Origin of the sequence: Actinomadura mexicana (assembly GCF_900188105.1) — a bacterium.
GTDB lineage: Bacteria > Actinomycetota > Actinomycetes > Streptosporangiales > Streptosporangiaceae > Spirillospora > Spirillospora mexicana.
Genome location: NZ_FZNP01000004.1, coordinates 458,558 through 515,052 on the forward strand (window position 1 = coordinate 458,558; position 56,495 = coordinate 515,052).

Annotated in this window: 49 protein-coding genes and 3 tRNA genes (2 of these 52 running past the window's edge); 27 read left to right on the forward strand and 25 right to left on the reverse strand. The window is 71.8% G+C overall.

Annotated elements, in window-relative coordinates; genetic code table 11:
• The 5 genes in view from CHC11_RS13390 to CHC11_RS13410 are tightly spaced (at most 45 nt apart) and all read right to left on the reverse strand, a layout consistent with a single transcriptional unit that may run on beyond the window.
• Nucleotides 1-77: the 5' portion of an ABC transporter permease gene (locus CHC11_RS13390; protein WP_089312013.1), read on the reverse strand. 778 nt of this gene lie to the left of the window's left edge; 77 of the gene's 855 nt are visible here — the first part of the coding sequence; it begins with the start codon at nucleotides 75-77; its stop codon lies beyond the left edge, outside the window.
• A complete protein-coding gene (locus tag CHC11_RS13395) occupies nucleotides 74-964 on the reverse strand; it encodes an ABC transporter permease (RefSeq protein ID WP_089312014.1) in 891 nt (296 codons plus the stop codon). The genes CHC11_RS13390 and CHC11_RS13395 overlap by 4 nt, the downstream gene beginning before the upstream one ends.
• Nucleotides 965-989: 25 nt before the next feature.
• Nucleotides 990-2,171, reverse strand: a complete 1,182-nt coding sequence (locus tag CHC11_RS13400; protein WP_089312015.1) for an ABC transporter ATP-binding protein — start codon at nucleotides 2,169-2,171, stop codon at nucleotides 990-992.
• Complete coding sequence (locus CHC11_RS13405; RefSeq protein WP_218826069.1) at nucleotides 2,168-3,385, reverse strand: extracellular solute-binding protein; 1,218 nt, start codon at nucleotides 3,383-3,385, stop codon at nucleotides 2,168-2,170. The genes CHC11_RS13400 and CHC11_RS13405 overlap by 4 nt, the downstream gene beginning before the upstream one ends.
• Nucleotides 3,386-3,430: 45 nt before the next feature.
• Nucleotides 3,431-4,474: a LacI family DNA-binding transcriptional regulator gene (locus tag CHC11_RS13410; protein ID WP_089312016.1), complete on the reverse strand. Its 1,044-nt coding sequence runs from the start codon at nucleotides 4,472-4,474 to the stop codon at nucleotides 3,431-3,433.
• Nucleotides 4,475-4,888: 414 nt separating this feature from the next.
• Between CHC11_RS13410 and CHC11_RS13415 the strand changes: the two genes are divergently transcribed.
• Nucleotides 4,889-6,139 (forward strand): MFS transporter, encoded by a 1,251-nt coding sequence (locus CHC11_RS13415; protein WP_089312017.1) that lies wholly within the window; start codon nucleotides 4,889-4,891, stop codon nucleotides 6,137-6,139.
• The gene (locus CHC11_RS13420; RefSeq protein ID WP_089312018.1) at nucleotides 6,136-6,978 is read left to right on the forward strand and encodes a methyltransferase domain-containing protein; all 843 of its coding nucleotides are present in this window, start codon (nucleotides 6,136-6,138) and stop codon (nucleotides 6,976-6,978) included. The genes CHC11_RS13415 and CHC11_RS13420 overlap by 4 nt, the downstream gene beginning before the upstream one ends.
• A 14-nt stretch (nucleotides 6,979-6,992) precedes the next feature.
• Here CHC11_RS13420 and CHC11_RS13425 read toward each other — a convergent pair whose 3' ends face one another.
• Nucleotides 6,993-8,705 (reverse strand): MFS transporter, encoded by a 1,713-nt coding sequence (locus CHC11_RS13425; RefSeq protein WP_089312019.1) that lies wholly within the window; start codon nucleotides 8,703-8,705, stop codon nucleotides 6,993-6,995.
• Between the two features lie 86 nt (nucleotides 8,706-8,791).
• Between CHC11_RS13425 and CHC11_RS13430 the strand changes: the two genes are divergently transcribed.
• Nucleotides 8,792-9,193 (forward strand): PPOX class F420-dependent oxidoreductase, encoded by a 402-nt coding sequence (locus CHC11_RS13430; RefSeq protein ID WP_089312020.1) that lies wholly within the window; start codon nucleotides 8,792-8,794, stop codon nucleotides 9,191-9,193.
• Between the two features lie 36 nt (nucleotides 9,194-9,229).
• Here the strand turns inward: CHC11_RS13430 and CHC11_RS13435 are convergent, their stop codons facing one another.
• From CHC11_RS13435 to CHC11_RS13465, 7 genes are all read right to left on the reverse strand, one after another.
• On the reverse strand, nucleotides 9,230-10,327 hold the full coding sequence (locus CHC11_RS13435) for a WD40 repeat domain-containing protein (RefSeq protein WP_089312021.1): 1,098 nt from the start codon (nucleotides 10,325-10,327) through the stop codon (nucleotides 9,230-9,232).
• Between the two features lie 191 nt (nucleotides 10,328-10,518).
• Nucleotides 10,519-12,717, reverse strand: a complete 2,199-nt coding sequence (gene hypF / locus CHC11_RS13440; RefSeq protein ID WP_089312022.1) for a carbamoyltransferase HypF — start codon at nucleotides 12,715-12,717, stop codon at nucleotides 10,519-10,521.
• A 114-nt stretch (nucleotides 12,718-12,831) separates the two neighbouring features.
• Nucleotides 12,832-13,461, reverse strand: a complete 630-nt coding sequence (locus CHC11_RS13445) for an SRPBCC family protein (protein WP_089312023.1) — start codon at nucleotides 13,459-13,461, stop codon at nucleotides 12,832-12,834.
• Entirely contained in the window at nucleotides 13,458-13,814 is a 357-nt protein-coding gene (locus CHC11_RS13450) for an ArsR/SmtB family transcription factor (protein WP_089312143.1), read from the reverse strand. The genes CHC11_RS13445 and CHC11_RS13450 overlap by 4 nt, the downstream gene beginning before the upstream one ends.
• A gap of 45 nt (nucleotides 13,815-13,859) precedes the next feature.
• Complete coding sequence (locus CHC11_RS13455; protein WP_089312024.1) at nucleotides 13,860-14,453, reverse strand: FMN reductase; 594 nt, start codon at nucleotides 14,451-14,453, stop codon at nucleotides 13,860-13,862.
• Nucleotides 14,450-15,529 carry an LLM class flavin-dependent oxidoreductase gene (locus tag CHC11_RS13460; RefSeq protein WP_089312025.1) on the reverse strand — a complete coding sequence of 360 codons (1,080 nt, stop codon included), beginning with the start codon at nucleotides 15,527-15,529 and terminating at the stop codon, nucleotides 14,450-14,452. Before CHC11_RS13460 ends, CHC11_RS13455 begins: the two co-directional genes overlap by 4 nt.
• 132 nt (nucleotides 15,530-15,661) lie before the next feature.
• A complete protein-coding gene (locus CHC11_RS13465; RefSeq protein ID WP_089312026.1) occupies nucleotides 15,662-16,807 on the reverse strand; it encodes a TDT family transporter in 1,146 nt (381 codons plus the stop codon).
• Between the two features lie 93 nt (nucleotides 16,808-16,900).
• Here CHC11_RS13465 and CHC11_RS13470 point away from each other — a divergent pair, with 93 nt between their 5' ends.
• Nucleotides 16,901-17,815: a LysR family transcriptional regulator gene (locus CHC11_RS13470; protein ID WP_089312027.1), complete on the forward strand. Its 915-nt coding sequence runs from the start codon at nucleotides 16,901-16,903 to the stop codon at nucleotides 17,813-17,815.
• 14 nt (nucleotides 17,816-17,829) lie between these two features.
• On the opposite strand, the gene CHC11_RS13475 is transcribed toward CHC11_RS13470, so the two are convergent.
• Complete coding sequence (locus CHC11_RS13475; protein ID WP_089312028.1) at nucleotides 17,830-18,441, reverse strand: YceI family protein; 612 nt, start codon at nucleotides 18,439-18,441, stop codon at nucleotides 17,830-17,832.
• An 87-nt stretch (nucleotides 18,442-18,528) separates the two neighbouring features.
• On the opposite strand from CHC11_RS13475, the gene CHC11_RS13480 reads away from it, so the two are divergent.
• The 5 genes from CHC11_RS13480 to CHC11_RS13500 all read left to right on the forward strand — a co-directional run bounded on the left by CHC11_RS13480 (nucleotide 18,529) and on the right by CHC11_RS13500 (nucleotide 20,758).
• On the forward strand, nucleotides 18,529-19,332 hold the full coding sequence (locus CHC11_RS13480; protein WP_089312029.1) for a universal stress protein: 804 nt from the start codon (nucleotides 18,529-18,531) through the stop codon (nucleotides 19,330-19,332).
• A 157-nt stretch (nucleotides 19,333-19,489) separates the two neighbouring features.
• Nucleotides 19,490-20,458, forward strand: a complete 969-nt coding sequence (locus tag CHC11_RS13485; RefSeq protein ID WP_089312030.1) for a CHAP domain-containing protein — start codon at nucleotides 19,490-19,492, stop codon at nucleotides 20,456-20,458.
• A 42-nt stretch (nucleotides 20,459-20,500) separates the two neighbouring features.
• A tRNA-Gly gene (locus CHC11_RS13490) sits at nucleotides 20,501-20,573 on the forward strand.
• A 28-nt stretch (nucleotides 20,574-20,601) separates the two neighbouring features.
• A tRNA-Cys gene (locus CHC11_RS13495) sits at nucleotides 20,602-20,672 on the forward strand.
• Nucleotides 20,673-20,686: 14 nt separating this feature from the next.
• A tRNA-Val gene (locus tag CHC11_RS13500) sits at nucleotides 20,687-20,758 on the forward strand.
• Nucleotides 20,759-21,312: 554 nt separating this feature from the next.
• Here the strand turns inward: CHC11_RS13500 and CHC11_RS13510 are convergent.
• From CHC11_RS13510 to CHC11_RS13535, 5 genes are all read right to left on the reverse strand, one after another.
• The gene (locus tag CHC11_RS13510) at nucleotides 21,313-21,723 is read right to left on the reverse strand and encodes a RidA family protein (RefSeq protein WP_089312031.1); all 411 of its coding nucleotides are present in this window, start codon (nucleotides 21,721-21,723) and stop codon (nucleotides 21,313-21,315) included.
• 86 nt (nucleotides 21,724-21,809) lie between these two features.
• Nucleotides 21,810-23,111: a cation:proton antiporter domain-containing protein gene (locus tag CHC11_RS13515; RefSeq protein WP_089312032.1), complete on the reverse strand. Its 1,302-nt coding sequence runs from the start codon at nucleotides 23,109-23,111 to the stop codon at nucleotides 21,810-21,812.
• A gap of 76 nt (nucleotides 23,112-23,187) precedes the next feature.
• Entirely contained in the window at nucleotides 23,188-25,995 is a 2,808-nt protein-coding gene (locus tag CHC11_RS13520) for an ATP-binding protein (RefSeq protein WP_089312033.1), read from the reverse strand.
• A gap of 60 nt (nucleotides 25,996-26,055) precedes the next feature.
• Nucleotides 26,056-26,661 carry a response regulator transcription factor gene (locus CHC11_RS13525; protein ID WP_089312034.1) on the reverse strand — a complete coding sequence of 202 codons (606 nt, stop codon included), beginning with the start codon at nucleotides 26,659-26,661 and terminating at the stop codon, nucleotides 26,056-26,058.
• Nucleotides 26,662-27,449: 788 nt separating this feature from the next.
• Nucleotides 27,450-27,914 (reverse strand): hypothetical protein, encoded by a 465-nt coding sequence (locus CHC11_RS13535; protein ID WP_089312036.1) that lies wholly within the window; start codon nucleotides 27,912-27,914, stop codon nucleotides 27,450-27,452.
• A 1,245-nt stretch (nucleotides 27,915-29,159) separates the two neighbouring features.
• Between CHC11_RS13535 and CHC11_RS13540 the strand changes: the two genes are divergently transcribed.
• From CHC11_RS13540 to CHC11_RS13600, 13 genes are all read left to right on the forward strand, one after another.
• A complete protein-coding gene (locus CHC11_RS13540; protein WP_143227061.1) occupies nucleotides 29,160-30,032 on the forward strand; it encodes a hypothetical protein in 873 nt (290 codons plus the stop codon).
• Between the two features lie 36 nt (nucleotides 30,033-30,068).
• The gene (locus CHC11_RS13545) at nucleotides 30,069-30,947 is read left to right on the forward strand and encodes a diiron oxygenase (RefSeq protein ID WP_089312038.1); all 879 of its coding nucleotides are present in this window, start codon (nucleotides 30,069-30,071) and stop codon (nucleotides 30,945-30,947) included.
• The gene (locus CHC11_RS13550; RefSeq protein WP_089312039.1) at nucleotides 30,947-31,192 is read left to right on the forward strand and encodes an acetyl xylan esterase; all 246 of its coding nucleotides are present in this window, start codon (nucleotides 30,947-30,949) and stop codon (nucleotides 31,190-31,192) included. Before CHC11_RS13545 ends, CHC11_RS13550 begins: the two co-directional genes overlap by 1 nt.
• Nucleotides 31,189-32,016 (forward strand): class-II aminoacyl-tRNA synthetase family protein, encoded by an 828-nt coding sequence (locus tag CHC11_RS13555; RefSeq protein ID WP_089312040.1) that lies wholly within the window; start codon nucleotides 31,189-31,191, stop codon nucleotides 32,014-32,016. Before CHC11_RS13550 ends, CHC11_RS13555 begins: the two co-directional genes overlap by 4 nt.
• On the forward strand, nucleotides 32,016-32,999 hold the full coding sequence (locus CHC11_RS13560; protein WP_179278837.1) for an NAD(P)H-dependent flavin oxidoreductase: 984 nt from the start codon (nucleotides 32,016-32,018) through the stop codon (nucleotides 32,997-32,999). Before CHC11_RS13555 ends, CHC11_RS13560 begins: the two co-directional genes overlap by 1 nt.
• Before the next feature lie 5 nt (nucleotides 33,000-33,004).
• Nucleotides 33,005-33,871: an alpha/beta fold hydrolase gene (locus CHC11_RS13565; RefSeq protein WP_089312042.1), complete on the forward strand. Its 867-nt coding sequence runs from the start codon at nucleotides 33,005-33,007 to the stop codon at nucleotides 33,869-33,871.
• Nucleotides 33,864-34,118: a phosphopantetheine-binding protein gene (locus CHC11_RS13570; protein WP_089312043.1), complete on the forward strand. Its 255-nt coding sequence runs from the start codon at nucleotides 33,864-33,866 to the stop codon at nucleotides 34,116-34,118. Before CHC11_RS13565 ends, CHC11_RS13570 begins: the two co-directional genes overlap by 8 nt.
• A complete protein-coding gene (locus tag CHC11_RS13575; RefSeq protein ID WP_089312044.1) occupies nucleotides 34,096-34,698 on the forward strand; it encodes a 4'-phosphopantetheinyl transferase family protein in 603 nt (200 codons plus the stop codon). The genes CHC11_RS13570 and CHC11_RS13575 overlap by 23 nt, the downstream gene beginning before the upstream one ends.
• Nucleotides 34,699-34,916: 218 nt before the next feature.
• A complete protein-coding gene (locus tag CHC11_RS13580) occupies nucleotides 34,917-36,377 on the forward strand; it encodes an NsdA family TPR-like regulatory protein (protein ID WP_089312045.1) in 1,461 nt (486 codons plus the stop codon).
• Nucleotides 36,378-36,453: 76 nt separating this feature from the next.
• A complete protein-coding gene (locus CHC11_RS13585; RefSeq protein ID WP_089312046.1) occupies nucleotides 36,454-37,806 on the forward strand; it encodes a hypothetical protein in 1,353 nt (450 codons plus the stop codon).
• 232 nt (nucleotides 37,807-38,038) lie between these two features.
• Complete coding sequence (locus CHC11_RS13590; RefSeq protein ID WP_089312047.1) at nucleotides 38,039-40,594, forward strand: class I SAM-dependent methyltransferase; 2,556 nt, start codon at nucleotides 38,039-38,041, stop codon at nucleotides 40,592-40,594.
• An 86-nt stretch (nucleotides 40,595-40,680) separates the two neighbouring features.
• On the forward strand, nucleotides 40,681-42,048 hold the full coding sequence (locus CHC11_RS13595) for a phenylacetate--CoA ligase family protein (protein ID WP_089312048.1): 1,368 nt from the start codon (nucleotides 40,681-40,683) through the stop codon (nucleotides 42,046-42,048).
• Between the two features lie 275 nt (nucleotides 42,049-42,323).
• The gene (locus CHC11_RS13600) at nucleotides 42,324-42,926 is read left to right on the forward strand and encodes a GNAT family N-acetyltransferase (protein WP_089312049.1); all 603 of its coding nucleotides are present in this window, start codon (nucleotides 42,324-42,326) and stop codon (nucleotides 42,924-42,926) included.
• A gap of 146 nt (nucleotides 42,927-43,072) precedes the next feature.
• On the opposite strand, the gene CHC11_RS13605 is transcribed toward CHC11_RS13600, so the two are convergent.
• Nucleotides 43,073-44,560, reverse strand: coding sequence for a DHA2 family efflux MFS transporter permease subunit (locus CHC11_RS13605; RefSeq protein WP_089312050.1), 1,488 nt, complete (start codon nucleotides 44,558-44,560; stop codon nucleotides 43,073-43,075).
• A gap of 98 nt (nucleotides 44,561-44,658) precedes the next feature.
• Here CHC11_RS13605 and CHC11_RS13610 point away from each other — a divergent pair, with 98 nt between their 5' ends.
• Complete coding sequence (locus tag CHC11_RS13610) at nucleotides 44,659-45,300, forward strand: TetR/AcrR family transcriptional regulator (protein WP_089312051.1); 642 nt, start codon at nucleotides 44,659-44,661, stop codon at nucleotides 45,298-45,300.
• 33 nt (nucleotides 45,301-45,333) lie between these two features.
• On the opposite strand, the gene CHC11_RS13615 is transcribed toward CHC11_RS13610, so the two are convergent.
• The 3 genes from CHC11_RS13615 to CHC11_RS13625 are packed head-to-tail and all read right to left on the reverse strand — an operon-like array spanning nucleotide 45,334 to nucleotide 49,231.
• Nucleotides 45,334-46,287 (reverse strand): terpene synthase family protein, encoded by a 954-nt coding sequence (locus tag CHC11_RS13615; protein ID WP_089312052.1) that lies wholly within the window; start codon nucleotides 46,285-46,287, stop codon nucleotides 45,334-45,336.
• A complete protein-coding gene (locus CHC11_RS13620; RefSeq protein WP_218826070.1) occupies nucleotides 46,284-47,834 on the reverse strand; it encodes an ent-copalyl diphosphate synthase in 1,551 nt (516 codons plus the stop codon). Before CHC11_RS13620 ends, CHC11_RS13615 begins: the two co-directional genes overlap by 4 nt.
• Nucleotides 47,831-49,231, reverse strand: coding sequence for a cytochrome P450 (locus CHC11_RS13625; protein ID WP_089312053.1), 1,401 nt, complete (start codon nucleotides 49,229-49,231; stop codon nucleotides 47,831-47,833). Before CHC11_RS13625 ends, CHC11_RS13620 begins: the two co-directional genes overlap by 4 nt.
• A 404-nt stretch (nucleotides 49,232-49,635) precedes the next feature.
• Between CHC11_RS13625 and CHC11_RS13630 the strand changes: the two genes are divergently transcribed.
• Genes CHC11_RS13630 through CHC11_RS13645 form a run of 4 tightly spaced genes read left to right on the forward strand, consistent with a single transcriptional unit; the run spans nucleotide 49,636 to nucleotide 54,651 of the window.
• Nucleotides 49,636-51,408: a 1-deoxy-D-xylulose-5-phosphate synthase gene (locus CHC11_RS13630; protein ID WP_425427311.1), complete on the forward strand. Its 1,773-nt coding sequence runs from the start codon at nucleotides 49,636-49,638 to the stop codon at nucleotides 51,406-51,408.
• Nucleotides 51,405-52,550 (forward strand): flavodoxin-dependent (E)-4-hydroxy-3-methylbut-2-enyl-diphosphate synthase, encoded by a 1,146-nt coding sequence (ispG, locus tag CHC11_RS13635; protein WP_089312055.1) that lies wholly within the window; start codon nucleotides 51,405-51,407, stop codon nucleotides 52,548-52,550. Before CHC11_RS13630 ends, ispG begins: the two co-directional genes overlap by 4 nt.
• Entirely contained in the window at nucleotides 52,547-53,632 is a 1,086-nt protein-coding gene (locus CHC11_RS13640) for a polyprenyl synthetase family protein (protein ID WP_089312056.1), read from the forward strand. The genes ispG and CHC11_RS13640 overlap by 4 nt, the downstream gene beginning before the upstream one ends.
• Entirely contained in the window at nucleotides 53,629-54,651 is a 1,023-nt protein-coding gene (locus tag CHC11_RS13645) for a 4-hydroxy-3-methylbut-2-enyl diphosphate reductase (RefSeq protein WP_281258312.1), read from the forward strand. Before CHC11_RS13640 ends, CHC11_RS13645 begins: the two co-directional genes overlap by 4 nt.
• On the opposite strand, the gene CHC11_RS13650 is transcribed toward CHC11_RS13645, so the two are convergent.
• Nucleotides 54,648-55,604, reverse strand: coding sequence for an alpha/beta hydrolase (locus tag CHC11_RS13650; protein WP_089312057.1), 957 nt, complete (start codon nucleotides 55,602-55,604; stop codon nucleotides 54,648-54,650). The two genes, CHC11_RS13645 and CHC11_RS13650, sit on opposite strands and share 4 nt — an antisense overlap.
• A 193-nt stretch (nucleotides 55,605-55,797) precedes the next feature.
• Nucleotides 55,798-56,495, reverse strand: partial view of an ABC transporter permease gene (locus tag CHC11_RS13655; protein WP_089312058.1) — the 3' portion only. Its footprint extends 151 nt past the window's final position; the window shows 698 of its 849 coding nt (coding positions 152-849); the start codon falls outside the window, past its right edge — the gene reads right to left on this strand; it ends in the stop codon at nucleotides 55,798-55,800.

The following is a 56,495-nucleotide window of genomic DNA, read 5'->3' on the forward strand; positions in this document are numbered from 1 at the left end:
AAGGCGACGAACAGCCAGACGGCCCACCCGCTCGGCCTGCTCGTCGGCAGCCCGCGCGGGCGCCAGACGGCGGTCATGATCCTTTACCTCCCGACGCGGGCCCGGTGTAGAGGCGGCCGCGCAGCAGCAGCGTGACCGCGATGACGAGCAGCTCGAACACGCCCATCAGCACGGCGATGGCGGAGGCCATCGAGTAGTCGTACTTCTCGAACGCCGCCTGGTAGGCCGCGATCGCCATCACCCGCGTCTCCCCGGCCGGCTCGCCGACGAGGTTCGCGGACGGGAACACCGAGAACGCCAGCACGAACGCGAGCACGAACGTCGTCGCGAGCCCCGGCGCGAGCAGCGGCAGCACGATCCGCCGCATCCGCTGCCAGGGCCCGGCGCCGAGTGTGGCCGCGGCCCGCTCCAGCGTCGGGTCGATGCCCGACATGTAGGCCAGCACCAGCAGGAACGCGAACGGGAACCCGGTGATGAGCAGCGAGAACAGCACACCCCAGTAGTTGTAGACGAGCCGGACGGGCTCGTCCACGACGCCGAGGTCGAGCAGCACCCGGTTGAACCAGCCCTTGGGGCCGAGGTAGCGCAGCAGGCCGTCGGCGACCAGGACCGTGCCGAGCGTTACCGGCAGGACGAGCAGCGCCGTCAGCAGCCGCCGGCCCCGGAACCGGCCGCGCAGCCGGTAGGCGATCGGCACCGACGCGCCGACGTTGATCAGGGCGGCGGGCAGCGCGAGCCTGAGCGTCTTCCCGATGGTGCCGCGCTGGTAGGGGTCGCGGAAGAAGTCGGCGTAGTTGCCGAACGGGCCGCCGCCGTCCTTCGGCTGCAGCGAAAGCCCCACCCCGTACATCATCGGGTAGAGGAACAGCAGCGCGACGACGAGCACGGCGGGCAGGAGCAGGAGCAGCACGCGGTCCACGCCGCGTTCGGCGAGCCGGTGCCGCAGGCCGCCGCGCCGGGGCATCGGTGCCCCTGCGCGGGCGGGGGCCTCAACCGCCATCGCGCGCCCCCGTCTCCCCGAGCGCCTCGGCGGCGGGTCCGCCGAGCGCCCGCGCCGCCTCCCGCACGCTCTCCCCGAACACGAGCACGCGCTCGGGCGGGACGGTCAGCGCGACCCGATCCCCCGGCGCGACCCGCTCGGGCGTCCTGAAGTGGATGACGCGCCCGCCGTCCGTCACGCCCTCGGCGGCGACCTCGCGGCCGTGGAACTCCGCCACCTCGACGCGGACCCGCACGAGGTCGCCGGCCGTCGCCGTGTCGGGGGACCCGGCGATCTGGAAGTCCTCCGGCCGGACGGCGGCGACGGCGCGCGGCCCGACGATCGGGCGGCGGCTCCGTCCGGTCAGGGTGAGCCCGTCCTCGCCGCCGAGCCGGACCGTTCCGTCGCCGGACGACAGGACGGGCAGCTCCAGCAGGTTCCGGTAGCCCATGAACCCGGCGATGTAGGTGCCGGCCGGGTGGGCGTAGACGTCCTCGGGGGTCCCGATCTGCTCGATCCGGCCCGAGCGCAGCACCACGACCCGGTCGGCGAGCGCGAGCGCCTCCTCCTGGTCGTGCGTCACGTAGACGGTGGTCAGTCCGAGGTCCTGGTGGATGCGCCGGATCTCGGTGCGCATCTGCACGCGGAGCTTGGCGTCCAGGTTGGACAGCGGCTCGTCCATCAGCACGAGCCTCGGCCGCAGCACGATCGCGCGGGCGATCGCGACCCGCTGCTGCTGGCCGCCCGACAGCTGCCCGGGCAGCTTGGCGGCGTGCTCGGTCAGCTCGACGGTGCGCAGCGCCTCGTCCACCCGCCGCGCGGTCTCCGCCTTCCCGACCCGCCGCACCGCCAGTCCGAACGCCACGTTCCTGCGGACGGACAGGTGCGGGAACAGCGCGTAGTTCTGGAACACCATCCCGAACCCGCGCCGCTCCGGCGGGAGCGTGTCGATGCGCTCCTCGTCCAGCCAGATCGCGCCGCCGGACAGCGGCAGCAGCCCGGCCAGGCAGTTGAGCGCGGTCGACTTCCCGCATCCGGACGGTCCGAGCAGCGCGATGAACTCGCCGCCCTCGATCCGCAGGTCGAAACCGCTCAGCGCGGTCGCCTTCCCGAACCGCCGCGTGACGCCGTCCAGCCGCAGCCGCGAGAACCCCGCCCGCGCGTCCCGCTCCGTCGCGGTGCCCGCCGTCATGACTGCTTGACCTTCTGCCCGCCCACCTCGCGGTCCCAGCGGTCGAAGGCGGCGACGAGCGCCTTGGCGCCGAGGGGCGGGGCCGTGGGGTTGCCGGGGATGAGCGAGTCGTACTCCGGGCGGCCGTACTCCTTGATCGCCTTCTGGCTCTCGGCCGGGGCCATGTCGAGCGTCACCCCCTGCACGGCGGGGCCCGGGTAGAAGTAGCCCTTGTCGTAGGTGATCGCCTGCTGCTCCGGCCGGAGCGCGAACTTCACCAGGTCGAGCAGGACGGCGAGCTTCCCGCCGGACACACCCTTCGGGACGACCATGTAGTGGGCGTCGGTGACCCAGGTGAAGCCCTCCAGTGGCTGGATCCGCACGTCCTTCGGCACCTGGCCGAGGACGCGCGGGTTGATGTCCCAGCCGGTGGTGCTGAGGATGATGTCGCGGGTGCCCTCGCCCAGTTCCTTCATCGTCTGCGTGGTGCCGGTCGGGTAGTACTCGATGTAGCGGTCGAGGTCCCTGAGGTACGCCCAGGTCCTGGGCCAGCCGTTCGAGGGGTCCTTGGGGTCGGAGTCCTTGAGGATGTAGGGCAGGCCCATGAGCCACGTCCGTCCGGGGCCGGAGTTGGACGGGCGGGCGTACTCCAGCTTCTTCGGATGCGCCTTCGCCCAGGCCAGCAGGGCCTCGGCCGTCTTCGGCGGGTTCGGGACCCTCTTCGGGTCGTACTCCAGAAGCGGGCCCGAGGGGTAGTACGTCACGACGACGCCCCGGCCCTGCGCGAGGTCCTGCATCTTGGCGGCGGGCTCCAGGTACTGCGACCTCAGGTCGGGCAGCTTGGCGGCGTACCTGCCGGCGAGGTCGACCCACAAATTCTGCTCCAGCCCGGCGGAGAGGCCGTCGGTGCCGGTCAGCACGAGATCGATGTCGAGGCGTCCGGCGTCCTGCTGCGCCTTGACCTTGCCGGCCAGCTCGGGCGCGGTGGCCTTGGTGTAGGTGATCCTGCCGACGAGCTCCGGGTGCCGCTTCCGGTAGTTCTCGAAGATCTGCTGGGTGAGCTGGAGGTTGCCGGCGACGTCGATGATGTTGAGGGTGACGGGCTTGGACGGGAGCCGGACGTCCGAGGCGGCCGGTTCGGAGGCGGCGCCGCCCGAGTCGGGCGCCCCGCAGGCGGTCATCAGCAGGCCGGCGGCGGTGGCGAGGGTGAGGAGTGCGGATCGAGGAGTTCTCATGGCGGATCCTCCAGGCAGGACGTGCGGTCCTACGGGCTGGGCCGGTCACGCCGGCCCGGTGGTGCCTCTGATCAGCAGTCGGGTCGCCAGCTCGGTGGCCGGCGGCAGCGGTGGCGCCTTGGGCGCCCGGGGGTCGAGCATCGCGTGCACGGTCGCGGCGGCCGCCCGCGACAGCGCGTTGACGGGCATGGCCACGCTGGTGAGCGGCGGGTTGGTCATCGAGGCCATCGGGACGTCGTCGAACCCGACGATGCTGAGCTCGCCGGGCACCGGCACGCCGCGGGCGGCGAGCCGGGACAGCACGCCGAGCGCGACCAGGTCGTTGTAGGCGAACACCGCGGTGACGCCCGCGGCGAGCACCTCGTCCGCCGCCCGGTACCCGCCGGTGAAGCGCGGCTCGTACGGCCCGAGGTCCACCAGCCCGATGCCGCGCTCCGCGCAGGCGGCGCCGAGGAGCCGGCGCCGCTGCCGGTTGGACCAGGAGTTGGCGGGGCCGGACAGGTAGGCGCAGCGGCGGTGGCCGAGCGCGTGGACGTGCGCGACCGCCTGCTCCATGCCGGGCCGGAAGTCCAGCAGGACCGAGGGCGCCGCCCCGCTGGTCCGGTTCGCCAGCACCACGGCGGTTTTGGCCGCGACGGCGCGCAGCCGCGCCCCGGTCATGCGCGGGGCGCACAGGATCAGCCCGTCCACCCGCTCCACCATGGCCTCGGCCAGCCGGACCTCCGTCGCGGTGTCCTCGTCGGTGTCGGCAAGGAACACCGCGTACTCGGTGTCCCGGAAGTAGGCCTCGACGCCCTTGATGAACGGCGCGAAGAACGGGTTGGCGATGTCGGGGACGATCAGGCCGACGTTGCGGGTCCGCCCGAGGACCAGCGACTGCGCCGCCCGGTTCGGCCGGTACCCCAGCCGTTCGGCGCATTCGAGCACGCGCCGCCGGGTCTCGGCGTTCACGAGCTCGGGATTGTTCAGGGCGCGCGAAACCGTGGATGGCGACACCCCGGCGAGGCTCGCCACGGCCCGGATCGAGGCCCGGGGGCCCTCGGCGCCGCGGCGGCCGGTCGCGCCTCCGCCGGTGCCCGCGCCGCCCATGCCCAGGATTATGAAAACGTTTGCGGAACAGTGTCAACAAGCGCGGCGAGAAACCCTGGCCGGTCGGCTTCGCGGATCTGGATGAATTCGGCAACACGGGTCTCCCGGGCCTGCGGGTCCTCGCCGGGTGTCGGCAACAGTCGCCAATCGGCACCGGGGACTCTTGCCACAAAACGATCATCATGGCTAGATGATCAAGAGTTCCGCGGAAGCCGCGCCCCTCGGGTTCGGCGGCCGGTTCCGGGGCTGAGCACCGCTGAGTGATCAGGATCCGCCGGAAGGTGAAGGAGGTGTTCGGGTGACCCGCATGGACAGCACGTGGCCGTAACCCGTTGATGACTTCGACCGCGCGGCCGGCCACCGGTCTCGTCCGGGGCCGGCCGTCGCCGGGGTGCGCCGCCCGATGGGAATGACTTGTCCGCGACCGCAGAACGGCCGCCGGGGTACCGGGAACTCCTCGCGCTGACGGAGTATCGCGCGGTGTCCGCCGCGAGCGTGTTCTCCTGGAGCGGGGACTACCTGTGCAAGGCCGCTGTGGCGCTGCTGGTGTTCGAGCGCACCGGCTCGGCGCTGACCGCAGCGGCGGCGTTCGCCCTGGGCTATCTGCCGTGGCTGACCGTGGGGCCGCTGCTGGCGGCCGTGGCCGAACGGTATCCCCCGCGCTCGGTGATGATCTACTGCGATCTCGCCCGGGCGGCGCTCATCGGCCTGACCGCCCTGCCCGGCCTGCCGGTACCGGGCCTGCTCGTGCTTCTGCTGGCCGGTGGACTGCCGACCCCCGCGTTCGAGGCGGCTCGTTCCGCGCAGCTGCCGCAGATCCTGACCGGCGACCGGTATCCGCTCGGCGTCGCCTTCAACAACGCCCTCTTCCATCTCGCCCAGGTCGCCGGATACGCGGCCGGAGGGATGATCGCCGCCTACGACCCGCATCTCGCGCTGCTGCTGAACGCCCTCACCTTCCTCGGCTCGGCCTTCCTGCTGCACCGGTACGTCGCTCCCCGGCCCGCCGCCCTCGCGGCCGCCCGCCGCACCGGCCTGTGGCACGAGACCCGCCAAGGGCTCGCCGTGATCTTCGGCGACCCGCTGCTGCGCGCTGTCGCGTTCATCAGTTTCGGCGTGGTGACCTTCGTGATCGTCCCCGAGGGCCTGGCGGCGGCCTGGGCGGCCGACCTGGACGGCGGTGGCATGGCCCAGGGCCTCATCATGGCCGCCAACCCGATCGGCGTCGCCGTCGGCGGCCTGGTCCTGACCCGGCTGCTGCGGCCGCGGACCCGGACCCGGCTGATCCGCCCGCTGGCGGTTCTGGCGCCCCTGGCCCTGGTCCCCGCGCTGCTCGCGCCGCCACTGGCCGGCGTGCTGGTCCTGGTCACCGCCTCCGGTGTGATCATGTCGCTGCTGCTGCCCGCCGCCCAGGCGCTGTTCGCCCGGGAGGTGCCGCACGAGTACCGGGCCCGGGCGTTCGGTGTCATGAACGGCGGCGTCCAACTCGCCCAGGGCACCGCGATCCTGACCGCCGGCGCCCTCAGTGAACGCCTGCCCACCTCGACCGTGATCGGGGCCTGGTGCGCCGCCGGAACGGTCCTGATGGTCCTGGCCGCCCACCGGCCGCTCACCCGCCCCGAGCCGTCCGTCCTCACTCCCGTCCCAGCCTTGGAGACACGATGAACCTCCCGCCGGCCGACGCCCCCGGCAGCGCCGCGGAGAACGAGACCGGTGACGAAGGACGAGGCCACCGGGAAGAACGGGTGCACCGTCCCGGGCCTCGCATCGGCGACGCGGTCGGGGACATGCTGCTCGCCGCCTACCGGGCGTCTCTGGATCCGGCCGCCGATCCGGTCCTGCAGATCGCCGAACGTGACGACGGACTGGTGGTCCCCCTTCCCGTCGCGCCCTGGATCGCCGCGATCGACCACTGGCCTGGCGAAGAACGCCAGGCGCTGGAACTGGTCAAGGGCAAGGTTCTGGACATCGGCGCCGGCGGCGGGCGGGCCGCACGCGCGCTGCTCGACCGGGGGCATGAGGTCACCGCGCTCGACGTCTCACCGGGTGCGCTGGAGGTGTGCCGACGGCAGGGCATCCGATCCGCCGTTCTCGGCACGGTCGACGAGCACGCCGCGGCCGGGCGCCGCTACGACAGTTTCCTCCTGTTGGGGGCCAACCTCGGCCTGTTGGGAAGCCGCGAGCAGGCACCCGGGTTCCTGCGGGCCCTGGCAGCGATGGCCGCACCCGGGGCGGTCATCGTCGGTCACGGCCGGAACCTGACCGATTCCGACGACCCGATGCACCTGTCCTACAACCGGCGCAACCTGCGGGCCGGCCGCATCGCGGGGCAACGCACCCTGCGGATCCGCTACCGGGACGTGGCCACGCCCTGGTTCCCCTACCTGAACCTGGCTCCGCGCGAACTCGCCGAACTCACTACCGGCACCGGCTGGGAACTCACCGACATCACCCACTTCGAGAGCTCACCGTCCGGCTACACCGCCACCCTCCACCATCAGTAGGCCGGCCCGCGCGGTCAGGCGGCGCCGCGGCCCGCCTTCTGCGGCGCGGGCTCGGCGGCGACGTCGTCGTCGTGCACGTACCGGCGCCCGCGCAGCAGCGACACCAGCGCCGCCACCAGCGACATCGCGATCGCCAGACCGAACACGATGACCAGGCCGTGGTGGAACGGCTCGGAGATCAGGTGCGGGAAGTACGAGCGGCCGGTGAGGGTGGCCGCGTCGTCCGGCGCGAGCCCGCCGAGCACGTTGAACTGAGCGAGCAGGTTCTGGATCGGGTTGTAGCCGAGGAACGCCGCGAACAGGGTGCCGACCGGCGGCAGCTCGCCCACCCGCGCGGCCGGCCCGGCCGGGACGCCGTGCTCGGTCAGGCCCTGCGTCAGCGTCCTCGGCAGCGTGTCGGCCAGGCCGGCGATCATCAGCGAGAAGAACACGCCGATCGACAGCACCATGCCGGCGTTCATGAAGGTGGCGCGCATCCCGGAGGCCACGCCGCGCTGGTCCGCCGGGACCGAGTTCATGATCGCGGTGGTGTTGGGGGCGGCGAACAGCCCGGAGCCGATCCCGTTGAGGAAGATCAGCAGGGCGAAGGCGGCATACCCGAAGTCGGTCGGGATCACCAGCAGCCCGGCGAACGCCAGCGCCGACAGCACCAGCCCGCCGGAGGCGAACGCGCGGGCGCCGTGCCGGTCGGACAGGTGCCCGGAGATCGGCCCGGCGACCAGGAAGCCGGCGGTGAGCGGCAGCAGGTAGATGCCCGCCCACAGCGGGGTGTCCTCGTAGTCGTAGCCGTGCAGCGGCAGCCAGATGCCCTGCAGCCAGATGATCAGCATGAACTGCATCCCGCCGCGCGAGATCGCGGCGAGCAGCCCGGCCAGGTTGCCGGCCGCGAACGCCCGGATGCGGAACAGGCTCAGGTGGAACATCGGCTGCTCGACCCTGGTCTCGATCCAGCAGAACAGCGCCAGGACGGCGACGCCGCCGATCACCCCGCCGAGCACCCAGGGGTTCGTCCAGCCCATGTCGTGCCCGCCGTAGGGCTGGATGCCGTAGGTGATCGCGGCGAGCAGCGCGGTCAGCCCGGCCGCGAACGTCACGTTGCCGAGCCAGTCGATCCTCGCGCCGACCGCTGGCTTGGCGGTCTCGACCAGGCTCCGGTACGCCCAGATCGTCCCGACGATCCCGATGGGCGCCGAGGCGAAGAACACCAGCCGCCAGTTGATCTCGCTCAGCAGCCCGCCGGCGACGAGGCCGATGAACGTCCCGGCGATGCCCGCGACCTGGTTGACGCCCATCGCCATGCCGCGCCGGTGGGCGGGGAACGCGTCGGTGAGGATCGCGGCCGAGTTCGCCATCAGCATGGCGCCGCCGATCCCCTGGAGCACCCGCCAGCCGATGAGCCAGAGCGCACCGGCGCCCCCGTGCAGCGGGTCGAGCGCCAGCACGAGCGTCCCGACCGTGAAGACCGCGAACCCGGCGTTGTACATCCGGACGCGCCCGAACATGTCCCCGAGCCGCCCGAGCGTCACCACCAGCACGGCCGAGACGAGCATGTAGCCCATCAGCATCCAGAGCAGGTAGCTGACATTGCCCGGTTCGAGGGGGTCCAGATGGATGCCGCGGAAGATCGCCGGCAGCGAGATGATCACGATCGAGGAGTTGACCGTGGCCAGCAGCATGCCGAGCGTCGTGTTGCTCAGCGCGATCCACGGATAGTGCTCGGACGGCACGCCGCCCCCTCCCCGTCTCAGATAGTTTCTTACGCTAACTAATCATAAACCCATCGAATCCGGCCAGCCCGGATAGGCTTCCAACGGTGGACGGACGACACCGGCTGGACCTCACCGACGAGCGCCTCATCGCCTTCTGGCGGGAACGCCACCTGTGCACCCTCGTCACCCTGCGCCCGGACGGCACCCCGCACTCGGTCCCCGTCGGCGCGACGCTGGACGGCGGCACCGTCCGCGTGATCACCTCGGCCTCCTCGGCGAAGGCCCGCCACGTCCGCCACGCCGGCGCGTCCGGCCTGCCCGTCGCCGTCACGCAGGTGGACGGCCGCCGCTGGTCGACCATCGAGGGCCGCGCCGTCCTGCGGACAGAGCCTGGTTCCGTGGCGCATGCGGAGGATCTCTACACCGCCCGCTACAAGCCGCCGCGCCCGAACCCGAACCGCGTCGTAATAGAGATCACCGCCACCCGGGTTCTGGGCAACCTCTGACACCGGCCCAGGCGGCGGCCGGTGCGACGGCGCCGGTCAGTAGGCGTAGGCGACCGAGCAGCTCGGGCCGCTACCCGAGGTGTCCGCGAAGCGGCCTTCGTGCACTCTGCCGAAGGAGTCGACTCCTCCGAGGCAGGCGTACCTGGGCCGGTCGTCGGTGGCGAAGACGAAGGCCGTCGCGACGTTCGGTCTCGTCTCGAAGGTCTGGATGACCTTCATCGGCTTGCCGGCGGAGAAGGAGAAGAGAACGGTGCTCGGCGGCCGCGCCTTCTTCATCACGCCGTAGCCCGCCCGTCCGTCCGGGTTCATCACGGCGGTGGTGACCGCCGCGGAATCGTCGGGCTGCCGGAACAGGACGCGGCCGCTCCGCAGGTCGGCACCTTGCCCGCCCGTGTCGAGGGCGAGCACGGCGACGTTCCCGACCGTGCGTTCGCGGAAAGGGCCGGGGCCGACTTCCGGACGCACCTCGCCGACGGTGTAGCCGAGCGTGCGGTTGTCCCGCGCCCAGACGATCTCACCGACGACGGAGGGGGCGGCCGCGCTCCAGGTCCGTCGCCGGCCCGAGCCGAGGTCGAGGACGGTCACCGTCGACTGGGGCTGGGCGCCCTGCGCGCAGGGGCCCGTCGCATAGGCGAGGCGGGCGCCGTCCGGGCTCATGGCCAGCCCGGCCACACGCGCCGGGACGGCCTCCCGGACGAGCGGCGCGAGTTCCTTCACCCTGCCGTCGCCGGCGAGGCGGAACCGGTAGAACCGGGTCGTGCACGACTTCTCCCCGAAGGCGGAGAGCACGAACGTTCCCTCCGGTCCCGCGATGATCGACTGCGCCGCGCCGGCCGACCGCGGTGCGGCCACCGAGTCCACCGGCCGCGCCTCGCCCGCCTGGGCCGCCCTGACCTGGAACCAGGGCTTCGGCCCGCGCTCCCGGGCGGCGTCTCCGATCTCCCCGACCGCGACGACGAAGCGCGGCATGCGCTGCTCGCCGGATGGCGCGGTGGCCGCCGCCCCGTCCGCCAGCAGGTGCACCGCGCCGATGGAGGCGGCGACGGACATGGCCAGCACCAGCGGGGCCGCCCACCGCCGGATGAACCAAGACCTCGGCCGGACCTCTTGCGACTCGTCCCATTCGTCCGTCATCCGATGATCATGCCTTCCGGGCCCGGCGCCGCGTCGCCGTTTCGCACCGGACGCGGCGCGCCGCAGGACCGCGCCGAGGTGCCCTACGAGGTGCACCGACGGTGCCGCGCCCCTGGTGGGCACGGTCCGTCCGGGGGCATCGCCGGTTCCGGGAACGGCGCGACCGAATCCGGCCAGAGCGGCTCCTGCGATCAGTCGCGGGCGGTGGCGACGGCCGCCTGGCCGAGGCTGATGCCGCCGTCGTTGGGAGGGACGCGGTGGTGGGTCAGCACGTCGAAGCCCGCGCCGGCGAGGCCGGAGACGGCGCGGTCGAGCAGGAGCATGTTCTGGAACACGCCGCCGGAGAGCGCCACCGTGCCGATGCCCGTCTCCGACCTGATGCGGCAGGCCGCGTCGACGACGAGCGCCGCGACACCGTTGTGGAAGCGCGCGGCGATCGTCGGGACGGGGACGTTCGCCCTGAGGTCGGCCACCACCGCCTCGATGAGCTCCCCGCCCGCGACCGTGAAGCCCGTCGTGCCGTTCAGGGCCGCCGGGTAAGCACCGGTTTCGGCGGTGTCGGCGCACTGCTCCAGCTCGACGGCGGCCTGCCCCTCGTAGTTGACGCGGTCGCGGACGCCGAGGACGGCGGCGACCGCGTCGAAGAGGCGGCCCATGCTGGAGGTCGGCGGAGCGTTGACGCCCCGCCGGGCCAGGGCGGTCACCGCGGCCCAGCCGGGGCGGCGGGCCACCGGCAGGTCGTCCGGGACCCCGTAGGCCGCCGCCATGCGCCACGGCTCGCGAATCGCGGCGGCGCCGCCGGGCAGCGGAACCGGTTCCAGATGCCCGGCGCGCTCGAACCCGCGCAGGTCGGCGACCAGGAACTCGCCGCCCCACAGGGTGCCGTCGGTTCCGTACCCGGTGCCGTCGAACGCGACGCCGATCACCGGGCCGTCCGCGCCGTTGTCGGCGAGGCAGGAGGCGATGTGCGCGTGGTGGTGCTGGACGGCGACCCCGGGCAGGTCCTGGTCGAGCGCGTACTTCGTGGACAGGTACTCCGGGTGCGGGTCGTAGGCGATCAACTCGGGCGCGATGTCGAACAGCCGGCGGAAGTGCTCGACGCCCTCCTCGAAGGCGCGGAGCGTCTCGTGGTTCTCCAGGTCGCCGATGTGGTGCGAGACGAACGCCCGGCCGTCGCGGGTCAGGCAGAACGTGTTCTTCAGCTCCGCGCCGCACGCCAGCACCGGGCGGCCGGCCCGGACGGGGATCGGCTCCGGCGCGTAGCCCCGGGACCGGCGGACCGGCAGCGGCCGGCCGCGGAACGTCCGCACCACCGAGTCGTCGGTCCGGGTGTGGATGGGCCGGTCGTGCAGGAGGAAGGCGTCGGCGATGCCGGCGAGTCGCTCCAGGGCGTCCTCGTCGCGGTAGGCGATCGGCTCGTCCGAGACGTTCCCGCTGGTCAGGACGACGGGCTCGGTGACGAGCAGGTGGTGCAGCGGAGTGTAGGGCAGCAGGAGGCCGACGGACCGGTTGCCCGGTGCGACCGCGTCCGCGAGGGCCGCGTCCGGCCGGCGCCGGGCCGGCACGATCGGGCGGCGCGGTCCGGTGAGCAACTCTTCCTCGGCCGCCGACAGCTCGCACAGGGCGCGGGCCGCCTCCAGGCCGGGGACCATCACGGCGAACGGCTTGTCCTCGCGGTGCTTGCGGGAGCGCAGCGCGGCCACCGCGCCGCGGTCCGCCGCCCGCGCCGCGAGGTGGTAGCCGCCGAGGCCCTTGACCGCGAGGACCGCGCCGTCCGCGAGCGCCGCCCGCGCGGCGTCCAGGGGGTCGCCGGCGTGGGGGCGCAGGGTGAGGGACGGGCCGCAGGACGGGCAGCACACCGGCTGGGCGTGGAACCTGCGGTCGGCCGGGTCCTGGTATTCGGCGGCGCACGGCCCGCACATCGCGAAGCCCGCCATGGTCGTGTTCGGGCGGTCGTACGGAACGCCCGTGACGATCGTGAACCGCGGCCCGCAGCCGGTGCAGTTGATGAACGGGTACCGGTGGCGCCGGTCGCCCGGGTCGCGCATCTCGCGCAGGCAGTCGTCGCAGGTCGCCGCGTCCCACGACACGAGGGCCCGGCGCTCACCCGACCCGTCGCTGCCCACGATGGCGAAGCCGCCGCGCCCCACGGCGTCCAGCTTCCGCGTGGTGACGCGCTCGACGAGGGCGAGCCGGGGCGGGCGCGTGCGCAGCCCGTCCAGGAAGCGCCCGACCGTGTCGGGGGCGCCCTCGACCTCGATGAACACGCCGCCCGCGTCGTTGCCGACCAGCCCCGACAGCCCGAGGCCGATCGCGAGACCGTGCACGAACGGCCGGAACCCGACGCCCTGCACGACCCCCTCGACGCGGACACCGACCCTGACGTCCACCCCGCCATTCTGCCTCGCCGGTCGCCGCCGACGACCGAAGGCGGCTACAGGGCGTGTCTCGACGACGACTCTCCGAAAGGAGGGGCGGACGCCAGGCGTGCTCGGCGCCGGAGGTCACTGCCCCCCGGTGTAGGCGGCGATGGTGAAGTCCGCCGCGGCGCGGGCGGTGGCCTCGTCGGCGCCGCCCGCGACGTCGGCGGCGTACCAGCCCTCACCGGCCTGCCGCGCGAACTCGCGCCCCTCCTCGGACGCGGCCCAGTCGTCGCCGAGCTTGTTCCGGGCGTCCTCGCCGGACTCCAGGTGGACGGTGAGCCCGAGGAGCCCCATGTCCCAGCCGATGCCGACGACGCCCGGGCCGAACTGGTTCTGCGAGGGGTCGACGAGGGCGGTGTGCTCCAGCTCGAACCGGGTCCGGCCGTCCGCCTCGGGGGTCAGCCGGACCTCGATCCAGGTGGTCTGGCCGCCGAACTCCCACGTCGCCGCGAACCCCTTCGGCGGGTCGCAGCGCTCGATCGTCCCGCTGGCGTTGCCCTCCAGCTGGTAGCGGCCGCCGAGCCGCAGGTCGCCGGAGACCGGCAGGAACCAGCGGGAGATCCGCTCGGGGTCGGTGACGGCGTTCCACAGGTCGTCGACGCCGGTGTCGTAGACCCTGCTGATCGTCGCGGTCCTCGCGGTGCCGGACTCCAGCGCCTTCTCGCCCACCGTGCGGCTGACCGCGTTGATCTGGTCGGTGACTTCGATCATGTCTCGCTCCCTGGGTCGTCCTGATGCGTGCGGTGTGCGCGCTTCCCACGGGCGATCTCGGTCGCCAGGGCGTCCAGACGCGGCGTCCAGGACCGGCGGAAGCGTTCGAGCCACGCGTCCATCTCCTGCAGCGGTGCTGAGTCGACAGCGTAGAGCCGGCGCGTCCGCTCCGCCCGCACGACGGCGAATCCGTTGTCGCGCAGCACCTTCAGGTGCTGCGACACCGCGGGCTGGGAGATCCCGAACTCCGTCCGGACGATCGCCGTGACGTCGCCGGACGAGCGCTCGCCGCCGGCGAGCAGCTCGAGGATCCGGCGCCGGACGGGGTCGCCCACCACATCGAATGCGTGCACGTAACCCAAGTTACAGGCTTGGCTTATATAAGCCAAATCTCAAGTTCAGTGTCCGGCGAGAAGTCGCTCGAACGGCACGGGCACCTCGTACGGGTCGTCCTTCGCCGGGGCCGGCCGGGCCTCCAGCAGGGCGGCCAGTTCGGCGCCGGCCCGGGCGACGCGCTCGGGCAGGGCCGTCTCGGCGCTCCCCCAGTCCTCGGACGCCGCGTAGACACCGGTCGGGACGACGCTAGCGCGCAAGTACGCGAACAGGGGCCGCATCGCGTAATCGATGGCCAGGGAGTGCCGGGCCGTGCCGCCGGTCGCGCCGAGCAGCACCGGCGTGCCGTCCAGGGAGCCGCGCTCCAGGACGTCGAAGAACGTCTTGAACAGCCCGCTGTAGGACGCGTTGAAGACCGGCGTCACGGCGATGAGGCCGTCGGCGCTCGCCACCGTCTCGACGGCGGCGCGGAACGCCCCGGACGGGAAGCCGGTCAGCGTCGCGTCGACCATGGCGTGCGCGTGATCGCGCAGCTCGATCGTCTCGACGGTCGCGTCCCCCTGGAGGGCGCCGGCCGCCGCCTCGGCGAGCCGGTCGGCCAGGAGGCGGGTGGACGAGGGCTGCCCGAGCCCGGCGGAGACGACGGCGAGGGCGGTCATCGCACCTCCTCGACCAGGCGGGACGCGTGGGTCGGGGCGGTCGCCGGGACGTGCGCCGGACGCAGCGACTCGAACTCCTTGCGCAGCACGGGCACGACCTCCTCCCCCAGCATGTCGATCTGCTCCAGGACGGTCTTCAGCGGCAGCCCCGCGTGGTCCATCAGGAACAGCTGGCGCTGGTAGTCGCCGAAGTGGTCGCGGAACGTCAGCGTCCTGTCGATGACCTGCTGCGGGCTGCCGACCGTGAGGGGCGTCTCCGACGTGAAGTCCTCCAGCGAGGGCCCGTGCCCGTAGACCGGCGCGTTGTCGAAGTACGGGCGGAACTCGCGGACGGCGTCCTGGGAGTTCCTGCGCATGAACACCTGGCCGCCGAGCCCGACGATCGCCTGGTCGGCGGAGCCGTGCCCGTAGTGCTCGTAGCGCCGCCGGTACAGCCCGATCAGGCGCTGGAAGTGGTCCGTCGGCCAGAAGATGTGGTTGGCGAAGAAGCCGTCGCCGTAGAAGGCGGCCTGCTCGGCGATCTCCGGGCTGCGGATCGAGCCGTGCCAGACGAACGGCGGGACGCCGTCCAGCGGCCGCGGCGTCGAGGTGAACGACTGCAGCGGCGTGCGGTGCTCGCCCTCCCAGTCGACGACGTCCTCGCGCCAGAGCCGGTGCAGGAGGTGGTAGTTCTCGATGGCGAGCGGGATGCCGTCGCGAATGTCCTTGCCGAACCACGGATAGACGGGGCCGGTGTTGCCGCGTCCCATCATCAGGTCCACCCGGCCGTCGGCGAGGTGCTGGAGCATCGCGTAGTCCTCGGCGATCTTCACCGGGTCGTTCGTGGTGATCAGCGTGGTCGCGGTGGACAGGATCAGCCGCTCGGTGCGCGCCGCGATGTAGCCGAGCATCGTGGTCGGGGAGGACGGCACGAACGGGGGGTTGTGGTGCTCGCCGGTCGCGAAGACGTCCAGGCCGGCCGCCTCGGCCTTCAGCGCGATCGCCACCATGGCCTTGATCCGCTCGGCCTCGGTCGGAACGCGCCCGTCGGTCGGGTCGCGGGTGACGTCGCCGACCGTGAAGATCCCGAACTGCATGCCGGCCTCCCAATAGTAGAACTTTCAATTATTCTACCGAACCCCGGCCCGCGTGCCGGTATTCCTGCTCATCCTCCTGGAGGACGAGGGGCACTGCCGGCGGGCGCGCCCATCGCCCGCGCGCTGCGCCCTCTAGGCGGCGGGAACCGGTCGCAGCGGCGCCGGACGCGGCACGGCCGGCAGGAAGAGGCGCCCGCTGAGCGCACCCCGGACCGTCTGGGCGCCGGCCACCGCCCAGGCCGTGACGAGGAGGAGGTAGAGGAGCACGGCCACGTCGGTCAGCGCGTCCAGCCCGGTGATCCGCGCCAGGCCGGACGCGCCGGTCACGCACGTCCCGACCGGGAAGGTGAACGCCCACCACGTCATCGCGAACGGCATGCCGCCGCGCAGCGCCCGCAGGTTCGCGGTCACCGCGATGCCCAGCCAGAGCAGCGCGAAGCCCATCACCGGCGCGCCGTAGAGGACGGCGAACGCGCGCGTCGCCGCGGCGTATCCGGGAGCGGCCGCCCCCGCCGCGTTCGCGATCTGTACGACGGCCGTGGTGGACTGCCCGAGCGGCCCGAGCACGAGGAACAGCGTCGGGGTGAGGGCGACCGGTGACGGCGGGCCGCCGGCGAGCCGCGCCCAGATGCCGGGCAGCAGGACCAGCGTGGCCAGCAGGCTCGCGCCGAACAGGCCGTAGCAGCCGAACAGCAGCGTGGCGCGGGCCTGCCCCTCCGGCAGGTGCGGGACGAGCGCGGGCCCGAGCGCCGCGGCGACCATCGGGGCGACGACGGGCAGCAGCCAGGTGGGGTTCGCGGGCCCCGGCCGGTGCCTGGTGATCATGAGGTAGGGGACGCCGGCGGCGGCCAGCACGGCGTAGAGCGTCCCGAGCGTCCAGAGGACTGCGTCCACTGCGACCGCCGCCTGCGCGCCGATCACCTCGGGGCCGAGCATGAGCGTCCCGTAGCCGACGGCGAGCATCGCCATCGGCGGGCAGCCGTAGAACACGGCCGTGGCGGGCTCGTCCAGGAGCTGGGACCGCGCCACGTCCGCGTGCCGGGCGAAGTGGACGGCGCGCGCCGCCATGAGCGCCACCAGCATCAGCAGCGAGCCCGCCCACACGACCACGGCGAAGGCGTGCAGGCCGGGGACGTCCACCGGCAGCGCGTTCGCCCCGTTCGCAACGATCGACGTGCCCATGACGGCCGCGTACCAGTTGGGGCCGAGATGCCGGAACGCCTCGGTGGGGCGGTCGAGCGCGCCCAGCAGGGCGCGGTTCGGGGTGGGGAGGCTCATGACGTCCAGGTTCCACCGCTTTCGCCGTCATCAGTAGAGGTCATGACTCTATGAGGTCATAAGGCGACCCTATGGGTCGCTAGAATCACGGTCATGGCCGTCTCGCACCGCGTTCCCGACCTCGGCGCCCTCGAACTGCTGCTCGCCGTCGTCCGGCTGGGCAGCGTCGGGCGCGCGGCGGCCGAGTTCGGTGTCACCCAGCCCGCCGCCAGCGCCCGGATCCGCTCGATGGAGCGGCAGATCGGCGTGGCGCTGCTCGAACGGTCGCCGCGCGGCTCCCGTCCCACCGAGGAGGGCGCGCTGGTCGCCGAGTGGGCCCGGCAGGTGGTCGCGGCGGCGGAGGCGCTCGACGCGGGGCTCGACGCGCTGCGCGAGCGGCGCGACGGGCGGCTGCGCGTCGTGGCGAGCCTCACGGTCGCCGAGTACCTGATGCCCGGCTGGCTGGTGACGCTCAGGACCGTCCGCCCCGGCGTCGCGGTGACCCTGCGCACCGCCAACTCGACCGTGGTCGCCGAGCAGGTGCGCGGCGGCGGCGCGGACCTCGGGTTCGTGGAGGGGGCGCGCACGCCGGCCGGGCTGCACGGCACCGTCGTCGCCACCGACCGGCTCGTCGTCGTGGTCGGCCCGCGGCACCCCTGGGCGCGGCGGCGCTCCGGGGTCCCGGCCGCCGAGCTGGCGCGGACGCCGCTCGTCCTGCGCGAGGAGGGGTCGGGGACGCGCGAGGTCCTGGACCGGGCGCTGGCCGCGCACGGCGGGACGGCGCCGCCGATGCTGCAGCTCGCGTCCACCACCGCGCTCAAGGCGGCGGCCGTCTCCGGCGCCGGGCCGGTCGTGGTGAGCGATCTGGCCGTCGCAGACGAGGTGGCCGCCGGGCGGCTGGTCTGCGTCCCCGTCCCCGAACTGGACCTCTCACGCCCGCTGCGCGCGGTCTGGCCGGCCGGCCGGCGTCCCGCCGGTCCCGCCCGCGAGCTCCTGGGCCTGACCCGCGCCTCCCGCGCCGGCGGCTAGCCGCGACCCGCCGCTCAGGCCGGCGGGCGGCGGTCGCCGGCGCTCGGGCCGGGGACGTCGACGGCGGCGAACACCGCCTGGATCTCCAGCGCGATGGCGATCTCGTCGCCGAGCATGACCCGGTCGCCCTGCAGCGGGATGTTGAACTCGATGCCGAAGTCGCGGCGGCTGATGGAGGCGGTGGCGGTGAAGCCCGCGCGGACGCCGCCCCACGGGTCGGGGCCCACGCCGTGGAACTCGGTCAGCAGCCGGACCGGGCGGGTCACGTTCCTGATCGTCAGGTCGCCGAGCAGGTGGTAGCGGGGCGTGCGGGCGCGGCGACCCGTCTTGGCACGTTCCACACCGGTACCGGCGAAGCTCATCACCGGATGGCGGCGCACGTCCAGGAAGTCGGCGGAGCGGACGTGCTCGTCCCGCTCGGCGCTGCGGGTGTCGATCGAGCCCATCCGGATCTCCGCGCGGGCGGTCGAGTCGCACGGGTCCGCGCCGATCACGACCTCGCCCTCGAAGTCCGGGAACGAGCCGCGCACCGTCGTCATCAGGTGCCGGACCGAGAAGGTGATCTCGGAGTGGACCGGGTCGACGGTCCAGCGGCCGGCTTCGAGGTCGGGCACCTCGCCACCCATCAAACCCCCCAAAAATCTGTGAACCCGGCAAAAGTACCCCAAAACTCACTCTGGTCTGTTCGGGCCCCGAGGGGGAATGCTTCGGACATGATCGGTGAACACGTGCTGGCCGGATACGTCCCCGACGCGGGCGGCCGGGAGGCACTCGACCTCGCCCGCGGGATCGTCGCGCTGACCGGCGGCAGGCTGAGCGTGGCGACCGTCCATCCGCCGGACCTCCCGGCCGCGGCCGGGGAGGCCCGCGCGCTCCTGGACCAGGCGGCCGACCTCCTGGACGGCGAGCCGGCGGACCTGCTCGTCCAGGAGGGCCGCAGCGTCGGGCGCGGCCTGACCGTGCTCGCCAGCCGGATCGGCGCCGATCTGATCGTCGTCGGCTCCCCCGAGGGCGGCGCCCGCGGCCGGATCGGCGTCGGCGCCGCCGCCGACCACCTGCTCCACTCGGCGACCGAGGCCGTGATGCTCGCCCCGTCCGGCCACCGGACGCCCGACGAGCTGGGCCGGATCACGGTCATGTACGTGCGGCGGCCCCAGTGCGACGAGGCGGTCATCCGCGCCGCCCAGGCCGCCGAGCGCCTGGAGGTGCCGCTCCGGCTGGTGACCCTGGCCATCGGCGACGTCGGCACCGAACCGCTCCGCGACGACCTCGCACTCGCCATCCGGCTCGCCCTGGACTCCGCCGACCTGCTCCCCGAGGACGTCACCGCCGAGGTGGCCGAGGGCGACGACGTCGCGGACGCGCTGGAGGACGTGGACTGGCCCGAGGGCGAGCTGCTCGTCTGCGCGTCCAGCGAGGACGCCGCCGCCCACCGCGTCTTCCTGGGCGAGGTGGCCCTCAAGGTTCTGCGCGCCGCACCCTGCCCGGTCACCGTCCTCCCGCGAGGCTACTACTGAGTAGTCCCTTTTGACCGGTTCCATGGAACGGCTTGCCGCCCACCGTTTACCTCGGCTACATTCCGTCGAGATCGGAACGTGACCTTGGAACGCGGCACGTTCCGTCCCCCGGTCGGGCGCCACCTCGCCCGAACGAGCGAGGCGCGTCAGGAGCGAGATGGACCCGATCGGCAAGAAGCTGCTCGACATCGCCACGAAGGAGCTCGGGTACACCGAGAAGGGCGACGGATACACCAAGTTCGGCGAGTGGTACCGCAAGAACCTCGACGGCGACCACGACGAGTACTTCTCGACGGCGCCCTGGTGCGACATGTTCCTCGCCTGGGCCGCCGACAAGGCCGACGTCACCGGCCAGGCCGGGCAGTTCGCCTCCACCGTCGACCACGCCAAGTGGTTCAAGAAGAACGACGCCTGGGGCCACGACCCGGAACCCGGCGCCATCGTCTTCTACGACTGGAACGGCTCCGGCGACATCGACCAGGTCGACCACGTCGGCATCGTCGAGAAGGTCGACGGCCGCACCCTCCACACCATCGAGGGCAACGCCGACGGCTACAAGCTCATGCGCAAGACCCGCGACCTGGACTCCGTCGTCGGCTTCGGCTACCCGTCCAAGATCAAGGTCGAGGCCGAGTACACCCCGAAGCACGCCGCCCCCGCCCCCACCGTCGACCAGGTCGGCGCCCCCGCCACCGCGACGCGCACCCACGAGCAGCAGCACTCCCCCGCCCCCGAGCACGTCCCCGCCCAGGAGGTCGTCCTCGGCGGCATCCTCGCCTTCGTCCTGTGCGGCACCGTGGCCCTCGCCGCCGGCCGCGCCGCCGCCGCGAAGGCCCCCACGTCCCCGCCCATCCGCGTCCGCAAGCGCGGCAAGCACCACCGCCCGGCCACCCCCGTCGCCCTCCCGGTCGACGTCACCCCCGCCGACCTCGACGCCGCGGACGCCGGCACGACCATGATGCCCGCCCTCTCGCTCGCCGCCGCCCACGAGGCCGAGGACCGCGAGTTCTGGGGCCGCATCGCCCACCTCGAAGAGGACGGCGAACTCGACTTCTGGAACAACCTGCACGCCGAGCTCACCGACTCGGCATCCGACCGGTACGCGAGCACTCCAGGATTCCGCTAGAGTTGTTCGTGCGAGCCCGGGGGGCGACCCCCGGACCGGCACGCGGACGTGGCTCAGTTGGTAGAGCATCACCTTGCCAAGGTGAGGGTCGCGGGTTCGAATCCCGTCGTCCGCTCTGAGAGGCCCCCGTCAGGCCTCGCTCTGGTGGAGTGGCCGAGAGGCGAGGCAACGGCCTGCAAAGCCGTGTACACGGGTTCAAATCCCGTCTCCACCTCGCAGCACACGCAAGGGCGATTAGCTCAGTGGGAGAGCGCTACCTTGACACGGTAGAGGCCACTGGTTCAATCCCAGTATCGCCCACGAGTCGGGCCACCGCGGTCGGCGCAGGAAGCGCCTCCCTCGGTGGCCCGCATTGCTTTAGGTTCGTTGCACCCATCGGTGAGCCGTTGCAGGCGCGCGCTCGTCACTCGGCGGTGCGAGTAGGCGATGCCCCTTGTAGCAGCGCTGTAGGCGCGCCTGCCGACTCCGGCGCGACGGGACCGTCTCAGCGATGGGCGGGTGACCTGTGCCTCACCGCGTTGACCCGCACACTGGTGTGAGGTGCCTGCTGGCGGCCAGACTGTGGCGGGAGCTGCTCCGCCGGGGCGACCTGGAGGAGCTGGCCGGTCTGCTGTCAGGTGGACCTGATCATCGAGGGCGTCGACGTCCGGGCCGACCTTCCCGGTCTGGCCGTGCCGACCCTCGTCATCTCCACCACGCTCGACCAGCTCGTCACCCCGCCCCACCACCGGCAGCTCGCCGACGGCACCCCCGGGGGCGCGCTACGCCGAGATCGCGACCGGGCGTCTTCCCTTCCTCGAGCGGCCGGAGGAGTGGGCCGCCCTGATCCGCGACTTCCTGCACGATGTCCGTGGTCAGGAGTCGAGCACGGCGGCGACGGCCTCGATCTCCACGAGCTGGTCGGCGTAGCCGAGCACGGTGACGCCCATCAGCGTGCTGGGGACGTCGTGGTCGCCGAACCCGTCCCGGACCACCTCCCATGCCGCGACCAGGTCTTCCTGCCGGGGAGAGGCGACGAGTACGCGGGTGCTGATGACGTCGTGCAGCGCCGCGCCGGCGTCCGCCAGGGCGGTCCGCATGTTCTCCAGGGCCTTGGCCGCCTGCCCGGCGTAGTCGCCCACCGCGGCGGTGGAGCCGTCCTCGTCCAGCGGACACGCCCCGGCGAGGAAGATCAGCCGCGCCTCCGCCGGGGCGGTCGCCGCGTAGGCGTACTCGGCGACGGACGACAGGGACGCGGAGCGGATCAGCGTGACGGCACGGGGCATGGGCGTTCCTTCGGAGCGGGCCGGTGGGGTCCACGACCCTTTCAGAGATCTCCACGGCGGTCGACACGGACCCGCCGGGGCGGGCGCTACACCGCCTGCGGCTCGCTCGACCTCGCGGAGCGGCGGCCGGCGGGTTCGTCCGGCGCGACGGGGGCGTTCGGGAGAAGGGGCCCCGCCAGGGCCGTGGTGACCAGCGCCATCAGCACCATCATCGTGAACATCCGGCCGTCGAGGACACCGAGGTTGACGCCGACGTTGAGAATGATCAACTCGGTCAGTCCGCGCGTGTTCATCAGGACGCCGAGCGTGCCGGCCTCACGCCACGACATTCCGGTGAGCCTGCCCGGGACCGTCGCGCCCACCATCTTGCCGGCGCAGGCGACGAGGATGATCGCGGCCAGTTCGATGAGGCCGCGGCCGGAGAGGGACCCGATGTCGACGTTCAGGCCCGTCACGATGAACAGGACGGGGAGCAGCACCGTGCTGATCCCGTCGAACGGCCTCCGCACGCCCTCGGCGAGGACGTCGAGCGGAGCGCGCGGCATGACGACGCCGAAGGCGAAGGCACCGAAGATCGCGTGCACGCCGATCCACGTCGTCGCATAGGAGGACAGGAACAGCCCGGCCACGAGCATGAGGACGTACATCGGCGGCACCCGGTCGGTGACCCACCTCCGCGTCACGTAGGCCAGCACCGGGCGGACGAGCAGCGCCATGATCCCGACGTAGACCGCCGCCAGGATGCCGATCTGCACCAGCTGCCCCGAGGCGCCGTCGGCGGTGACGAGCGCGGCGATCAGCGCGAGGAGGCACCACGCGAGCACATCGTCGACGGCCGCGCCGGCCAGTGCGAGTGCACCCACGCGGGTGCCCATCATGCGGTGCTCGGTCAGGATCCGGGCGAGCACCGGGAACGCCGTGATGGACATCGCCACGCCCATGAACAGGGCGAACGCCGTGAACGACGTGTCCCGGCCCGCCACCGTCCTGTGGTCGGGGTACAGCAGCGCCGCCAGGGCGACGCCGAGACCGAAGGCGAGGGCGATCGAGCCGACCGAGACCGCTCCGGCCGCTCGGCGGCGCCCGTCCAGCAGCCGTCCGTCGAACTCCCAGCCGACGCCGAACATGAAGACCAGTAACCCGACCTGCGCGATCGCCAGCAGGTACGGCCGCGCCTCGGCCGGGAAGATGTGGGCGGTGGGGTCGCCCGGGAGCCGCCCGAGCAGGCTGGGTCCGAGTGCGATGCCGGCGATGATCTCGCCGATGACCGCCGGTTGTCGGAAGCGACGGACCAGGCGTCCGAGGACCGCCCCCGCCACGAGGACCACGGCTATGTCGGCCATCACGGTGGCGACCAGCAGATCGGAATCCTGCGCAAGGCTCTTCATGGATGCTCCGTGTCAGTGCCGGAAGGGGAAATGACCGAACGGCGATGCCCTGCTCACATGGCTTCGGGGATCGGCTTCACCGGACCAGTTCCGGCAGGCGCGACGACAGTTCCGTGCGGCGCCGGATCGCGAGTTTCCGGTACACGCGGGTGAGGTGCTGTTCCACGGTGCTGACCGTGATGAAGAGTTTCCGGGAGATCTGCTCGTTCGTGGATCCGCTGGCGGCCAGCTCCGCTACGCGCAGCTCCGCCCTGCTGAGATGGGGAGCCGACCGGCGGCGCTCGCCCATGCCCTGCGCGGGTGCGCCGTCATCGCGGACGGCGGCGAGCGACCCCTGCAGGGGCGCGGCGCAGCATTCCTCCGCCAGCACCCTCGCCCTTCGCGCCTTCAGCTGGGCCTGGCCGCAGTCCCCGAGGGCCATGCAGGCATGGCTCAGATCCGTCAGGGCGTAGGCGAGCCCGAGCGAGTCGCCGCAGCTTTCGAAGACGCTCGCCGCCCTCAACAGCACGGGCCGACGCTCCGCGAGGTCGAGCGTCGCCGCCTGAACGCGGTAGGTCATCCCGCGGGTGCGCGACGGACCGGCCGGCAGCAGCGCCAGTTGTTCCGCTATCAGTTCCCTGGCCTGCGGGACGAGCCCGCTGCAGACGTAGGCCTGGGCCGCGTCGGTGCGCCAGGGCACCGCGGCCGGGCAATCGACGTCCCACGTTCTCATGCGGTCCCCGCACGCCAGGAAATCCCGTAAGGCGGCCTCGTAGCGGCCTGCCGCGAGAGAGAAGTGACCTCGCGCGCTGAGGTAGTGCAATCCGCCCAGGGTTTCCAGGGCCGCGCCGGGCACCGGGAACTTGAGGTAGCTCTCGGCGTCCTTGTAGCGCCCCATGGCCGTGAGTGAATGCACGAGGAACGCGAGCGGGACCACGAGAGCCGTTCCCCAGCTCTCAGCCGGCATGAGGGCGAGTGCCTCGCGCGCCTGCCGCTCGGCTTTCGCCAGGTCTCCGAGACGGTAGGAGACCGCCGCGCGCGCCGAGGTGTACATCGCCTTCCAGACGAGGCCCTGCCTGTCGTTGGCGCAAGCGAGGAGCGAGTCGCACCATACCGAGGCCTGGTCGAGCCGGTCGGAGTAGATGAGCGCCACCAGCGAGGCGACCGATGCCGCCGGGCTCGCGACGCCGGCCCCCGCCTCCTGGAGGATCGTTTCCGCGGTACGAACCGGGTCCACCGCCGGGGTCCCCCGGAGTACAGCGCCGAGTGCGGCGGCGGCCCGATGCTCAGGTGCCCTGGCGGGCGCCATGACGTCCACGGGGTCCGCGCCGCCGTGCCCCGCCACAGGCGCGATTCCCGGGTAGGTGAGAGGGAGCCACAGGCGGAGTTGGTCGCCGCACGAGTGCGTGTGCTCCGTCGCCTGCGACGAGGCCCTGTCCCGCATCAGCGCCAGCACCTTCGCCGCCTGGTCCACCTCCCCGTGCCAGAGCAGATCTGTGATCACCTGAACCGATTGCTGGCCGTCGAGGTGGCCGTTCCCGATGGCCGCGACCAGATCGGGGAGGTAGCGCTTCACAGCGCCGGGATTGTGATGTCGCATGATGTCCGCGAGCTTGGCGGAGATATCCGCCTGCTCCCGGCCCCCCGCACAAGCGTGGTGCGCCTTCCTCAGGTGGCCGATGGCCGCTTCCCGGTTCCCGTTGACCAGCGCCTGGTCCGCCGCCTCACGCAGGACCTTGTTCGCCCACGGGATCCTCTCCTCGACGAGCATCAGATGCTCGGCCATCGCCAGGGCGGGAGCGCCTTCGTCGCGCAGAAGATGTGCGGCGTGCGCGTGCATGGCGCGCCGCTCGTCCGGAGGGATACTGCTCATCACCGCCTTGCGCACGCTCGGCCGGCCGACGAAGTCGCAGTCCAGCAGGCCTTCGAGCCCGGCGGACGCCACCACCTGCCTGACGGACTCGGGAGCCATGTCGCAGAAACGGGCCACCACGGCGGGCGACCCGCAGGCCCCGAGGACGGCGATCGCCTGTGCGAGTTCGAGCACGACGGGTTCGGAGCGGTACAGGCAGCTCAGGACGGCGTGGCCGAACACGGGGCCCGGAACGGGGCTCCCGTGCCGGGCCGGCTCTCCGCCAGGTTCGGGCACATCATCGGCGACCGTGCAGTCCTCGGCGAAAGCGTGCACGAGGAGCGGCTTTCCCCCACTTATATCTCGACAGTACGCTGCGAGCCGGCCCGCCCTCTCGATACCGATGACTTCTCCGAGAATCGTTGCGACGCCCGTTACCGACAACGGCTTCAAAGGCATGTGTACGCAGTTCGGCATCCGCAGCATCTCGGCCTGGACGACTCGCTGGACGCTGTTCCTGCCCATGCCGGGGCAGAAACTGAGCACGAAGACGATCGGAGCGCTTCCCATACGGCGCATCAGCGCCAGCAGGTAATGGAGGGACTCGATGTCCGTGAAATGGGCGTCGTCGACGCAGACCACGAGCGGCTGACCACTGGCCAGGTGCTGGAACGCAGTGTGCAGCAGATTGAGCGTGGACAGGGAGATCTGGCCGAGGTTTCCCGATTCGTCGACGCGCGGGGCGGCTTCGTCCACGCCTTCGAACAGTGCGCGGATCTCGCGCTCCGCGCCGGGCGAGGAGAGCCGGCGCCCTCGGAGCATCTGATCGATGACTCCCAGCGGATGGTCGCGCTCGAAACTGGACGCCGTGGCCTCTAGCACCGTCGCGCCGGCGTCGGCGCCCCCCTGCGCGAACGAGCGCAGCAGCGCGGTCTTGCCGCTCGCGAGCGAACCGCTGATCGCGATTATGCGACTTCCGCTCGCGGCGCATTCGCCATAGACCTTGACGAAGGTCTTCTCTTCCTCATCGCGTTCTACCAGCTTGTCCATCATTCCCTCAGAACCTCGCAACGGTGCAGATTCTCGCCAGGACCGGTCGGTGGTCACGGAAGTTCAGATCCAGTGCGAATCCCTGGCGATCGCCAACGCGTCGATCCGGTTGCGTGCGCCCAGCTTTGCCACCGCGGACGAGAGGTAGTTGCGGACGGTCCCCTCCGAAAGGTGCAACTGCGCCGCGATCTCGACGATCGTCTCCCCTCTGGACAGATGCTCCAGCACGGAGAGCTGCCGCAGGGTCAGCGGGCATCCCTGGTTGCCCAGCGCGGCGACCGTCAGTTCCGCGTCGAAGACCCTTTCGCCCTGGTGCACCCGCTGGATGGCTTCGAAGAACCGGTTCGGCGGTGCGCTCTGCTGCACCATGCCGTCGATCCCGCCGGTGAAGGCCCGGCGGACGACCGATCGGGTGAACGCCGCGGCGAGCAGCAGGCTCCGGCATCCCGGAAGGCAGGCGATCTTCTCGGCGATCGCGACCGAGCCGTTCTCCGCGCCGTCGAAGCTGATGACGGCGACGTCCGGCCGATGAATCTCGGCGAACTCCAGCGCATCAAGACCGCCGTCGACCGATCCGACGACGCAGATCCCCTCGCGTTGCTCCAGTAACGCGGTGAGCGCGCAGCGGGACAGGCAGAGGCTGTCGGACACCATCACATCGATTTCCATGTGGTTCCCCTATGAAATCCCTCTTGTCTGGACGTGCCGGCGTCCTGGCGCCGCGGGGCGCGCCACCACCGAGCCGACGGCTCCGGAAAGCCGTGAAGCGGAAGGGCCGGGAAGGAGGAGCCGCCCATTGCGGCTGTTGCGGCAGGGCGTGAGCGGAGTGACGGATCGCTCGCACCTACCGCGGGAGCAGGACATCCCAGGGCGGCGTGGGATCGTTCCATTGAGCTCGGCAAAAACCAACGGACGCTTCATTGGAGGTCCGGAATGGCGACAAGGATGCTGCCGCACTATTGGCGGCCCCCGGGGAAGGGTCGACGCCCCGCCTTTGCGGCATTCCCGGAGGCCAGGGCCGTGACGTCGAGGAGTCCGCATCGCGTGAGTAGGCGCAGGCCGCGAGGGGACCCTTGCGCATACGGGATGGCGGAGCATGGTCTCCGACCGGGGAGCTTTACTTGCCGCTTTACTCAGTGCTACAATGGAGATTGCATCTGACAAGCAGAGCTTCTACCGGCTCGCCCCCTCGTCATCGATGAGCAGCATGAGTTCATTGAGATCGTATAATGCCCTTCGCGGCGTCCCGAAACGCTTGATCTTTCCGCGACTCGCCCACTTCCGGATGGTCGCCGCACTCACTCCGGCCGCCAGCGCCGCGAGCCCGGTGGGAACGAGCCGGGCGTCGGGTCCCGCGACTTCTCCGGCTTTCCCTTCTAATCCCATTACAGAAAGACTCCCGTCGATGAGTTCGGATTTCGCTGTTGGACGGCGGGGGGAGACACTCGGGTCGCCCCTCACGCGCCCTGGATCTGACGGTAGAGACGCAGCCACTGATTGGCCTGCCAAACATGTCCCTTTTTGCAATGCACCTCGTGCTTTCCGCTGCTGGCCGATACCACCACGTAGAGCCGGGCATCGCACCCGGGGCGCACGCACGGGCCGATCTCGCACTGTCTCGGCGCGGAGTCTGCGATCTCCAGCACATGAGCGGTGAGCGCGTAGATCTCTTCATCGAAGTCCCCCGCGGCGGGATGAGCGAGCAGCCAGTCGAGGTGCTCGAGCAGGAACGACGCCATCGGGCCGCAGTCCTGACCCGCCGGCTTCCGCACCGAGCACTCATCGGCCACCAGCGCCGACCAGGCCCGCAGAAAGCCGAGTATCTCGGTGCGGCCCGAGCTGGCGTCCTCGTTGATCCTCAGCCCCGGGGTGTTGCCCGCCCCTTTGATCCGCTGAAAGGGACGCTGGGGCGAGGGCAGCATTACGTCGACCAGACCATTGTAGATCCGTGGAAGCTCCGTGAGCCCGGATTTTACTTGTTCGTAACAGCCCCTACAGAGTCTGATACGGGCCCCGTCTGCACGGCGACGCGATGCGTCAACGCCGCTACACCGTTTCCCCGCGCAGAGTTCCGTACTTGAGAAGCCCTCGAGCATGACCTCTACCTTTACCACCCGTAAGCGGATACTCTGCGTGGAGACTAGAACGATACTTTCGGCTGCGGCAAGGGCCCGACGCCGGGATCAAGCGGATGTCAGTGACCACTTGCGGACTCCACCCGGCTATTAAGGCGGTCGAGGGCGGCGGCCTGGCCGGCGGCGAGGGCGGGGCATTCGACGGGCCGGCCGCACGGTAGTTCCAATACGGCCGACGATCGAAACGAGTCGCCGAAGAAGTCGCGAAAAGCCCGGCCGCCCGGGTCGCTTGGCCTTATCGGCCATTAGGCATAGTTATGCCGTCCCGGTTTAGCGTGACACAGTCGCACGATCTTCGTCAAGGGCAGGCAACAAGGCAGAAAAGGACCTCCTGAACAGCGGCCCTTTCGATGCCCTCAGCTCAATAATGGTGACACTGCGTGATCTGTTGCTTTGCCCTCCGCCGTCCGGGCACCGAGCATTCGGCCCGGCGGTCCGGGCGCGGCAGGGCAGTCCGAAACCATAATTGGTGCTCCAGCCGCATTGAGTGATTAGCGAGGCGTCGTTGTCCCTGGTATCGGCGTCTTCGACCACGGGCCGGGGGTGCGGCCGACGCGGACAGGTCGGCGAGGCGCCGGGCGGCTGCCATAGGACATCAAGGCGGCGGGCCTCCCCCTGACGTCGGGAGCGGGGGCCGGCTCGCCGGGGTTCGCCGACGTCCGAGCTGCCGCGGCCAGGCCGGCCCCGTCCGCGAGCACGGTGCGCGGGCAACTTTCTTATATGAGAAATTCATAAGCGCATATGCGGAAATAATCTGTCGCAATGGAGTCCCCGGCTGATACGTTCGGCGTCGTCCGTGGACACAGCCCCCCGGACTCGGGGAAATTCGCAGTCAACTGGCCGATCGACGCGCGCATCCGGTGAGCCGTGGTGTCGCGGCGACGGAGGCGCCGAGCCGTCGGCGCGATCGCGCTACCTGGGAGATAGACCGTGTCGCGCCAAGATGCAAGCACAGATATCAACTGGGAAAAAGTAGCGGATTCCATTGAATTCGTTCCCGCCGAGTATTCCAGCAGGACCGAACCGGAGTCCGTGGCCGAGGAAATGCTGCACTGCGGGCCGCCGGACATCGACAGGCTCGTGGACGCGGGCCTTCCGTTCGAGGACCGGGCAGGGGTCCGCCATTTCGACCCGAACGACCTGTACAACCTCGGCATGTACTCCAACAGCGCGAAGACCCAGCCGGAGCTCGCGTTCCGCCTGCTCTTCCGGTTCACCGGCCGCCCGGTGGACGATCTCCTGCGCGCGAAGTCATGGGACTTCCGGGTGCGGATGGAGTGCCCCGACTGCGCCGGGGTCGCGCCGTGGCGGCTCGAAGGGCCGGACGTCGGCCGGTTCGGGGGCCGCCTCGCCGATGTGACGACTCCGGCGGCGGGTTCGGGGGTGGCGGAGTACGCGGCGACGGTCACCACGGTGGGGGCGCGGACCCCGGTGGTCTCTCCAGAGCTGCGGCGGCTGACCCGAGAGTACCTGGACGCCGGCTATCGCTGGCAGATGATCCCGGTCTCCATGCAGGCCGACTACGAACTGGTGCACACCCTGGGCGCGACGAGCTGCATCGCGGCGAGCCTGTTCCTGGCCGAGCGCTTCCGCGCGGCCGGATACAGGGCCGAGGCGAAACGAGGCTGGTTCTGCGGCGTGCTCGGCGGTGCCCTCGACCTGCCGCACGCCTGTGTCGAGGTCGAGGACGACGACGGTTCGCTCAAGACCGTCGACATCGCCAAGGCCCAGCTGGCCGCGCGGCTCTCGCCGGCCACCGCGGAGTTCCAGGAGCTCTGCCTCGGGTCGATCTACAACAAGGTGATTCCGTCCACCGCTTCCGGCAGTGCGCCCTTCGGCCATCACGACTGCGGCTCACGGCTGCCGGTCCGGGTGCACGCGGATATCCAGTCGGTGCGGGGCTGAATTCTCGATCCACTTTGTGGAGAAAGACGAGAGAACATGGCGGTACGCGAGATCGAGCCGATCCATCTGGATCTGGACCGGCTGGAGCAGATGGCCGAGTCCGGCTATTACAACCCGTACACGATCTTCGACTGGCCCGAGTCCATCGAACCGGACAGGCCGTGGATGAGCGAGAGCCTGACCACACTGGCGGGCACGCCGATGTGGGCGGAGCTGACGCGCGAGCAGCAGCTCGCGCTGACCAGGTACGAGGCGATCAACTTCTTCAGCCTCAACATCCACGGCATCCGCGAGCTGATGAGCGAAGTGGTGATGCGCATCCACGAGCGGGCCTACGCCGGCGTCTCGGAGTTCCTGCACCACTTCATCGGTGAGGAGAACGAGCACATGTGGTTCTTCGCACAGTTCTGCCTGCGCTACGGCGGCAAGCTCTACCCGGCGCAGCCGTCGTTGCAGGCCGACTCGGTGGCCCATCTGTCCGCGGTGGCCCGCGAACTGGTCATCTTCGCGCGCATCCTGATCTTCGAGGAGATCGTCGACCACTACAACGCGCACATGGCCACCGACCGGGAACTGCCGGAGATCGCCCGCGAGATCAACCGGGTGCACCATCAGGACGAGAGCAGGCACGTCGCGTTCGGCCGGATGGTCTTCGTCAACCTGCTCGGCCAGGTCGCCGAACGCGATCCGGCCGAGCTGCCGCTGGTCGCCGAGTATCTCGAGAACTATCTGCAGTACAGCATCGGCACCCTCTACAACCCCGCCGCCTACCGGGACGCGGGGATCCCGGACGCGCTGGCGCTGCGGCGGCGCGCGCTGGAGCACCCCGCCCGGCTGGAGGCGCACGACCAGGTGCTGAAGCGGACGAGGAAGTTCCTGGCGAAGGCCGGCGTGAGCAGGGATCTGATCAAGTGATGAGCGATCCGATGGAAGCGGTCCGGGAGTTCATCCTCGGCCGCAATCCCCAACTCGACCACCTGGACGGCGGACTGGACCTGATCGACAGCCGGGCCATCAACTCGCTGGCCTTCGTCGAGTTCATCTTCCTCCTGGAGGAGCTGACCGGCGAGCCGATCGATCCGGAGGAGCTGGACCTGGACGACTTCCGCACCCTCGACGCGATCGACGCACGATTCTTCAAGCAGAAGGCGGCCCGATGACCACGGCAACCGACACAGGTCTGAAAGTTCTCGACGGCGGCCAGCTGCGCCTGCTGCGGTCGATCGACGCGGTCTTCCTCCGCTTCGCAGCGGGCTGGAACGCTCCGGAGTTCCGCTTCCCGTTCCTGATCCGGTGCCGGGACCTCGACACCTTCGACTACTTCGACAACTTCCCGCATCTGGGTCTGGCGGCCACACGTCTCGATCCGCAACGCCTCGGCGGCCTGCTGACCGAGGCGCCCCGGCCGCTGGACCGCGTCCCGGCCGACGTGATGGAGCCGACCGCGCTCGCGCTGCCGTCGGCGGCGTGCTACGCGGTCTACCTGGATCTGGCCGGTTCGGCGCTGCCCGCGGAGGGCGTGGTGCGGACCACGCTCGGCACGTGCTTCCGCAACGAGGACCACTACGACGGGCTGCAGCGGTTGCTCGGCTTCTCCATGCGGGAGATCGTCTTCATCGGGGCCGAGGACGGGGCCAAGCAGCACCTGCTGCGCGCCAAGGACGCCGTGACGGCGCTGTGCGCCGAGCTCGGGCTGGACGTGGGGCTCGAGGTCGCCACCGATCCGTTCTTCGACAAGAACAGCGGCAAGGCGAAGATGCAGCGGCTGTTCCCGGTGAAGGAGGAGTTCGTCGTCAACGGCCTGGCGATCGGCTCGGTCAACTACCACCGCAACTTCTTCGGCGAGCGGTGCTCCATCCAGGCGGGCGAGGACTTGGCGCACACGAGCTGCCTCGCCTTCGGACTGGAGCGATGGGTGCACACCCTGACCGAGAAGTTCGGCAGTACCGCCGCCGCGCTGTCCGCGGTGGAGAGTCTGGGCTGATGCGCACCCCCCTGACGGAGGTGCTCGGCGTCGACGTGCCCCTGCTCCAGGCGGGCATGGGCGGGGTCGCCGGGCCGGAGCTGGCGTGTGCGGTCTCCGCTGCCGGGGCGGCGGGCTGCGTGGGCGGCTACAAGCTGGTCGGCGACGCGCTGTCGGCCATGCTGGACCGTCTGGCGGCGGGGACCGGCCGTGCGGTCGGCGTGAACTTCATCCCGGAGGTGGTCGGACCCGAGGAGCTCGACCGGCAGGTGGGGCAGTTGCTCGACGAGACGCCGCAGCACGTGCACCTGTCCCTGTTCGGCATGCCCCGCGATGGGGTCTTCGACCGGGTCACCGCGGCGGGGCGATGCCTCGTCGTTCAGGTCGGGACCGTGGAGGACGGTGTGAGAGCCGCCGACCAGGGCGCAGTGGTGGTGGCCCAGGGCATCGAGGCGGGCGGTCACCTCCTCGGCGATTCGGGCAGGGACGAGCTGGTCGCCGCGCTGCGCGAGAAGCTGCCGGAGGCCCACCTCGTCGCCGCGGGCGGGATCGGCTCACCCGCCGACGCGGGCCGGGCGGTCGCGGCGGGAGCCGACGGCGTCCTGCTCGGCACCGCCTTCGTCGTCGCGCGCGAGTCGCGTGCCCACTCGGCCTTCAAGGAGGCGGTGCGCGCCGCCACCGGGGCCGACACGGTCATCACCGATGTGTACGGGATCGGATGGCCGGGCCGGCGGCACCGCGTCCTGGAGACGGCCGTCACCCGCGACCCCGAGCAGCCGGCGAGGTTCATCGGCCGGACCGTGGTCGAAGGAAGACCGTATCTGGTGCCGCGGTTCGGCGCCGCGGTGCCGACCGACACGACCAGCGGCCGGATCGAGGAGATGGCCCTGTACTGCGGTTCGTCGTGCGGCGCCGTTTCCGGAGAACCTGCGGCGGCCGACGTCGTCGCCGAGTTCGCCCGCGCCCTGCCGGGCGCCGGAGCCGTCGAGAGAGGGAAAGGATAAGAGAGATGTCCAGTTATGAGAATCTGTTCCGGCTGGATATGACCTACCGCGATGACACGCCGCGCATACGCGCGAGGGAGGGCGTCGAGCTCTACTACGAGATCCGCGGCGAGGGGAACGTCATCACGCCCCTCAACAACTTCGCGATCACGCCGCCGATCTGGAGGGTCTTCACCGAAGAGCTCGCCCGGCACTACCGGATCCTGACCTACGACCTGTGCAACCACGGCCAGTCCACCCGTGTCGAGGAGGAGCCGACCTGGGAGGAGCACGCGGCCGACCTGATCGCACTGCTCGACGCGCTGGAGATCGAGTCGACCTACCTGATCGGCTCGTCGACGTCCACCGTCTTCGCCCGGGACATCGCGCTGAACCACCCCGACCGCGTCAAGGGCATGGTGCTGGCGGGGCCGGTGTTCGGTCCCCGCGGCATGCGCCGCCAGCGCCAGCTCCAGCGGAACTGGCTGCGCACCCTGGAAAGCCATGGTCTCGCCGGCATGTACGAGCACTTCTACCCCGAGCTGTTCAGCTCGGAGATGAACGAGGCGCTCGGCACGCCGGGCTACCTGGGCTTCCGTGAAGCCTTCATGGCGATGGCCACCCCCGAGGACCTCGCCAGCGGCCTGCGGCAGTCCATGCGCGACAACCACAGCCCGGATCTGCCGCCCCGCATCAGCACGCCCACGCTGGTCATCGTCGGCGACGACGACATGCTGTTGAGCCCGAGCGGTGCGAAGGAGCTGTCGGAGCAGTTCCCGAACGGCTGCTACGAGGTCATGCCGAAGGCCGGCCACCAGCCGTACATCGACGACGCCGAGGGCTTCCAAGCGATCATTCTCAAGTTCATCAGGGACGTGGAGACGCATGCCTGAGGTGGCACTCGAGACCCGGCAGCGCATCCGTGCGCTGCTGGTCGATCTGCACGGCGACGACGGCTTCGTCAGCACCGTGTCCGACACCGAGTCGCTACGCCAGGCGGGAATGTCCTCCACCGCGCTCGTCAGCCTGCTGGTGGCGATGGAGGACGTCTTCGGTTTCGAGTGGGACGACGATGTCCGGCCGGAGGCGCTCCGCTCGATCGAGTCCCTCGCCGACCATGTCGCGGCGCTGCGCCGCTGACGGGTGCGCGGTAGCGGGCCGGCCGAAGGTTCCCGCGGGCGCCGCCGCGTCGGGCGCCCGGGCCGAGTGGTCCGCGGTCCGGCGGCCGTACGGACCGCGCCAGCAGTTCGAGGCGGGCCGCCGAGCCGCCGCGGCGGCGCTGGCGGCGACCGGGGCGGCCGGCCGGGCCGTGCCCCGCGAACGCGACGGCCGGCCGCGCTTCCCGCCGGGTTTCGCCGGGTCGATCGCGCACACCGAGCGCCTGGCGGTCGCGGTGGTGGTCCCCGGCGCCGCGGCGGTCGGCGTCGATGTCGAGAGTGCGGTCATCAGCCCCCGCGTGGCGCGGTTCGTCCTGCGCGAGCGGGAACGGCGAACGCTGCTCCCGCCCGCCGGGGACTACCGTCCGCGCGAGCTGTTCGCCGCCAAGGAGGCGGCCTTCAAGGGGCTGTACGCGACCGGCGCCCTGGAGGACTTCCTGTTCTGGCGGATCGAGCTCAGCCGGTCCGACGGTGCGCTGACCGCGTCTCACCGCGGCGTAGCGATACCGGTGTGGGTTCACTCCGAGGCGGATCTCTCACTCGCCGTGGCGATACGGATGTGAACCGCGAAATCGCCGTGACCGACGACTCCACGCGCCGAAAGAATGACGCATCGACCCAGGAGAGAAAGGTTGCGCACGGATTCCTCACTGCTCACTTCTTTAGGTGAATTTCTCACTGTTCACTGCGACCGGTCGGCTTGGTAGCCTCCGTTTTTGTCGGCGGCAACGAATTCCGGCCTGTCCTCTCAGCTGCAAGTCGTGGGGGTCTGAAGCGCGTCATGACGAGGCCCAAGGTGCCGAACGGGCTGCTGCGCGGCCTGCTGGCCGAGGCGGGCTGGACCGAGGACTTCCTGGCCAGGCAGGTCAACGCGGTGGCCGCCGAGTCCGGGGTGACGATGCGGCTGGACCGGCGGTCGGTGACGCACTGGCTCGCCGGCCGGCGTCCCCGGTCGCCGGTGCCCGAACTGATCGCCGAGGCGCTCACCCGCGCGCTGCGCCGTCCGGTCGGTCTCGCCGACATGGGGCTGGACGGGGCCGCGGGACCGGCCGGACGCGGGAAGCCGAGCCGGGCACCCCGGCCGCGCGCCGGCGTCGACCGCCTCCCGTCCGCCGACGGGGAGAGTCCCGTCCTCCCCCGCGACGTCGTCTCCCTCCTGACCGCTCTGGCGCAGGTCGACGAGGGCCGGCGGCGGCGGCTGGCCGCCACGCCGTACCGGCTGGCCGCTCTCACCGTGCCCGACTGGGCGGACGCCGCGGCACGCCAGCCCCGCCCGGCGCCCCGGCCGGACGCGGCGCGCACGCAGCTGCTGGAGCCGGGGCAGGTGGCCACCGCGGAGCAGATGGCACGGGTGTTCTCCCACGCTGACGACTCGTTCGGAGGAGGCCAGGCGCGCGGAGAACTGTCCTGCTACCTCGCCTACGACATCGCGCCGAGACTCCGTGCCGCCGGAACCCCGGCGCTGCGGCGCAAGCTCTTCGCGGCCGCCACGCAACTCTCCTACCTGGCGGCGTTCATGTGCTTCGACGATGAGTGCCACGGCCTGGCCCAGCGCTACTACCGGACCACGCTGAGGCTCGCCGTCGAGAACAACGACCCGGCCGGCTACGCCATCGCGCTGCGGGGCATGTCGGTTCAGGCGCGGAGCCTGGGCCACCACCGGCGCGCCGTCGACCTCGCCGAGGCGGCGGCGAGACTCAGCCGCAGCGCCGCCGGCCCGGCCCGCCAGGCGTTCTTCCTGGGCCAGGTCGCGGTCGCCGCGGCCGCCGCCGGAGACCGGCACCACGCGCTGACCACGATCTCGGCCGCGGAGCGGCGCCTGGACCAGGCGTCCTCCCTGGCCGCGACGAACCTGGCGGCCCATGGCAACACCACGATGGGCCGGTACCATCCCGCGGCGCTGGCGCACCAGGAGGCGGCCGTCCGGGCGCTGCTGGGCGACAGGAGGGGGGCGATCAGCGCGCTCGCCGAAGCCGTCCGCCACCGCCCGCCGTGGGAGTGCCGCTCCCGCGCCCTCGTCCACGCCCGCCTCGCCGAACTCCACCTGGACCAAGGCCATCTCGACCAGGCCGTCACCGTCTGGCACGCCTTCCTCGACGACTTCCCCTTCCTGACGTGCCGGCGCGCCACCACCGCGGTGAAGGTCCTGCGGTCCCGGCTCCACCCTCAGCGCGCCAATCCCGCCGTCAGGCAACTGCTGGCCCGCACCATCCCCTCGGCCCCCGACACGGCGGTCTCGTGAGTGCCGGCCCCCTCAGAACCCGTCCGGCGGAGGCGAACCGTCCGGACGGCGACACCGGTCCGCCGCACGGAGGTAGATGATCATGAATCGTTCGCTGCGGGTGGAGCGGTTCCCCGTCGGCGGGATCCCGCCGGGGCGCGTTGTGGTGGCCACCACGATCGTTCATCCCGACCGGGGCGTGGTCCCCTCTCCCGCCGCGCCGCTGCTGGCGGCGGCCCTCGGACGCGGCGAACCCGGCCCCGCCCGGCGGCGGGTCCGGCTCGATCCGGTCGCCGTGCCCGCCGAGGCGTCCGGCGCCCGCGACGGCGTGCTCGTGACGGCGTCCTACCTGGACAGGACGGGCCGGGCCGTCGGCCTGGGAGCGGCCGCCCAGGCGGCCGACCGCGCGGCGGTGGCGGTGTGCGCGGACCTGGTCGCCCAGTGGGCCGGGGTGCTGAGGTCGCGCCGTCTGCTGGTGGCGGACGGCGATCCCGACTGCGCGGGCGCGCGCGCTGGCATCGAGGCCGTCCTCCGGGCGGCCCGCGACGCGGCGCCGGACACCCCGGTCCACGTCCACGGCCGGCCGCTCGCCGCCGCCGGCCGGCTCGCGCGGCTCACCGCGGCCGGTGTCACGATCAGCGACGGTCTGGACGCGGTGCCGGATGCGGCGGTGGTGGTGTTCCCCGCCCACGGGGTGTCCCCGTCCGTGCGGGCCGAGGCGGCCGCACGCGGGCTCACCGTGGTGGACGCGACCTGCCCCCTGGCCGCCCTGGCGCATCGCGACGTCCGAGCCTACGCGGACCGCGGCGACGCGGTGGTGCTGATCACCGGGCCCCGCGACACCGCGGCCGAGCGCGTGTCGGTCTCCCAGGCGCCGGAGTCCGTGCTGCCGATGCGGGACGCCACGCCGCCGGCCGGCCTCCGGCGGCCCGGAACCGACCCGGACGGGCTCTCGTTCGTGGTGCAGCCCGGGATCCGGGTGGAGGACGCGGCCACGATGATCGCTGCCCTGCGAACGCGGGTCCCCCGGGTGCGCGGGCAGCACTACGACGCGCTCTGCCATGCCGCCACCGACCGGGCGGCGGCCGTCCGCCTGGTCGCGGCGGCCGTCGATCTCACCCTGGTGCTCGGCGCCGCCGACGATCCGGACGCCGCTCACATGCAGGCCGAAGCCGCCGCGGAAGGCCGGACGGTCCGCCGCCTGGAGGCCGTGGGCGACATCGCCGCCGGATGGCTGGCCGGCGTGGACTCCATCGGCGTGGTTCCCACCCGGTCGGCACCCCCGGAGCTGATGGCCCAGGTGCAGGACGCCCTGGCCGGCCTGGGGCCGCTCTCCGCGGCCACCCGGAAGGTGCGGACCAGCACCGGGGAGCGCGCACCGGACGTCGCCGACGGGGCCGCGCCCCCGGTGGGCCCCGGTGACCGTGAGAAATCCATATATGCTGTTTAGTTTCCCATATTGTAGAGGACAGTTTCTCATCGGTACGCTGGCCGCCAAAGGCATGTCAGCGACTGAATGCTAAGAAATTCCGCGACACCCACCTCCGACTGGATACCCCTATTCGGGTGATTCAGGGGTCGTCAGGCCGAATGCCTTGGGCAAGCATGAATCACGCCGACCATCCGGCACTGCGGAAACAGCGGCCGCGATTCGCCGCCGCCGACGACATTGGAGATTCGTTATGGCGCAGTACCGATCCCCGATGTCGGTCTCGGCGGAGGCGACGGACTGGCGCGCCGAGGCGCGCCGCGCCTCGTTCCTCTTCCAGGACGGGGTGCTGCTCTGTATGACCGTCTCGGCGTTCGACGCGCTCGGGCTGCTGGACGGCAAGCCGTACGACACGGGCGGCCTGCCGGGCACCGGGTACCTGCGCGCGGCCTGGCACTGCCTGGCCGCGGTCGGCTGGATCGAGCCCGACACCGCCCCGGCCTGGACCGAGCGGGGGACGGAGGCGCTGCGGTACCGGGCGCGGCTCGCCGCGGGCGGAGCCTTCCTCGCCCGCTTCGACGACAACGCGCCCGACTGCTGGACCGCCCCCTGGGACACCGCCACCGAGGCGGCCTTCGCCGCCCTGCTCCAGGACCACGAGCGGTGGCGCGCCGACGCCGATCCGGCCGACCCGCTCACGGCCTACCTGGACGCGGCCCTCCTCGTCCCGGCCGTCCTCACCCTGCGCGGCACCGGTCGCCTGCACCGGCCGACCGGCGACTTCGCGCGGCTGTTCACCCTCCTCGGGTGGCTCGACGACGGCGGATGGACCGAACCGGGCCTGGCATGCCTCGACTTCGCCGACCACTGCGGTCTCGTCGGCTCCTACCTGCCCATGCTGAGCCGGCTGCGGGCGCTGTTCCGCGGGGAACTCGTGGTCGCGCCCGGCGAGGGCGAATGGCACTGCCAGCGGCGGATCAACGTGGAGGCCAGTTCGGCCGCGCACCGGCGGTACTTCGCGGACGCCGACTCGATCTTCGAGGAGATCTTCCGCCGCTCGCCCCGCCCGGCCTTCGTCGCCGACATGGGCTGCGGGGACGGGAGTTGGCTCGCCCATCTGCACGGCCTCCTCGGGGACGGTGTGCGGTACGTCGGCATCGACGTCAGCTCGGTGGCCCTCGACCGGGCCCGCGAAGTGCTGCGCGACGCGGACGTGCCCGACCCGCTGCTCCTGATCGGCGACATCACCGACCCCGACGCGCTGCGCGGGCAACTCGCCGAGCACGGTCTCGCGATCGAGGACGGGCTCCACATCAGGTCGTTCCTCGACCACGACCGCACCTACATCGGCACGGACCCGCGCGGGAACGTTCCGGGCTGGTCGTCGGGCGCCTACATCGCGCCCGACGGCAGTCCGCTGAGCGCCGCCGAGGTCGAGTCGGACCTCGTCGCCCACCTCGAACGCTGGCGGCCGCACGTCGGCACGTACGGGCTGGTCGTCATCGAGGCGCACGGCGTGGCGCCGCGGGTGGCGCGGCATCAGGCCGGCGCGACGCACTCGGCTGCGCTCGACGCCTACCACGCCCTGTCGCACCAGTACCTCGTCGAGTACTCCGCCTTCCTGCGCTGCTGCGGGCTCGCCGGGCTGCAGCCGGTCGCCCACCTGGAACGCCGCTATCCGAAGAACAAGCCCTTCGTGGCGGTCTCGGCGAACCATCTCCTGACGGAGCGGCCCGAGCTGTCCGACGCCCCGGCGGAGCGGCACGACACCTGGCGGCCCGGCCCGGAGGACGACCTGGCCGACGGCGCGGGCCTGCACCGGCTGCTGTACGTCGACGGCGTCCTCGCCCGCCCCCGCGGCTGGTGTTCCGGCGCGACCGGCGTCGTCGTCCGCGACATGCTCCAGGCGGTGGAGGCGCGCATCGAAGGCGCCCGCCCCGGCGATGCCGTCCGGGTCCTCGACTACGGGGCGGGCACCGGCTTCGCCTCCATCGAGCTGGCGAAGGCGTGCCTGGAACGGAACGTGGTGCCGCGCCTCGCGGAACGCGGCGCGACGTTCGAGCTGCATCTCGTGGACCTCCCGAACGGGTGGTTCGCGCAGGGGTACGAGCTGCTGCGCGACATCTCGTGGACGCGCTTCCACGCCCTCCGCGAGCCGGGCGGCGGCACCTTCCGCCGGCTGCGCGACGTGCTCGCGGGCCGGCAGGTCGACGCCGTGCTCGCCAACATGGTCTTCCATCTCCTCCCCGACAAGGCCATGCGCCGGGCGGCGGCGTCCATCGCCGAGGTGCTGCGGCCCGGCGGAGTGCTCTCGTTCAGCGCGCCCGACATCGCCGACCGCCGCGCCGACTCGGTGCTGTTCCACGACCCCAACCGGCTCATGCGGCGGTACTGGCTGGCCGCACTCGACGGCGACGACCCGGGCGGGCTCCCACCGGTCCTGAGGGAGGCGGCGGCCTCCGTCCGGCCGGAGACGCGCGCGAGCGCCCGGCGGCGCGCGGACCGCAGGATCCTGCCGACGCCGGTGCACAGCGAGGCGCTCGCCGCCGCGCTCTCGCCGTACTTCGACGGGTCGATCGAGCGGCGCACGTACGAGTACCTGGCCGAGGAGGTCCTGCTGACCGCCCTCGTCCCGGCGAACCAGCGGGAGTACCTCGCCGAGCTGCCCGACGCCCGGACGCGGGAGGCCGTGATCCGCCATCTGCTCCTCGACCGGGTGCTGCCCGAGCTGATGAGCGGGCCGGCGGGGACCGCGCACGGGGTGAACGTGGAGTGGAAGCTCGGCCGGTTCACCTGCCGCCCGGCGTGAGCGGCTCGCGCGGCGGACGGCACCCGCCCGGACTCGCCGCACCGCCAGAACGCCACCAGTCCGGCAACGCAGCGAGGGGATCTCCCATGGACACCGACGACCAGTACTGGGACCAGGCGCGCGAGACCAGGCCGCGGGAGGACCGCGAGAAGGAGGTGCTGTCGCTCCTCCAGGCCCAGCTCCACCGCGTCTACGACGAGCTGCCGTTCTACCGCGGCCACTACGACGCCTGCGGGTTCCACCCGGACGACGTCGAGACGCTCGACGACTTCACGCGCAAGGTGCCGGTCATCACCAAGGCGATGCTGCGCGAGGACCAGGAGGAGAACCCCCCGTTCGGCAGCTACGCCGGCGTTCCGGACGAGGAGATCGCCCGCGTGCACGGCTCCTCCGGCACCACCGGGCGGCCGACGCTCTACGCGATCTCGACGCGCGACTGGTCCTACATCGCCGACGTCATGGCCCAGGGGTTCTACACGGCGGGCGTGCGCGGCGGCGACAAGGTGCAGTTGGCCACGCTCTTCAGCCTGTTCATGGGCGGGTGGGGGGCGCTGCTCGCCGCCGAGCGGATCGGCGCGGCCGCCTTCCCCATCGGCGCGGGCGAGACGGAGCGGCAGCTGGAGCTGATGTACCGCGTCGGCTCGACGGTGCTCGTCAGCACCCCCACCTACGCGCTGCACATGCTGGAGCGCGGCACCGCGCTCGGCTACGACACGCATGCGTCCCCGCTGCGCCTCGGCGTGCTCATCGGTGAGCCCGGCGCGGCGATCCCCGGCACGCGGCAGGTGCTGGAGGAGGGCTGGGGAATGGCCGTCCGCGACCTCGCCACCACGTCCGAGATGACTCCGTGGGCGACCAACGCCGAATGCTCGGAGGGCAACGGCGTCCACGTCATCCAGGACGAGGTGTGGACCGAGATCGTCGACAAGGACGATTCCGGCCTGCCCGTCGAGGACGGCACCAGCGGCGCGGTGGTCTACACGCACCTGCGCCGCGAGTCGCAGCCGATGATCCGGTTCTACTCGGGCGACGAGTCGCACATGACCCACGAGCCGTGCCCGTGCGGCCGGACGTATCCGCGCCTGCCCAACGGCGTGTACGGACGTCTCGACGACATGCTGATCATCCGCGGCGTGAACGTCTACCCGAGCCAGGTCCAGCGGTCGGTCCTCTCCGTCGAGGGCGCGGGCGTCGAGTTCCTCATCGTGGTGGACCGGGCCGGCAGCCTGGACTCGGCGACGGTCCGCGTCGAGTACGACCCGGCGTACCGGGCCGACGACGTGGAGGGGCTGCGCCGGGACCTCGCCAAGCGCGTCCAGCGCCGGTTGAAGAACGACACCAACATCACCTTCGACGTGGAGGTCCTCGACCCGGACACCCTCGACCGGGCGGTCTCGAAAGCACAGCGCGTCCTCGACCGGAGGAAGCTCGAAAGCTCGGCGCCGCGGCGCTAGCCCGGCGCCGCGAGCGGCGCCCTCTCGGGGGTTCGACCGCGCGAAACGGCCTTTCAGGAAGGCCCGAGCGCGCACTTTGACATGCACTCAAAAGAGCTTAGTAATTGTCTCCATAACTGCGACGTCCGCGAGAAGCGGGGTTGATTAGTCCCAATTCTGGATGCGATAATTCGGCAACGAGCGTCCCGGACGGAATGGCCGGGAGCGCACCGTGACCAGCACGCCGGGGCGCGTATGGACCACATCGAGCCCGCGGTTGCATCGTGGAGGTTGACGTGAACGACGTGACCGTGCGGCCGCTCTCAGCGGCCGACAAGGACGAGGCGTGCCGGCTGATCGGGCTCGCCTTCGCCGGCCACCAGAGCACTCTGGCCATCGTGCGCGGTGACCGCGGTAAGGCCACCCGGATCATGCGTCAGTCGGCGCACATCATCATCGACCCCGGCAGCCGGTTCAGGCACGTGCTCGTCGCCGAACGGGAAGGCCGGCTCGCCGGGGTCATCCACGCCGTCGAATGGCCCCACTGCCAGCTGACGGCGGGCCAGAAGCTGAGGACGGCGCCGGCGTTGATCCGGGCGATGGGGTCCGCGCTGCCGCGCGCCATGGCGGTGACGAAGGCCAGGGCGGAGCACGAGCCCCGCAAGGACCACTGGCATCTCGGGCCGACGGCCGTGCACCCGGATCACCAGGGGCACGGGATCGGGACGGCCCTGTTCGGCTCGATCCTCGAACTGGCCGACAAGCAGGGATCCGCCGCCTTCGCGCAGCCGGACGCCGACCACACCGTCTCCCTCTGTGAGAAGTTCGACTTCAAGCTGATCGCCGAGCAGGAGATCCAGGGGCTCGCCACCCGCTCCATGTGGCGCGAGGCGCGGTGAACCACCGCCCGTCCTGATCGCGGCCGACCGGCCGCCCGGCTGATGCCGGAGCACGCAGTCCCCGTGGCGCGGACACGGGGACTGCGTGGAGGATCAGACGGCGGGCCGGTTCCCGCCTGACTCGGCCGGCCCGGCCGAAGGCCGCCTCACGACTGCGCCTTCGCCGTCCGATCGCCGGCGGCTTCGCCGGCCTGCGGCGCGGGGGCCGCCATGCGGGGCAGGGCCAGGGCGGTCAGCACGGCGGCGACCATGACTCCGGCGTTGACCAGGAAGGCGACGTGGTAGCCGTGGACGAGCGCCTCCACCGGACTGGAGCCGTCGGCGGCACCGCTGGTCGCGTTGGCGGCGATGGTGGTGAGCACGGCGAGGCCGATGGCCCCGCCGACCTGGCGGGAGGTGTTGAGCAGCCCGGAGGCGGCGCCGGCGTCCTCGGGGTCGACGCCGCTGGTGCCGCTCAGGGTGATCGAGAGGAGCATGAACCCCATGCCGAGGCCGGCGAGCAGGGTGGGGCCGAGGACGTGGGCGGCGTAGACCGGCGGACGGGTGGGCACCCCGGCCAGCCAGGCCATGCCCGCGGCGGTGATCAGCCCGCCGATGATGAGCATGAGGCGGGGGCCGAGGACGGGGACGAGCCGCCGGGAGGCGAGGCCGGCGATGACGATGATGATGGTCACGGGCACCATGGCCATCCCCGCCCGCAGCGCGCTGTAGCCGATGGCCTGCTGGAGGTACAGGGAGATGAAGAAGAACGAGGCGTTCATCGTCACCCCCATGAGGAGCATGACCAGGTTCCCGATCCGAAGGCCGCGCAGCCGGAACAGGGACCGCGGGATGAGCGGCTGGGAGCCGGTGAACTGGATCACCACGAAGCCGATGATGAGCACCGCCGCCGCGACGAGGGAGATCACGACTTTCGGCGCCCCCCACCCGTCGGTGGACGCCTGGGAGAGCCCGTAGGTGAGCAGTCCGGTCCCCAGGGTGACGCTGAGGGCACCGGGGACGTCGAGCCGGATCCGCTTGCCGCCGGCGGCCGCCGGGAGCAGGAACCAGGCCGCGGCCGCGAACAGCCCGATGCCGGGCGGGACGTTGACGAAGAGCACCCACCGCCAGCTGAGCCCGGTGGTGAGGACGCCGCCGAGGACCACCCCGGCCGTGCCGGCCACCGCGCTCATGATGCTCCACACCGCCAGGGCGCGGCGTCGCTGGTCCTCGTCGGTGTGGCTCGCGGTGATGAGGCTCAGGCTGGCGGGCGTCAGGGCCGCGGCGCCGGCGCCCTGGACGATCCGGGCCACGATCAGCATGGCCGCGTTGGTGGCGAGGCCGCCGACCAGGCTCGCGACGGTGAAGACGACCGTGCCTAACAGGAACACGCGTTTGTGGCCGAACAGGTCGCCGGCCCTGGCGGCCAGGAGCAGCAGGCCGCCGAGGGTGACCAGGTAGCCGCTGACGACCCACTGCTGTTCGCTGACCGACAGGTCCAGCCCGTCCCGCATCTGGGGAAGGGCCAGGGTGACGATGGTCGAGTCCAGCACCACCATGAAGAACGCCACGCAGGACATCGCCACCACCGCGCCGAGCGGCAGGTGCGGCCGAAGGACCGCCTGGGATGCCGGCGCGGGCCGGGGCTCGGGCATAGCGCCTCCTTGTGAACCGCGTTCACCGTGAACGTCGTTCACAGTGAGAGGTCACCGTACGATAGGGCTCAAGGTCGTGTCAACGATGGAGCCTACGCATGCTGCTGCGAAAAGCCGATGTGCTCGAGGGAGCCTTGAAGTTCCTCGACGCCGAGGGCCTCGACGGCCTGACGATGCGCAAGCTCGGCGCCGCGCTCAACGTGCAGGGCGGCGCCCTCTACCGGCACTACCCGAGCAAGGCGGCGCTGCTCGACGCGATGGCCGACAAGCTCTTCGAAGGCGTCGGGGACTCGCTGCCCGACGCCCCCTGGAGCGAGCAGCTCTACATTTTGGGCGACCGGCTCCGGACGGCCCTGCTCACGCACCGCGACGGTGCGCGCCTGGTGAGCGGCACCCATTCCACCGGAGCCAACGCCGTCGCCACCGCCGGCGTCATCGTCGACATCCTCTGCCGGGCCGGCCTGACGGCCGCCCAGGCAGGTTCGCTCTCCTTCGCCCTGTACTACTACGTGCTGGGCCACACGATCGACGAGCAGACCCAGTCCCACCCACCGGCCGACGACGACTGGCAGAGCCACAAGGCGCAGCTCACAGCCGGCCTGGCACCGCGGCACGCGGATGCTCTGGAGTCCCTCATCAGCACCGATCCGGCGGAACGGTTCGCCTACGGCCTGAGAACCCTCATCGAAGGCATCGCCGTCCGCATCCCGCCGAAGGAGGCGGCGGCCGCTTCCCGATGAGCCAGGCGTGCGAAACCCACGCGTCACGCGGCGTCACCCACCGCCGCCCGCGGGAACCTGGTCGGGGGCCCGGTCCGCGAGCGGACGCCGGTAGACGGATTCCTCCTCCCCCCATCCGCGGAAGTCGGCGCGTTCGTAGAAGGCGATCGAGAAGTCGAACGCCCGGAGGGTTTCGAGGGCCGGCAGGCTCCCTGTGGCGGCCAGGGGTCTCATCTGCTCCCGTGCCGCCGCGCAACGTCGTTCGAGTTCGCCCTGCACCCAGCGGGGAGTCGTGTCGTACATCAGGATGTTGTTCTCCCGGGGCTGGGTCCGCTCCCGGTCGTAGGTGCACAGGTCGTTGACGAGGCGGACGGCAACCTGCGCGTCCTCCATGGCGCTGGTGAGCGCCTCCAGGTGGTCGAGAAGATCTTCCTGGTCGCTGGTGCCCCAGTACGGGAACAGGGTCAGGAAGGCGTTGACGCTGGCGGCGTGGCTCAGGTATTCGTCCGGGTCCGAGGGGCCCGCTCCCCGCTCCCTGGCGCGCCCGGTGATCCAGTCGTACCGCTCGCCGCGCATGGTGTCGGAGAAGACGCGGGCCCACAAGTCGGCCTGGTGCGGGTACAGAGGGCAGCGGGACAGCTCCGACTGCCAGTCGGACAGGGCCGACAGCAGGGGGTGGCCGTCGTCCCGGTCCCCGCCCTGGACGATCCCGTTGCAGCGGTCGAACAGGTCGTCGAGCTCGGCGAGGCTTTCGACGTTCTGCTCGACGTGGTCGTCCATGGCGTAGGCCCACATGTACATGCGGGCCGGCAGGCGGAGCTGGTCGGGCCTGCGCCACGGGCTGATCGACGCGGCGGACAGCGCCTGCGACTCCATCGGCACGGACCGGAGGATCTCCGGGTGCCTCGACGCCCAGACCCGCAGGTCGGCCAGGACGTCCAGGGCCAGGATGGAGAACGGCGCGCACTGCGCCGCGGCGGGATAGGAAGCGTCGAGGTCATGCTTCACGGCAGTGCTCCATTGTGAACCTCGGCCAGGCGGCGGGTGGCGGCCACCGCGGCGAGGATCTCGGCGCGGACGACCCTGAGCGGCGCGTACAGGTCCTTGTCGTGCCACAGCGGCGGGTCCTCGCCCCGGTCGCCGATATGTCCGACCAGGAATCCCCTGCCGCGGAGGATCGCCTCGCCGGCCGCCCTGCCGGGGACGGGCCCGTGGTTGAGGACCTGGACGGCATAGGCGGTCTCCTCTCCCGTGCCCGTCCAGCATCCCCACGATCCGTCGGGGTGCTGCGTGTCCAGCAGCCAGCGGACGGCCCTGTCGACGGCCGCGGACGCCTCCGGCCCGCCCAGGCGCACCAGGGCCGCCGCGCAGCACGCGGTCGCGTAGTAGGGGGACGCGTGCCACTTGTCGGTCCAGTAGCCGTCCGGGTGCTGCTGCTCGACGAGCCAGCGTCCCACCCGTCCGGCGGCCTCGACGTGGCGCGGGTCGTCCTCCCCGCCGCGGTCGGCCAGGACGGTGAGGATGTGCGCGTTCGTCGACGTGGAAGGGGTTCGCTCACCGGAGAAGCACTGGAAGTAGCTGCCGGTGTCGTATCCCCACAGGCAGTCGAGCGGTTCCGGCTTCCCGGCGAGGTCGAGGGCGTGCAGGGCGGCGGACGTGTCGTCGGAGTCGGGCGGCAGGCCCGGGCCGGCGGGCAGGCCCGTCGCCCGCAGGGCGGTGCGCAGGCTGTCGGTGATCTGCACGGGGATCTCCACGTCCAGGCCGGCGCCGCTCAGCGCCGCCACCACCCATGCCTGCTCGAAATAGGTGATCGAAGTGATCCCCGAGACCGGCCCGCCATGCCGCGCCTGGGTCCGGCGCAGGTAGTCCAGGCATGCTCGCGCGCCGTCCGAGTGGGGCGGGGCGCCGAGCCAGGCGGCGGTGGCCGCGGGTGAGGCGCCCACCGCGCCGTCCCACGGCGTGACCGTGGGCGACCGGACGGCCGGGTCGCCGAGGGCCTCCAGCGAATGCCAGGTCTTCGCCGGGATCCCGGCGTGGTCGCGGAGCAGTTCGCGCACGAACCGCAGCGGCCCCGTGTCGGCCGGGAGGTCCAGCCGGGAGGGCAGCCCGTCCAGGGCACGGGAGCGCTCCCGGTCCATCCGGGCGAGCCGCTGGTCGACCTGTTCGACCAGCCAGGGCACCAGGAGTTCCACGGCGATGGTGTCCGGTAGCCGGACGTCGCGCGAGAACCGCCGGGTCAGTGCGGCCAGCCCGGATCCGGCCGCCCTGCGCACCTGCTGCGGGCCGTCCGCCTCCGCGACGGCCAGCAGGGCGTCGACGGCGCTGAGCGTGGGCAGCAGTCCGTAGGCCGCCGGCCCGCCCCAGGTCCCGTCCTCGTGCTGCTCGGCCAGCAGGAACTCCACGCGCTCCCGATGACCGTCGAGCCAGGGCGCGGACGCCGCCAGCCGTGCGGTCTCGTAGATCGACGGCGACGTGAGCCCCGACGGGTCGGCGACCATCTCGTCGACCAGGAGCCGAGCCGCCTGCCGCACGTCCGTGAACGCGGTCACGCTCATGACCGGCCCGCCTCCCGTTCCGCACCGTCCGTGGTCGTCGCGGCCTGCACCGGTCCAGGCCGGCGTTCCCGCAGCCTCATGGGAAGGCGCCCCGGTCCCAGATTGGCCCGGGCGACGGGCCGCAACGGCCGATCGGTGAGCGGGCTCAGGCTCCAGCGGGCCGCGATCGTCGCGACGGCCAGCATCGCCTCGGTCAGCGCGAACTGGTCGCCGATGCACTTCCGGGGACCGGAGGCGAACGGAACGACCGATCTGCGCGCCTCCTGGCTCATCCCTCCGGGCCGCCAGCGGTCGGGGACGAAGCTCTCCGGGCTCGGGAAAAGGTCGGGATCGTAGTGAACGAGATAGGGACTGAGCAGAAACATCGTTCCCTCGGGAAACTCGTGCCCGCCGATATCGCCGGCCGCGGTGCTGACACGGCTGAGCATCCACGCCGGCGGGTAGAGGCGAAGGCTTTCCATGATCACTTGTCTCGTGAACGCGAGTTTGGGGAGATCATCGAATCGGGGCGTCCGGCCGCCGAGCGAACCGTCGACCTCCTCCCGGAGGCGGGCGGCGGCCTCGGGGTGCGCGCCGAGGAGATGGAAGACGAATGCCAGCGCTCTCGCGGTGGTCTCCGTTCCGGCGACCATGAGGGTGAGGACCTCGTCGAAGATCTCATGGTTCTGGAGCGGGGCCCCGGTCTCCTCGTTCGGCGCGTTCAGCAGAACCGAAAGGAGGCCTTCGTCCTGCCCTTCCTTCCGCCGCGCCGCGTCGATGAACTCCTCGGTGAGCTCCCGTATCGCCGCGGTGGCGCGGGGAAAACCCCGGTTGATCTTCGTGGGGGCGAGTGAGAGGACGGGCGCCGGGACGAGCATGCGCCGGTAGATGCCTTCCATGAGGATCGGGAGCCAGCGCTCCACCTGCGCCACCGACCGGTGGTCCGCGGGCACCGAGAACAGGGCCCTGGCCGTGATGCGGAGGGTGAGGGTCTCCATCGCCCGGTCGACGTCGATGGTCTCCCCCGAGCGCCAGGTGCGCGTCAGGGCGTTCACCTCGTCGGCCATGAGCTCGGCGTAGCGGTTGATGTGCTCGTGGTCGAACGACGGCTGCATCAGCGGACGCCGCCGCCGGTTGACGTCCCAGCGGGACGTGACCAGGCCGTTGCCCCCGATCTCGCGGAGCCGGTCGTAGAAGGGGCCGCCCTTGTCGTAGGTCCGGGCGTCTCTGAGTATCTGCCGGAACAGGTCGGGACGACAGGGAACGTAGACCTCGCGAAGGCCCATTCTGATTTTCACGAGGTCACCGAAGGACGGAAGCGTCCTCAAGAATTCGAGCGGCCGGAAGAGTAGCGACAACGCATGACCTGCCAGTGGCAGGTTTCCCGGTGCGGTGCCTATCACGAGTTGCTCCGACATGGCTCCCAGTACCGCAGATCCCGATCGCTTTCGACAGGGCCGCGACGTGATCAGTGTGTCGCGCTTCCGGCATATGTCGCGCTTGCCGTATCGGGCGACGTCCGCGCGCCGGCGGAAGCCCGTTCCGGCCCTCGGCGAGAACGGGAGCGCGACACCGGGGTGAAGCGCGACAGGCCCGTTCGGACACGACCCTTGCCGGTCGTCTTTCGATCAGCGCAAATGGAGTGAATAAACGCCCCCGCCGCAATCGCTTTTTCTACGGCGAGCGGGGACGAATCGTCGTAGATGAAGGCGGGAGGATGCCTGTGGCCGAGCAACTCGCGCTCGACGCCCAAGCGGCGAGGCCGGGCGCCGACAATGGACCGGAGCCGGCACCGGTCGTCGACCGGACGGCGCTGCTCGCGATGGACGACGGCGGGCTCCGCGACCTCGCGGGCGAGATCCGGACACTTCTGGTGGAGCGGGTGTGCGCCACCGGGGGGCATCTGGGGGTGAACCTGGGCGTGGTCGAGTTGTCGATCGCGCTGCACCGGGTGTTCGACTCGCCGCGGGACGCGATCGTGTTCGACACCGGGCACCAGGCGTACGTCCACAAGATCCTCACGGGGCGGACGAGGGAGTTCGTTAGCCTGCGCCGAAGGCGCGGCCTGTCCGGCTACCCGTCGCGGGCCGAGTCCGTCCACGACTGGGTGGAGAACTCGCACGCCTCGACATCGCTCTCCTACGCCCACGGGCTCGCCGCCGGGTTCGGCCTCGACGAGCGCCGGGCGGGCGGGTGCGTCGCCGCCGTGGTCGGCGACGGTGCGATGACCGGCGGCCTCGCGTGGGAGGGGCTGAACAATCTGGCCGAGCGCCCGGAGCTGCCCGTGGTGGTCGTGCTCAACGACAACGCCCGCTCCTACGACCCGACGGTCGGCGGGCTCGCCCGGCATCTGGCCGAGCAGCGCTCCGGGCGCCGCGGTCCGGGATCGGACGAGCCGAACGTGTTCCAGCAGCTCGGGCTCGCCTATCTCGGCCCCGTGGACGGCCACGACATCGCGGCGGTGGAGGCGGCGCTGCGCGAGGCGCGCGACCTGCGCCGGGTCGTGGTCGTCCACGCCGTCACCGACAAGGGCCGCGGATGGGCCCCGGCGGAGAGCGATCCCGCGGACCGGATGCACGGGATCGGGGTGCTCGATCCCGAGACCGGCCGGCCCCTGTCGCCTCCGAGCGTCTCCTGGACGCAGGAGTTCGGCCGGGAGATCACCGAGCTCGGCGAGGAGTTCGCCGACATCGTGTGCCTGAGCGCGGCGATGCGCGAGCCCGTCGGGCTCGCCGGCTTCGCCGAGCGTTTCCCGGGGCGGTTCTTCGATGTGGGGATCGCCGAGGCGCAGGCCGTGTGCACCGCGGCGGGAATGGCCATGGCCGGACGCCGCCCCGTGGTCGCGCTCTACGCGACGTTCCTGAGCCGGGCGCTGGACCAGGTGCTCATGGACGTCGCGCTGCACCGGCTCCCGGTGACGTTCGTGCTCGACCGCGCCGGGGTCACCGGGCCGGACGGAGCCAGTCACCACGGCATGTGGGATCTCGGGTTCCTCGCCCAGGTACCCGGGCTGAGGATGGCCGCGCCGCGCGACACGGCGCAGCTCAAGGCGCTGCTGCGCGAGGCGGTCACGCACACCGGGCCGTGCGTGGTCCGCTTCCCGAAGGGGACGGCGGGAGCGCCGATCCCCCGGGTCGGGCACGTGGACGGAGTCGACGTGCTCCACGGCGCCGACGCAGGGCGCGACGACGTGCTGCTGCTCGCGTGCGGCCCGCTGGCCGCCGGCGCCGTCGAGGCCGCGCGGCGGCTGGAGGCGAACGGGATCGGCGCGATGGTCGCCGATCCCCGCTGGATCCTGCCGGTTCCCGAGGCCGTGCTCGAACTCGTCCGGAACCGGCGCCTGGTGGTGACGGTCGAGGACGGGTGCCGCGTCGGAGGATTCGGCTCCGCGCTCGCCCTCGCCTGCGCCGACGCGGGCATCTCGACCCCCGTGCGGGTGCTCGGGCTGCCGCGGGAGTTCATCGAGCACGGCGGGCGCGGCGAACTGCTCTCCGCCCACGGCCTCGACGCCACCGGCATCGTGCGCGCCTCCGTCGACGCGCTCGCGGACGCCGCCGCGCCCGCGCCCGCCCGAACCGCCGGGAGGATGCGATGACCCTCGTCGACCTGCCGACCCCGGCCCTCCCCCCGCCGGCCGGAGTGCTCCGCCCGCGCCGTACCAGCAAGCGGCTCGACGTGGGCAGCGTGCCCGTGGGCGGCGGTGCGCCGATCAGCGTCCAGACGATGCCCACCACCGTCACCGCCGACGTCGACGCGACCCTGCAGCAGATCGCCGCGGTCACCGCCGCGGGCTGCGACATCGTCCGGGTCGCGGTGCCCTCCCAGGACGACGCCGACGCGCTCGCCAAGATCGTCGAGCGGTCCCCGGTGCCGGTGATCGCCGACATCCACTTCCAGCCCCGGTACGTGTTCGCCGCCATCGACGCCGGCTGCGCGGCGGTCCGGGTGAACCCGGGAAACATCAAGCGCTTCGACGACCAGGTCAGGCGCATCGCCCGGGAGGCGGGCGCGGCCGGGGTGCCGATCCGCATCGGGGTCAACGCCGGTTCCCTCGACCCGCGGCTGCTGGCCAGGCACGGCGGCCCCACCCCCGAGGCGCTGGCCGAGTCGGCGCTGTGGGAGTGCTCGCTGTTCGAGGAGCACGGCTTCACCGACCTGAAGATCGCCGTCAAGCACCACGACCCCCTCGTGATGATCCAGGCCAACCGGATCCTCGCCCGCTCCTGCGAGTACCCCCTGCACCTCGGGGTCACCGAGGCCGGGCCCGCCTTCCAGGGCTCGATCAAGTCCGCCGTGGCGATGGGGGTCCTGCTGGCGGAGGGGATCGGGGACACCATCCGCGTCTCCCTGTCCGAACCCCCGGTCGAGCAGGTCAAGGCCGGAGTCCACATCCTCGCCTCGCTCGGGCTGCGCGCGCGCCGCCTGGAGATCGTCTCCTGCCCCGGGTGCGGGCGGTTGCAGGTCGACATCCACTCCCTCGCCAAGCGCGTCGAAGCGGCCTTCGACGGCTTCCCCCACCCGCTGCGCGTGGCGGTGATGGGCTGCGTGGTCAACGGGCCCGGCGAATCACGCGAGGCGGACCTCGGCGTGTCCTCCGGCAACGGCAAAGGCCAGATCTTCGTGCGCGGCGAGGTCGTGGCCACCGTCCCCGAGGAGCAGATCGTCGAACGGCTCCTCGACGAGGCGCTGCGCCTGACCGAGTCCCAGAAGGCAGACACCCCGGAGGAGAACTCGTGACCGAGACCCTCACCTCACCGGCAGAGCTCGATCTCGACTCGTACCGGGCCCAGGTGGAGGCGCATCTGGAGGCCTTCCTCGCCCGGAAGGCCCGCGCCGCCCGATCGCAGGCCCTTCCCGCGCGCGGGATCGAGGAGCTCGGGGGGTTCCTCGCCGCCGGCGGCAAGCGGATCAGGCCGCTGCTGTGCGCGTGCGGCTGGTACGCCGCCGGGGGCGGTCCCGAGCCGCACGGTTTGGTGCCGGCGGGAGCCGCGCTCGAGATGTTCCACGCCTTCGCCCTCATCCACGACGACGTCATGGACCGCTCGGACACCCGCCGCGGCCGCCCCACCGTCCACCGGTGCCTCGCCGCCGAGTTCGCCCTGACCCAACCCCGGGCGGAGGCGGAGCAGCTGGGCATCGGCGCCGCGATCCTCATCGGCGACCTGGCGATGACGTGGTCCGACGAACTGCTGCACGCCGGCGGCCTGGCCCCGGACCGCCTCGCCGCCGCGCTCGCGCTGGTCGACGAGATGCGCACGGAGGTCATGTACGGGCAGTACCTGGACCTCACCGGTGCCGCGCGGCTGGAGGGGAGCACCGACCTGCCCCTCACCGTCATCAGGTACAAGACCGCCAAGTACACGATCGAGCGGCCGCTCCAGCTCGGCGCGGTGCTCGCCGGCGCGGGCCAGGGCCTGCTCGACGGCCTCAGCGCCTTCGCGATCCCGCTCGGCGAGGCGTTCCAGCTGCGCGACGACCTCCTCGGGATCTTCGGCGACCCGGACGAGACCGGCAAGTCACGCCTCGACGACCTGCGCGAGGGCAAGCACACCGTCCTGGTCGCCCTCGCCCTCGCCGCCGCGGACGAGCGGCAGGAGGCCGACCTGCGCGCGGCCCTCGGCGACCAGGCGATCACCGAGGACGCCGCCGGGCGCGCGCGGGACGTCATGACCGCGACCGGCGCCGCCGCGGGCGTCGAGCAGATGATCGGGGAACGCTACCGGCAGGCCCTGGACGCGCTCGCGGCGGCCGACCTGCCCGCCCCCGTCGACCAGGCGCTCCGCGCCCTCGCGCACGCGGCCGTGTGGAGGCGCTCGTGAGCGCCGGGGGGAAGCGCGTGCTGCTCGCCTCGCCGCGCGGCTTCTGCGCCGGGGTCGAGCGGGCGGTGGCCGCCGTGGAGAAGGCGCTCGAACTCTACGGCGCGCCGGTCTACGTCCGGCACGAGATCGTCCACAACGCCCACGTCGTGCGCGACCTGGAGGCCAAGGGCGCGGTGTTCGTCGACGAGGCCGCGCAGGCTCCCGAGGGCGCGATCCTGATGTACTCCGCCCACGGCGTCGCCCCCACCGTGCGCGCCGAGGCGCGGGCACGCGGACTGCGGACCATCGACGCCACCTGCCCGCTGGTCACCAAGGTCCACAAGGAGGCGCACCGCTACGCGGCCGAGGACTACCACATCCTGCTGATCGGCCACGAGGGCCACGAGGAGGTCATCGGCACCATGGGTCACGCTCCCGGCCGCGTCACCCTGGTCGACGGCCCCGAACACGCCGCCGGCGTCACCGTGCCCGGCCGTGAGCGCCTCGCGTGGCTGTCCCAGACCACCCTGTCGGTGGACGAGACCACCGCGACCGTCGAGGTCCTCGCCGACCGCTTCCCCCAACTGCAGGGCCCGCCGAGCGCCGACATCTGCTACGCCACCCAGAACCGGCAGGAGGCCGTCAAGCGCATCGCCGCCGAAGCCGACCTCGTACTGATCGTCGGCTCGGCCAACTCCTCCAACTCCCGCCGCCTGGCCGAGGTCGCGAGCGACGCCGGTGCCCGGCGGGCTCACCTGGTCGAGGACGCCACCCAGGTCGACACGGCCTGGCTCGAAGACGCCGAGGTCATCGGCCTTTCCTCCGGCGCGTCCGCCCCCGACGCCCTCGTCCGCGAGATCCTCGCCCTCCTCGCGGCACGGGGCTGGGACCGGGTGGAGCCCGTCCGCACCGCCAACGAGTCGATCACTTTCGCCCTCCCCCGCGAGCTCGGCGCCGAGCCGGCCGGAGACCGGGACCGTCCGCCCGGCGAGGGAACGGCCCGGCGCGCGGACACCGCGAAGCGGACGGGGCGCGCCTAGCTCGTCGACGGGGCCGACGGGGTCGACGACCTCAGGAGCGCGTCCAGCTCCTGGACGACCTGCCGGGTGCAGGCCGCCGCCGCCGGCACGATGTCCTGCAACAACAGATAGCCGTGGACGAGGCCCGCCCCGGGCACGTGCCGAACCGGTACGCCGGAGGCGCGCAGCTTCTCGGCCAGCTCCACCCCCTCGTCGTGGAGCGGGTCGAACTCGGCCGTTCCGAGCACCGTCGGCGGCAACCCCCGCAGGTCCGCGTCCAGCAGGGCCACGGCCGGATCACCGCGCAACCGGTCGTCCGGAAGGTACTGCTCGTAGTACCAGGCCATGTCGTCGACGCTCAGCAGGTACCCCTCGGCGTGCTCGGACGCCGAGGCGATCCTCAGGCTCGGATCCACGGGCGGGTACACCAGCAGCTGTGCGGCGAACCCGATGTCACCGGTATCGCGGGCCTCGACCGCGACGCCCACCGACAGGCTGCCTCCCGCACTGTCGCCCGCGATCACATGATCACGTCCGGGGAAGCTCCGGGCCGTCCAGCGAGCCGCGGCGAGGGCGTCGCGCAGCGGGGCCGGGAACGGGGACTCCGGCGCCCGCCGGTAGTCGGCGGAGACGACGACCGCCCCCAGCGACGCCGCCAGGACACGGCAGATCCCGTCGTGGCTGTCGACGTCCCCCAGCACCCAACCGCCGCCGTGCAGGTACGTGACCACCCGGCCCTCGTCCGATTCCGGGGTGTACACGCGGCATCGCAGGGGCGGCTCGCCCCCCTCGGTGATCGTCCGATCGGCGGTGGCCACGGTCCGGGAAGGGCCTGCGTCCTCCCGGGGAGGACGGATCGCGTTCGCCCGGTACTTCTCGCGGGCCTGCTCGACGGACATCGCGCGAGCCGTGAGTCGAAGGCCGTCGGCGCCCTGCCAGTTGATCAGGTGCCGGAGTATGCGGTCCAGAGGCATCGCGGCCCTCCCACGGCCCGCGCGGGCCACCGCGGGTCGGTGGGAGCCGGGCGCAACGCGAACCGGCCAGTCGCGTCGACGCCGGTCCGCTTTTCCAAGTCGATCACGCGGGACCTCGGCACGGAGCGGTTCGCGCCCCCTAAGTTCCGCCCCGTGCCCCCTAATCCGGCGCCCGGCGGGCCCGCCGCGCCGGTCAGCCCCGCCTGCCGTAGAGGTGGAGGGTGAGCGGCCCGCACACTCCGGCGATGGCGGCGATCGCGAGGAGCGACCAGGCGAGGGATCCACCGGAGGCACTGCCGTCGTTCATCAGCTCCCTGGCCGTGGTCGCGACATGGCTGAGCGGGTTGACGTCGACGAAGGCCTGGAGCCAGCCCGGCATGGTGTCGGGCTCGACGAAGATGTTGCTGGCGAACGAGAGCGGCATCAGCACGAGGTTGGCGATGCTGATGACGACGGCCGGGTCGGGTATGAGCAGGGCGACCACCGCCCACAGCAGCGACAGGGCGAGCCCGAAGGCGACGACCAGGGCCATCGCGGCGAGCACCCCCGGTGCGCCGCCGCCGGGGCGGTAGCCCATGATCAGTCCGAGGGCCACCACCATGACCGAGGCGAACAGGTAACGGGCGGCGTCGCTGAGCAGGCCGCCGAGCACGAAGGCGCCGCGCCAGACCGACAGCGATCGGAAGCGGTCGAAGGCACCGGTCGTCACGTCCTGGGCGAGCCGGGCGCCGCCGTACATGGTCACGATGGCGATGCTCATGCTGAGCGTGCCGGGGAGCAGGACCTTGAGGTAGTCGCCGGGCGAGCCGCTGATGGCGCCGCCGAACAGGTAGGTGAACAGCACGGTGATCAGCAGGGGGATGGCGACCGAGTCCACCAGCTGCTTGGGAT

Excerpts from the sequence above, each read along its gene's own strand:
- CHC11_RS13445 (WP_089312023.1), bottom strand. The coding sequence starts at position 13,461 with ATGATCGAAGTCACCGACCAGATCAACGCGGTCAGCCGCACGGTGGGC.
- CHC11_RS13480 (WP_089312029.1), top strand. The coding sequence starts at position 18,529 with ATGATCGGTGAACACGTGCTGGCCGGATACGTCCCCGACGCGGGCGGC.
- CHC11_RS13565 (WP_089312042.1), top strand. The coding sequence starts at position 33,005 with ATGTCCAGTTATGAGAATCTGTTCCGGCTGGATATGACCTACCGCGAT.
- CHC11_RS13605 (WP_089312050.1), bottom strand. The coding sequence starts at position 44,560 with ATGCCCGAGCCCCGGCCCGCGCCGGCATCCCAGGCGGTCCTTCGGCCG.
- CHC11_RS13395 (WP_089312014.1), bottom strand. The coding sequence starts at position 964 with ATGCCCCGGCGCGGCGGCCTGCGGCACCGGCTCGCCGAACGCGGCGTG.
- CHC11_RS13435 (WP_089312021.1), bottom strand. The coding sequence starts at position 10,327 with ATGACGGACGAATGGGACGAGTCGCAAGAGGTCCGGCCGAGGTCTTGG.
- CHC11_RS13585 (WP_089312046.1), top strand. The coding sequence starts at position 36,454 with ATGATCATGAATCGTTCGCTGCGGGTGGAGCGGTTCCCCGTCGGCGGG.
- ispG (WP_089312055.1), top strand. The coding sequence starts at position 51,405 with ATGACCCTCGTCGACCTGCCGACCCCGGCCCTCCCCCCGCCGGCCGGA.
- CHC11_RS13570 (WP_089312043.1), top strand. The coding sequence starts at position 33,864 with ATGCCTGAGGTGGCACTCGAGACCCGGCAGCGCATCCGTGCGCTGCTG.
- CHC11_RS13545 (WP_089312038.1), top strand. The coding sequence starts at position 30,069 with ATGGCGGTACGCGAGATCGAGCCGATCCATCTGGATCTGGACCGGCTG.
- CHC11_RS13470 (WP_089312027.1), top strand. The coding sequence starts at position 16,901 with ATGGCCGTCTCGCACCGCGTTCCCGACCTCGGCGCCCTCGAACTGCTG.
- CHC11_RS13525 (WP_089312034.1), bottom strand. The coding sequence starts at position 26,661 with ATGGAAATCGATGTGATGGTGTCCGACAGCCTCTGCCTGTCCCGCTGC.
- CHC11_RS13535 (WP_089312036.1), bottom strand. The coding sequence starts at position 27,914 with ATGCTGCCCTCGCCCCAGCGTCCCTTTCAGCGGATCAAAGGGGCGGGC.
- CHC11_RS13400 (WP_089312015.1), bottom strand. The coding sequence starts at position 2,171 with ATGACGGCGGGCACCGCGACGGAGCGGGACGCGCGGGCGGGGTTCTCG.
- CHC11_RS13550 (WP_089312039.1), top strand. The coding sequence starts at position 30,947 with ATGAGCGATCCGATGGAAGCGGTCCGGGAGTTCATCCTCGGCCGCAAT.
- CHC11_RS13475 (WP_089312028.1), bottom strand. The coding sequence starts at position 18,441 with ATGGGTGGCGAGGTGCCCGACCTCGAAGCCGGCCGCTGGACCGTCGAC.
- CHC11_RS13630 (WP_425427311.1), top strand. The coding sequence starts at position 49,636 with ATGGACGACGGCGGGCTCCGCGACCTCGCGGGCGAGATCCGGACACTT.
- CHC11_RS13650 (WP_089312057.1), bottom strand. The coding sequence starts at position 55,604 with ATGCCTCTGGACCGCATACTCCGGCACCTGATCAACTGGCAGGGCGCC.
- CHC11_RS13520 (WP_089312033.1), bottom strand. The coding sequence starts at position 25,995 with ATGATGGACAAGCTGGTAGAACGCGATGAGGAAGAGAAGACCTTCGTC.
- CHC11_RS13590 (WP_089312047.1), top strand. The coding sequence starts at position 38,039 with ATGGCGCAGTACCGATCCCCGATGTCGGTCTCGGCGGAGGCGACGGAC.
- CHC11_RS13485 (WP_089312030.1), top strand. The coding sequence starts at position 19,490 with ATGGACCCGATCGGCAAGAAGCTGCTCGACATCGCCACGAAGGAGCTC.
- CHC11_RS13620 (WP_218826070.1), bottom strand. The coding sequence starts at position 47,834 with ATGAGCGTGACCGCGTTCACGGACGTGCGGCAGGCGGCTCGGCTCCTG.
- CHC11_RS13515 (WP_089312032.1), bottom strand. The coding sequence starts at position 23,111 with ATGAAGAGCCTTGCGCAGGATTCCGATCTGCTGGTCGCCACCGTGATG.
- CHC11_RS13580 (WP_089312045.1), top strand. The coding sequence starts at position 34,917 with ATGACGAGGCCCAAGGTGCCGAACGGGCTGCTGCGCGGCCTGCTGGCC.
- CHC11_RS13405 (WP_218826069.1), bottom strand. The coding sequence starts at position 3,385 with ATGAGAACTCCTCGATCCGCACTCCTCACCCTCGCCACCGCCGCCGGC.
- CHC11_RS13610 (WP_089312051.1), top strand. The coding sequence starts at position 44,659 with ATGCTGCTGCGAAAAGCCGATGTGCTCGAGGGAGCCTTGAAGTTCCTC.
- CHC11_RS13455 (WP_089312024.1), bottom strand. The coding sequence starts at position 14,453 with ATGACCGCCCTCGCCGTCGTCTCCGCCGGGCTCGGGCAGCCCTCGTCC.
- CHC11_RS13420 (WP_089312018.1), top strand. The coding sequence starts at position 6,136 with ATGAACCTCCCGCCGGCCGACGCCCCCGGCAGCGCCGCGGAGAACGAG.
- CHC11_RS13625 (WP_089312053.1), bottom strand. The coding sequence starts at position 49,231 with ATGTCGGAGCAACTCGTGATAGGCACCGCACCGGGAAACCTGCCACTG.
- CHC11_RS13555 (WP_089312040.1), top strand. The coding sequence starts at position 31,189 with ATGACCACGGCAACCGACACAGGTCTGAAAGTTCTCGACGGCGGCCAG.
- CHC11_RS13465 (WP_089312026.1), bottom strand. The coding sequence starts at position 16,807 with ATGAGCCTCCCCACCCCGAACCGCGCCCTGCTGGGCGCGCTCGACCGC.
- CHC11_RS13595 (WP_089312048.1), top strand. The coding sequence starts at position 40,681 with ATGGACACCGACGACCAGTACTGGGACCAGGCGCGCGAGACCAGGCCG.
- CHC11_RS13460 (WP_089312025.1), bottom strand. The coding sequence starts at position 15,529 with ATGCAGTTCGGGATCTTCACGGTCGGCGACGTCACCCGCGACCCGACC.
- CHC11_RS13510 (WP_089312031.1), bottom strand. The coding sequence starts at position 21,723 with ATGCCCCGTGCCGTCACGCTGATCCGCTCCGCGTCCCTGTCGTCCGTC.
- CHC11_RS13410 (WP_089312016.1), bottom strand. The coding sequence starts at position 4,474 with ATGGGCGGCGCGGGCACCGGCGGAGGCGCGACCGGCCGCCGCGGCGCC.
- CHC11_RS13560 (WP_179278837.1), top strand. The coding sequence starts at position 32,016 with ATGCGCACCCCCCTGACGGAGGTGCTCGGCGTCGACGTGCCCCTGCTC.
- CHC11_RS13575 (WP_089312044.1), top strand. The coding sequence starts at position 34,096 with ATGTCGCGGCGCTGCGCCGCTGACGGGTGCGCGGTAGCGGGCCGGCCG.